Origin of the sequence: Mycobacterium sp. ACS4331 (genome assembly GCF_001667265.1) — a bacterium.
Classification (GTDB): domain Bacteria; phylum Actinomycetota; class Actinomycetes; order Mycobacteriales; family Mycobacteriaceae; genus Mycobacterium.
In genome coordinates this window covers 1-57,671 of sequence record NZ_LZHW01000011.1, presented here as the reverse complement: position 1 = coordinate 57,671, position 57,671 = coordinate 1, and the positions used below count along the sequence as shown (strand labels likewise).

The following is a 57,671-nucleotide window of genomic DNA, read 5'->3' as shown; positions in this document are numbered from 1 at the left end:
GAGTTCCTCCAGCAGCGGGACATAGCAATAGGATTCGTTGTCGCACTGGATGCCCGGATAGCGGTTCCAGTACCACACCCCACCGAAGTCGCCGCCCTGCTCGATGATGTGCACATCCTCGACACCGGCCTTCTTCAGGTACGCACCGCAGAGCAGGCCCGCGAAACCACCACCGAGAACGGCCACATCGATGTCGGTGTCGATGACGTCGCGCTCCACGAAGGGCGTGTGCGGATCGGCCTCGGCGAACCCGGCGTATTGGCCCGTGGTCTCGATGTACTGCTTGGAACCCTCCTTGCGCAGGCGCTTTTCGCGCTCAACGCGATACTTCTCCCGCAGGGCGTCGATGTCGATGTCGGTGGGCGTCTGGGTGGGCCCGCAACCGTTGTCGATGGCTGTCATGCGTTGGCCCCCTCCGGCAGTGCCGCGGCGTGCAGGGGTGCCGCCATCTCGTGCACGGCGGGCAGCACCTCGGCGGCGAACAGTTTCACGCTTTCCATGGCGTCCTCGTACGGCATGGTGCCGAACTGCGGGACGATGGTGACCTCGGAGAACGAGCACGCCTCCTGCGCGGCCTTGAGCTTCTCGAACACCACCTCGGGCGTGCCGATCAGCAGGTTGGAGGCGTGGTATCCGGGTGGGCCGCCCTTCTTCTGGTCACCGGTCACCGCGGACGCCAGCACCGCAGTCGCGGTGGCCTCGCGCGCCGCGTAGGACTCATAGCCCTTGACGCCCTTGAAATTCGACGCGTCGGCGAAGCCGTAGTGCACGTTGACGTCGCGGTTGGCGGTCCAGATCCACTCCTCGGTCAGCGCCGCGAGCTTCTCGTCCTCCTTGGGAGTGCAGTACATGAACATCACGTTCTTGGGCTGGCAGGGCTCGAATCCCTCCTCGGCGCGGAACGTGTTGACCTTGCGTACCTCTTCGCCGGCATCCCAGATCGGCTTGTTGCCGACGAACAGCGGCACCATCCCGCGTCGGGACAGGATCTCCAGCGATTCGGCGGTCGATGACGAACTGTAGATCCGCGAGAACAGGTCCTTGCTGATCGGTTCGGGGCGCAGCGACATCTCGGGGAAGGAGAAGATCTCCCCGTCGTAGGAGAACCGCTCGCCGCTGAACGCCAACTCCAGGATGTCGAGCGTCTCGTTGAACCGCTGCCGACTCTGCTCACGCGGCACGCCGACGGCATCGAACTCGCTCTTGGACACACCGCGGCCGATGCCGATCGTGTTGTAGCGGCCATTGGAGACGATGTCGAGGTAGGCGATCTGGTGCGCCAACCGGATCGGATTCCACCATGGCGCCACCGCGACGAACGTGCCCAGGCTGACCCGCTCGGTGCGGGCAGCGAAGTAGGTGAGTGCCTGAATCGGGTTGGGCGTCATACCGTATGGCGTGCCCTGGTGCTCGGGGAACCAGATGCCGTCGAAGCCCAGCGGCTCGGCCAGGTCGCCGAGGGCGAGGGCGGCCTGGACACATTTGTAATCCGGCGTCTCCGGTGGGCGGCTGAAGTCGCCGGCCATCACGCGTTCCCAGTCGCGGGAGTTCTGCGCTCCCGTCCCGAGATTGACCTTCATGCTTCTCCTTCGTTTTGGGCGCGTTAACCGGCGGTGAGCGCAGGAAAGCGCGCCGAAGTCGCTACAGGGGGCGCGGCTCGCCGGTGCCCATGTACTTCGCAAGTTGGTGGTGCAGGTTGACGGTGCTGCGTTCGCGGTAAGGATTGGGCATGGTGCCGGGGAAGCCCGCCGACTTCATGCCCTGCTGCACGGCCGCCATGTTGGAGAAGTCCTGGGGCAGCACCGACAGCCAGTTCGGGCTGTCCTGCGGGGTGTACTCCCATTCGGTCTGCGGCTCTTGACCTTTCGGGTACAGCTCCAGGGTGGCCACCTCGAAGATGCACTTGTTCGGGTCGTAGCTCGGGTCGGGCCGCGCGCTGTAGCACAGCGCGGTGGTCAAGCCCTGGCCGATCTGGAAGTTCGGGAAGATCTGCCAGGCAGTGCCGGCCTGTCCGAGGATGTCGGCCGGAATGGTCGGCCAGACGACGCCGCGGGCCTCGTCGTCGCGCCGGGCCGAGGACAGCCAGTGTTCGAGCACCTTGTCCGGCGGCGTGCCCTCGGGCAGCTCGTCGACCAGTCGCTTGGCGGCGTTCACCAGCGTCTCGGTGGTGGTCGCGTTGGTCTGCTCCCAGGTGTACATCTGCATCTCCGCGGTGGAGACGCGGGGGTCGTCACCGGTGCCCAGGCGGATCTTGGACTTGGTGGCTTCCATGTTCTTCGGGGCGTCGTAGCCGATGTTGCTGTGCTTGCCCTGCGCCTTGGCCCAGCCCTTGAATTCGCCGAACTTGTTGAACTCCGGGTGCGTGGTGAACACGTGGTAGGTCTCGTTGAACGCCTCCAGCGCGACCTTCCAGTTGCAGTCGAAGTACAGCCATTTGCGCCATTTGGTGCGCATGTTCTCCAGGCCGAAGGGGTCGAGGATCTTGGCGGCCGGGAACAGGTAGTCGGCCAGCGGCTCGCAGTCGGGATCCATATTGATCCACAACCAGCCACCCCAGGTGTCCACGCTCACCCGGGCCAGATGGGTGTTGGCGGGTGTGAGCGCACCCTTCCAGTCGTCCTGCTCACGGATGTGCGTGCATGCCCCGTCGAGTCCGTAGGTCCATCCGTGGAACCCGCAGACGAACGATTTGCGGGCGCGCCCCGCGGCGTTCTTGGCCCCGGCAGGCACGTCGATGAGGCGGCGACCGCGGTGCATGCAGACGTTGTGGTGAGCCGCGAACTCAGTCGGCCCGATGCGCACCACGATGATCGAGTCGTCGAGGATGTCGTAGGTCAGGTAGCTGCCCACCTCGGGCAGATCCTCGACGCGACCGACCTGCTGCCACACCTTGCGCCACAGCCTGTCCCGTTCCGCACGTGCGTACTCCGGGGACACGTAGGCCTCGACCGGGATGGTCAACGGCTCTGACAGTTCCTCCGCGTGATCGATCGCGGGGATCTCGGTGTCGGTCACGTTGCCTCCCAACTGGTTATAGCCGCACGGAACGTTTCGTCCTTGAGGAACAGCGACGTGTTGTCAGCGCCGAGATGTGTCCAGCGCAGGTTCAGCCCCCCGTCGACCAACAGGGTCTGTCCGGTGATGTAGCTCGACAGCTCCGAGAGCAGGAACAGGATCGCGCCGGCCTGTTCCTCGGGACGGCCGCGGCGCCCCATCGCGATCGCACGCCGATCCCGGTCCGGGTCGGGGTCGACGTAGGTGCCCGAGGCCGGGGTCTCGGTGACGCCCGGCGCTACGGCGTTGACACGGATGTTGTGCGCGGCCAACTCGACGGCCATGGTGCGGGTGGCCGCGACGACGGCGGCCTTGGCGGTGCCGTAGGCGACATGGAACGGCGCGGTGTTCATGCCGCTGATGGACGAGATCGACACGATGGAACCGGGCAGCGCGCTGGCACGCAGTTCCGCGGCCACGGCCTGGCTCATGAAGAACATCGTCTCGAGGTTCTGGGTGAACAGTGCGCGCCAGTCGGATCGGCTCACCCGGGTCGACGGCATCCAGGTCTGCGGCCCGGCGCCGCCGGCCACGTTGACCAGACCGTACAGCTGGCCCCCCGCGCTCCGGGCCGCGTCGAGTGCGGTGTCGATGCCCTCATCGGTGCTCGCGTCGGCGGCGACCGGGATGACCGTCAGCCCCTCGTCGACCAGCGGTGCGACATGCTGGTCCAGGTTCTCCTTGGACCTGCTGACCGCGACGACGATCGCGCCCGCCGCGGCAACCATCCGGGTGACCGTTGTGCCGATGCCGCCACCAGCAGCGCCGGACACGATCACCACACGACCGTCCAGGCCCAACAGCTCGTTTGTCACAGACTCCACCTGTCAGCCCCAGCCGCCAATTGTCTGGACATAAAATGGACATGCACTCATTTGAGAACATCATTCTCTACAGTTCTCTGGCCCGTCAAGACCGAAAATCGGCCGTTGTCGGCACTATTGTCTGGACCAGACTCGATTGATAGTGTCCGAGCCGTGAATGCCGGACAGATGACCCGCTCAGGCCCATTTCCGCAGCACTGCGAAGCGGCCGACGGCTGGCGGGTGGACCGGCTCACACCGCCGAGCCGGCTCTTCGGCGCCAACGGTCTGCGGACGGGACCCGACGGCCGGGTGTACGTCGCCCAGGTCACCGGCAGCCAGATCAGCGCGGTGAACCTGAGCACCGGCGACGTCGAGACGGTCAGCGCCAAGGGCGGCGACATCGTCGCCCCCGACGACGTCGCCTTCGATCCGTCGGGGGCGCTGTACGCCACCGAAGTGATGAACGGCCGGGTCAGCGTTCTCGACATGTCCGGCTCAGGCCGGGCCCGGGTCCTGCGCGACGATATGCCCTGCGCCAACGGCATCACGTTCCACAACGGCCGACTCTTCGTCGGCGAATGCCGCGAAGGCGGCCGAATCTTCGAGCTCGACCTCAACGGCGGCCAGCCGCGGCTGCTGCTGGACAACGTGCCCTCCCCCAACGCGATGGAGGTGGGGCCCGACGGGCTGCTCTACTTCCCGGTGATGGGCGCCAACGAGATCTGGCGGATCGATCCCGACGGCGGCCAACCCGAAACGGTGGCCACCGGCCTCGGCGTACCCGACGCGGTGAAGTTCGACGATCAGGGCCGCATCGTGTCGACCCAGGTCGCCACCGGCCAGGTGCTGCGGATCGATCCCCGCTCCGGCGAACAGAGCGTGCTGGCGTCACTGTCCCCGGGGCTGGACAACCTGACGTTCGCCGAGGGCCGTCTCCTCGTCTCCAACTTCACCGGTGAGATCACCGAGATCACCGACGGGAACACCCGCACGCTGCTGCCCGGCGGGCTCAACTGGCCGTTGGATCTGGCCATCGGAACCGATGGCCAGCTGTACGTCGCCGACGGCACCTACTTCTACGTGTTGCGCGACGGGGCGCTGCAGACCGTCGGCATGCTCTTCACGCCCGGCTATCCCGGCTTCCTGCGCGGTCTGGTCCCCGCGGGCGCCGACGAGTTCGTGGTGACCACCTCCGGCGGTCAGGTGGCCCGATTCCGGCCCGCCGCCGGCGAAACCGAGTACCTGGCTGACGGTTTCGATCAGCTCTACGGCGTGGATCTCACCCCCGACGGCGCGGCCGTGGTCGCCGAGTTCGGCACCGGACGGGTGCTGTCGGTGCGGGGCACCGACGTCGAGGTGCTGGCGACAGGCCTGCAGGGACCGGTCGGTGTGCTGGGCGAACCCGGCGGTTCAGTCCTGGTCACCGAGTCCGGGGCGGGCCGTGTGACGCGCGTATCCTCCGGTGCGACCAACACTGTGCTGGAAGGGCTCGTCACACCGCAGGGCATCACCGAGCGCAACGGTCGACTCTTCGTCGTCGATGCGGGAACGAAGTCGGTGATCGAATTCGACCGCGCGACCGGGTCCTCCCGCGTGATCGCCGCGGGCCTGCCGGTGGGCGCTGCCCCGGGAGTGACACCCAAACCGCTGCTCGGCATGCCGCCGTTCTCCGGACCGCAGGGACCCTTCGCAGGGATCACCGCCGCACCCGACGGCACCCTCTACGTCTCGGCTGACGGTGACGGCAGCGTCCTGGCACTGCGTCCGGCCACAATGTGACACGACCATGACGACGCAGAGCTCCTCGACTGATCCCCGCTACCTTCAGGTGGCGCGCGTGCTGCGGCAGGAGATCGTCGACGGGATCTACCCCGTCGGCTCGCAACTGCCCACCGAACACGCTCTGTGCGAACGCTTCTCGGTGAGTCGTTACACCGTCCGCGAGGCCCTGCGCCGACTGCGCGACGACAACCTGATTGCGTCGCGTCCCCGTGCGGGCACGATGGTGGTGCCCCGCACGTCGACGAGTTCCTATGCCCAGGACGTCATGTCGATCGACGACCTGATGGCCTTCGCGACGGGCGCACGCTTCGTCATCAACGCCAACAAGATGCTGACCGTGGACGCCGACCTCGCGGCGCGCACCGGCCTGAAGATCGGCGAGGAGTGGCTCGCGGTCGGCGGCTACCGACAGGTCGAGGGCGCACCCAACCCGGTGTGCTTCACGGAGTACTACATCAACCGGTCGTTCGCGGCCGTGGGCCGGATGCTGCAACGACACAACGGCCCGATCTTCCCGCTCATCGAGGACATGTTCGGCCGCAGCATCGTCGAAGTGCACCAGGAGATCTCGGCCGTGCTCATGCGCACCGACCTGGCCGCACGCCTCGACGTCGACCCCGGCACGGCCGCACTCGAGGTGCGCCGCACCTACACCACCTCCGACGGTGAAACCGCCCAGGTCACGATCAACACACATCCGGCATCCCGGTACCGCTACTCCACAACGCTGCGGCGGGTGAAGGGGTGAAGCCGATGCCGGTCACCGAGGACATCAGGGAACCAGCGCATCGACGGGGCTGGTGGGTGTCGACCACGCTGGCCGACACCCTGCGCCAGGCCGCCGAGACCACCCCCGACCGTGTCCTGATCGCCGACGGGGATGTGCGGTTGGACTGCGAGACGCTTCTGCAGCAGGCCGGTGATCTGGCACAGGCCCTGGTGGCCCGGATGCCCGTCGGCAGCGTGGTGTCGTTCATGCTGCCCAACTGGCACGAAGCCGCAGTGGTCTATCTCGGGGCGACGTTGGCCGGCATGGTGGTCAACCCCATCCTGCCGTCGCTGCGCGAGAACGAACTTCGGTTCATCCTCGACGACGCCGGCTCCCGGATGATCTTCGTGCCGGCCGAGTTCCGTGGTCATGACTACCCCGCCATGCTGGACCGCGTCGTCGCGGACGTGAATGATCCCCCGGAGGTCGTGGTGGTGCGCGGTGATGGCCACACGCCCTACGCCGACCTGTTCCACGGCACCGACGCAGACGTGGACCTTCCCCAGCCCGATCCCGACGACGTCCGCATGATCCTCTACACCTCGGGCACCACAGGTCGCGCCAAAGGTGTACTGCACAGCCATAATTCGCTGCACGCGCTGATCTGCCAGCTGCGCGACAACTGGCACATCTCACCCGGTGACCGGTTTCTGGTGCCGTCGCCGATCGCGCACATCGGCGGCTCCATCTACGCCTTCGAGTGCCCGCTGCTGCTGGGCACCACCGCGGTGCTCATGGACAGATGGGACGCTGACGACGCCGTCGCGCTCATGACCGCGCACCGCTGCACGCACATGGCCGGTGCCACGCCGTTTCTGACCCAGCTGCTCGAGGCGGCCCGCCGCGCGGGCACCACCCTGCCGGATCTGAAGGTCTTCATCTGCGGCGGGGCTTCAGTGCCGCCGTCGCTCATCCGCAGCGCGACAGAGTATTTCGATCATGCCGTGGTCAGTCGCGTGTACGGTTCCACCGAGGTGCCGGTCACCACGGTGGGCGCGTGCACACCCGGCGACACCGATCACGCCGCGGGCACCGATGGCCGGCCCGGGATCGCCGATGTGGTGATCGTCGACGGTGAGATCAGGGCCCGCGGGGCGCAGATGCTGCTCGGGTATCTGCATGCCGAGGACAACACCGAGGCCTTCGACGCCGACGGATACTTCCGCACGGGGGACCTCGGCGAATGGATCGACGGCGACTACCTCGTGGTGACTGGACGCGCCAAGGACATCATCATCCGCAACGGCGAGAACATCTCCCCCAAGGAGATCGAAGACATCCTCATCACCGAACCCGGCATCGCCGAGATCGCGATCGTCGGACTGCCTGATCCGCGCACGGGTGAACGCGCGTGTGCGGTGGTCGTGGCCGATGGGGCACCGCCCGACCTCCCGCGCCTGCACGCAGCCCTGGTAGCCGCCGGTGTGGCCAGGTTCAAAGTCCCCGAGCAGGTGGTCATCTGGGATGCGCTGCCCAAAAACGATGCGGGCAAGGTTCTCAAACACCGGATCCGGGCGGCCCTGGCCGAGCCGAACTGAGAGGAACAACCCATGCAGGTAGCGATAGTCACGGGCGCCAGCAGCGGTATCGGATTCGGCTGCGCCACAGCGCTTGCCCAGCAGGGGATCGCCGTGCTGGGCACCGGCCGCGACGAGGAGCGGTTGGCGGCGCTGCGCGATGCGGTGGCCCAGACGACCGGCGACCCCGAACTGGTCAGCACCCTCGCGGTGGACCTCACGGCGGACGACGCGCCCACGCGGATCGTCGAGGCGGCCATCGAACGCTGGGGGCGGATCGACTTCCTGATCAACAATGCCGGTATCGGCAGCCCGAAACCCCTGCACGAGACCGACGACGAGTCCCTCGACCACTTCCTCGGTGTCATGCTGCGGGCGCCGTTCCGGTTGGCGCGCGACGTCATTCCGCACATGCGGGAGGGGTCGGCGATCATCAACATCACGTCCACGTTCGCCGTCGTGGGCGGCCTGCGCGGCGGCGCCTACTCGGCGGCCAAGGGCGGCCTGACCGCGCTGACCACGCACATCGCGTGTCAGTACGGGCCGCAGGGAATCCGCTGCAACGCCGTGGCACCCGGGGTCACCGTCACTCCGATGGTTGCGCACCGTCTCGAAGACGAACGCTTCCGCAAGATCAACACCGAGATGACTCCGCATCAACGCCTCGGCCGAGTCGAGGACATCGCGTCCACGGTGGCCTTCCTGTGCTCGCCGGGAGGCTCATTCATCAACGGGCAGACCATCGTGGTCGACGGCGGGTGGAGTTCCACCAAGTACCTGTCGGACTTCGCTCTCGAATCGCAGTGGGTGCCCCGGTGAACATCTTCAGCGTGCTGGAGACCGCGGCCACGCGGTTTCCCGACCACGGGGCGGTGTACCTGGGCACGCAGCAGCAGTGCACCTGGGCCGAGCTTCGTGACCGCGCGCTACGCTTGGCGTCCTCGCTGCGGCGGTCCGTCTCACCCGGAAGCCGGATCGCGGTCGCGAGCGAGAACCGCCCCGAACTGGTCGAGCTGCTGTTCGGCGTCTGGGCCGCCGACTGCGTGGTCGTGCCGATCAACTTCAAGCTGCACGCCCGCGAGATGGTCGACATCATGGCGGACTCCGGCGCCGCCGCGGTGTTCGCCTCGCCCAAGATCGCCGAGACCCTGACACCTCTGGCCGACACCCCGGTCGAGATTCTCGGCACGTCGTCGTATCACGCGCGCTTCGGCGCCGAACCGTCGGCCGCACCGTCCGCCGACCCCACCGCCCTGGCGTGGCTGTTCTACACCAGCGGGACGACCGGCAGGTCCAAGGGCGCGATGCTGTCCCATCGCAGTCTCCTGGCGATGACGCTGGCGCACCTCGCCGACATCGACTCCCCCGATCACACCACCAGCCTGGTCCACGCCGCGCCGATGTCGCACGGCTCCGGGCTGTACATCCCGGCCTACGTCTCACGCGGTGCACGGCAGGTGATTCCGGCCTCCGGGGCGTTCGACGCCGACGAGTTCCTCGATCTGTGCGGGGCGCATCCCGGCTGCGCCGCGTTCCTGGCGCCGACCATGGTGCAGCGGTTGGTGGACACCGGCAGATCGGCGCCCGAGCACCTTCGCACCGTCGTCTACGGCGGCGGACCGATGTACGTCGACAGCCTCAAGAAGGCCATGGCGGCATTCGGACCGATCTTCGCCCAGATCTACGGACAAGGTGAGTCACCGATGACGATCACCGGGCTGCCCCGGGCCGACCATGTGGCGGCCGACGACGCGGTCCTGGGCTCCGTCGGGTACGCCCGATCCGGCGTCGAGGTGATGGTGGTCGGCCCGGACGGTGCCACGCTCGGACCCGGCGAGATCGGCGAGATCGTCTGCCGCGGCGATGTCGTGATGTCGGGGTACTGGAACAACGCGGCCGCGACCGCGGAGGCACTGGCCGGCGGCTGGCTGCACACCGGGGACTTGGGCTCCTTCGACGACCGGGGACACCTGACTCTGCGGGACCGCTCGAAGGATGTGGTCATCAGCGGTGGCAGCAACATCTACCCGCGCGAGGTGGAGGAGGTTCTGCTCGAGCATCCCGGCGTGAGGGAGGCGTGTGTCGTCGGTGCGCCCGACGCGGAGTGGGGCGAGATTGTGGTCGCCTTCGTCGTCGGAACGGCCGACGAAGGTGCGCTCGACGCCCATCTGCTGGAGCGGATCGCCCGTTTCAAACGACCGAAGCGCTATCTGTTCGTCGACGACCTGCCCAAGAACAGCTACGGCAAGGTGCTCAAGCGCGAACTTCGAACTCGCCTGAACTGATTCACCATTCCCGGTGGGACGTGCCGATCGCGAAGAACTTCTCGGTCCGTCCGACAGCGCCGGACGCGGCCGAGACGAGCGCCAGTGCATGACTCTTGAACGCGCGTGCTGCCGCGGTCAACGGATGCTCGATCGGTTCGACGTCCGTACCCTCACCCGCCACTGACGGCGGCGTGCCGTCTCCCCAGAACGACACCTCGACGGATCGCCGGCGCAGGGCTGCCGTGACCTCCCTGTTGACGCGATGATCGCCGGTGAAGATATCGGCCGCGACCGCGATCGCGTCAGGCCGAAGACCGGACGCGGATTCCAGGGCAGCGTCGAGGTTGAATGCGCGCGCCCCGAGGATCTCCAGCGGGCGCGCTGTCGGACTGGCGTCGTCGAGGCCGGGAATCAGGACGCTGACCTCCCAACCCGCCATCACGCGGTCGAACACCCAGCCACCGGAGGACGCGACGGCATCGGCGACCGACGGTGCCAGAACCGCGAGCTGATACTTCAGCGAGGTGCCGTCCGCAGGGCCGGAGCCCGGTTCGTCCTGCTCGATTGGCGCGGCTGTCATCGATCGAACCTCCCGATTCGGGGACGATTTCCCGATAAGGAAGCGTGACATTTGTACCGCGATATGTAAAGTCACGATTTGGCCGCGTGGGAGTCGGCCGGGACCGGATCAACCGGCGATTCGCTCCGGGGCCTCGGCGATGGTGGGCACCAGCCCTTCGGGGTCGCACAGTTCCAGCACGCGCCACACCGCCGAGCCCGGGATCAGCGACCATTCCACCGCACCTCGGGCCAGGTCAGCCCGGATCGCGTACAGGGCGGTCATCCCGTCAAGCGCCAGAAAGGTCACGCCGCTGAGATCGAGCAGAACCGAGGAACAGCCGTCGGCGAGATCCACCACGTGGTCGGCGAACACGCGCGCGTTGGCCGTGTCGATCTCGCCGGTGACGACGATCGTCGTGAAGTCCGCCCTGCGCCTGCCGACTATGGACAGACGACGGTGCGGCGTCGTTTCGGTGACGAGGCAGGCGGGAAGCTTCTCCAGTCGAGCAACAGCCATGCCCCAACCTCTCCCGCGGTGATGCCAGTCACAGTCCACGCGCCTATACCCACGGCGGCGGTGGCCTAAACGCGGCACTCGGTCACTGCAGGACGGAAGACCGTTCGTTGTCGCCGACCTGGTCGAAACGCATCCGGACGGTCGTACCGTGGGGGGAACGCTCGATCTCGGCGGCATCCGACAGGGACCGCATCAGCGGAATCCCGCGGCCACGAAGCCGGGGAATGGCACTGCTGGTCGGCTCGCGCCAATCCCCCTCGTCGGAGATCGTCACCGCGACCGACCGGGACGGTGCGTCATAACGGGCCGTCAGCCGGACTGTGCCAGGGGCGGGATGGTGCACGTAGGCAAACTCGGCCGCATTGGCCAACGCCTCGTTGACCGCGAGGACGAGGTCGTTGTGCCGATCCGGGCTCAGGTTGAACTGACGGAGCCAACGGCTGAACTCCTCACGCACCTGACCGACGCGCACGGCATCGGCGACTACACAGTGTTGGAGAGTCTCAGCGGCTGTCATAGCGGTGGTGGTCTACCCGATTTCCTCGGCCACTATGCGGCGAGCTTTGCCAGCGCCTCATCAAGATTCGGGTACACGTCGACGATGTCGGCGATTCCCACCAGTTTCAGCGGACGGCCGGTCACCGGGCCATCTGCGACGACAGCGAATCCCACACTTGGACTTGCCTTCTGATGAGCCGCGATCAGCACGCTCATCCCAGCCGACGCCAAAAACTCGACGTCTGTGAGATTGACCACCAGTGCGGACGGCTTCCGGTCCAGCACTACAGAAATTCGCTCTTCCAGCTGCGGCGAAGTCAACATGTCGACCGTGCCGGCAGCAGACACCACCACGACCTGGTCGAACCACTGCTCCTCGATGGCACACGAGGGATTGGCGATCAGCTCTTCGGCGATATCGGAATCTTCTGGCATCAGGCACCTCACTGTCATTCGCTTCCCGTGCTCCTGCTTCTGACCTGCGGGGCTGCGTTTTGAACCCCGGCAGGCGTGGCGGCACGGCACGGCACTCACGCAGGCGTGAGCGACGTGGCTGCTTAGAAGGTTATCCCAGGCACCGTCCGTCGTCCCTCTCCGACCGTCAATTCACGAGGTTCGGCGTGGTCAAAGGCTCCGTTGAAGCCATTTGAGGGCCTGAAGCCTCTACGATCTGGTTCATTGTGCGAAACAACGAGCCATTGACCGAGGCCGTCGACCACCCCGCCGAGGACAACTCGACTCGGCGGCGGATCCTGGCGGCGACCGCCGAGGTCCTCAGCCGAAGCGGACAGTCCAAGCTGAGCCTGTCCGACGTGGCTCAACAGGCCGGGGTGTCCCGCCCGACGCTGTACCGCTGGTTCGCGTCCAAGGAGGACCTCCTCGACGCATTCAGCATCTACGAGCGTGAGATGTTCGACACAGGCATCAGCCGGGCCACCGCCGGCCTGCGTGGCACCGACCGCCTGGACGCGGCGCTGCGGTTCATCGTCGACTACCAGCACTCCTACTCGGGGGTGCGCGCGATCGACATCGAACCCGAGGTGGTCATTGCCCGGCTGTCGCAGGTGCTGCCTGTCATGCGGGCCCAGCTGGAGAAACTGCTCAGCGGGCCCAGCGCGTCGGTGAAGGCGGCCACGGCGATCAGGGTGGCCGTCTGCCATTACATCGTCCGAAGTGACGACGACGACGGCTTCCTCGACCAACTGCGTCACGCGGTCGGGATCAAGACCGCCGGTCGGTAGCGCGGTTCGGGGCGTTCAGCCCGCTCCGTCGGCCCCGGCCCGCTCAGCCGACGACGATCCGGTAGGGCTCGATCAGCACGCCGGTGCGCCACCACAGCAGGACGGCGAACACCACGAGCAGCGCCGCCGTCACTCCCGCCCCGACCGCGGCGCGCCGCTCGGCGGGCGCGTAGGCGAACGCCGCCCCCACGATGGATCCGGTGACCAACCCGCCCAGGTGGCCCTGCCAGCTGATCGGTCCGGCGCCCATGGCCGGCGCGACGACCGTGATGACGACGTTGATCAGGATCAGCGCCGCCACCCAGCGCACATCCAGGTTGAGGCGACGTCCGATGACGAAGGTCGCGCCGAACAGGCCGAAGACCGCACCCGAGGCGCCCAGCGTCAGGCTTGAGGGGTCCGAGAGCAGGTAGACCGCGACGGACCCGCCCAGCAGGCTCAGCACGTATAGCGCCACGTACCGCAGGCGGCCCAACCACATCTCCAGCGCGGGGCCCACGATGTACAGCGCCCACATGTTGAACAGGATGTGCAGCGTCCCGTCGTGCAGGAACGCGGACGTGATGAGTCGATACCACTGATCGAAGTGCGCGACGCCGTTCGGCCACAGCGCGAAGTCCGGTTCGAGCTGACCAACCGCCATCTGCAGCACGAAGGCCAGAACGTTCAGGCCGATGAGCGTCCAGGTGACCACCGGCGTCGTCGCGGTGCGCAGCGTCCCGCCGAACTGAGTCTTGGGCGCGCGCACAGAGGCCGCGGCCTCCTGGACGCAGTCCACGCACTGGTGGCCGACCGCTGCCGACCGCATGCAGTCCCCGCAGATGGGCCGGTGGCAACGCGTGCACGTGACATAGGTGACGCGGTCGGGATGCCGGTAGCAGACGGGGGTCTGCGGCGCGGCGTGCGGCGGGCCCGGATAACTCATGCCCGTAAAAGTACTTGTGCCGCCTGATTGGATATCCGGCATGTCGATTTCCGGTGATTCAGCCGCCCGGGTGGTCAGCGCCAGTCGCGAGGTCGCGGCGCCTGCCGCGACCGTTTTCGAGCTCATCGCCGACGTCGCGCAGCAGCCGCGATGGGACGGCAACGACAACCTCGCCGAGGCCACGCCGACCCGCGTCCGCGCGGTGGGCGAGGTGTTCTCGATGACGCTGACGATCGGCCAGGTCCGGCAGAACCATGTCGTGGAGTTCGAGGAGGGCCGGCGCATCGCCTGGCAGCCCTCGGAGGTCGGCCAGCCTCGTCCGGGACATCTGTGGCGGTGGGAGGTCGAACCGCTGGGCCCGTCGCGGTGTCTGGTGACGCACACCTATGACTGGACTCGGCTGACCGACGAGGCCCGGATGGTGCGTGCTCGCGCGACGACGGCGGAGCGGCTTGCGGAATCGATCTCGCGGTTGGCTGCGCTCGCGGAGGAGTTGGACTGAGGCGGCTGCGCTGAATCAGGTTGCGGTGCAACGGGTGCTGCTCACTGGCTCTGCGCGGGCCCGCGAAGACCTGCGACCGGAGGCGCCCTGAGAAAGCCCCAAAGAGCCTGCGGTGACGCCGAGTTCGGCCACCCTGGCCAGCGCATTGCTCGGCGAGTTTGCCTTCCCGGCTCAGAACCCCGCCTTTGATGCCACTCGCCCTCCCCTGTTCGGCCCTAGGCTGGATCCCAACGGGAATTTACTTGCCATCCAAAGCAGCTCAATTCCTGAAATTTCTTCTGCCCCTTGGGTTTCTCCTGTCACATCGCGACAGGGTTTTGTCGGTGCCTCGAACTAGTGTTCGAGTATGACGTCGGTGGCCGCCCTGCTCTCTGAGCTTGAAGGCGTCCACGCCCGCCTGGCCGCCGCGTCCGTCGATGACCTCTCCGCCGCGCAGGTGCTGACCGTGATGGAACGCCTCCAGAAGATCGCGTGGGCGGATGCGGCTGTCGACCACAAACTAGTGGCGCGCCTGCAGGAGTGTGGGCCCGACGAACTCGGCGGCGACAAGGTCACCAAAGTCCTGACCCACCGACTGAGGATTCCTTCCGAAGAAGCCCATCAGCGCGTCGCCGACGCCGAAGCACTCGGACCACGAAGGGCGATGACCGGCGAGGTGCTGGAACCGGTCATGCCCACCGTCGCCGCCCGTGTGGCTGAGGGCCGCGTCGGACCCGCCCACGTGGACAGGATCCGAAAGTTCTTCAAAGCACTGCCCGACCACGTCGACCTCAGCGCCCGTGTCGAAGCTGAACGGTTGGCCGCCGAGCACGCCGCCACGATGGGGGTGCCCGAGCTGCGGGCCGCACTGGAGCGGATGCTGTTGTGGCTCGATCCCGACGGGTCGTTCAATGACGCCGACATCCAACGCCGCCGCGGTATCACCTTCGGCAAGCAGGGCCCCGACGGATTGACCGAACTCCGGGGACACCTCACCCCCGAAGCCCGCGCGGTGCTCGAACCGGTGATGGCCAAACTGGGCGCCCCCGGGATGTGCAACCCCGACGACGAGAATCCGTGTGTGTCGGGGCGACCCACCGAAGACCAGATCCAGGCCGATCAGCGCACCACAGCCCAACGCCAGCACGACGCCCTGGTCGCCGCCGGCCGCATGCTCCTGGCCTCCAAGAAGTTGGGCAAGCTCAACGGGCTGCCCGTCACCGTCATCGTCTCCACCACGTTGAAAGAACTCGCCTCGGGGGCGGGGTTCGGGACCACCGCCGACGGGTCGCTGCTGCCGATGCGAGACCTGATCCGGATGGCCTCCCACGCCTTCCACTACCTGTCCGTCTTCGACGACGACGGCCAAGCCCTGTATCTGGGGCGGGCCAAGCGGATCGCCACCCCCGCCCAACGGATCGTGCTGCACGCCCGCGACCGCGGGTGCACCGCACCGGGATGCACCGCCTCGGCCTACCAATCCCAGGTTCACCACGCCACCCTCGATTGGGGCGACGGCGGCGAGACCAACATCGATGAGTTGGCTTTGGCGTGCGGGCCCGACAACCGCAAAGTCGGCCCCACCAAATGGAGAACCCGCATGCGTCGCGGACGCTGTGAATGGATTCCCCCACCCCACCTCGACAACGGTGGCCCACGGGTGAATGACTACCACCACCCGGAGAACCTCCTGAATCCGTATCGGGAGGGCGATGAAGGCCGGGCGGGGCCACCCGCGTCATGTGATGACGACACAAGCTGAGGATTCCGCGTCGCCAGGCCAGCGATGGGCCGGGGACAGAGCGGCAATGGTCCCGATCGAGTACCCGACGGTCGACACACCGATGGCACACGACCGCTGCCGTGACAGCGCGCCTCGGCCAGAAGCGCCTAACCCTGCTCCCCCGACAACACCGACACAACCTCCCGCAGCGGCTCAGGGCTGGTCGCAACTCCCCCGAGGAATGGATGGGAAAGCTGCAGCACCAGAAAGATATTGGCGGCCACCAGGGTCCCCACGATCGCCACCATGGGGTAATGCATCAAGGGGTGCTCGACGCCGTAGATGCTCACGGTGCCCAGCACCATCGCGCTGGTCAGGAAGATCACCGCCCACAGCGGCCACGGCGGACCAGTGTCGGTGCGTGCCTGCACAATCCGCTCCGTGCGCGCCTGACTGACCTTGTCGAGGTTCGACAATGATGTCGCCAGAACGGACTTCTGCACATCGTCGACCGGATGGATCTGACGATAGGTCGAATACAGTTCGGCCAAAGCGGAATCGGCGGCCGCCGACCGTCCGTGCACCGCGTTCGGCCACTCGTCGATCGCGGCCTGCTCATACGTCAGCAGGCGGGCACGAATCCGGTCCGCATCGGCAGGAGCGAACACCGAAGAATCCTGCGCCATCTGTACTGCCGCTGACCCCTCGGCCCGGGACTTGCCGTCGGCGGCGCTGATCTGACCCCACATCGCCGACACCACAAAGCCCATGAAGAATGCGTAGACGAAACCGATGACGCCGTAGGTGAACTTGGTGACATCGTTGTGGTCCTCACTGCGCAACACGGGGTACCGCCGCCGAACCATGATCTGCAGGCCCACCGCTCCCCCGGCGATCACCACGATCAGCAGCACCAGCAGCAGGCCAGCCGGAATGTGACTGACCAACCACGCACTCAACATCCGCGACCCTCTCGAGCACCGCCGGGCTGCAATGGCCCACCCGTCCGCGCCGCGAGATGCCGCGCGTAGACGATCCCGAGGAAGGCCGCGACATTCTGGGCCACCAGATGTGCCCGCACCGAGGCCAGCGCGTCGAACATGTGATGGGCGTTGGGCAGTTCGGCATACAGCACCGTCGGGGCACCCGCGGACCGCAGGGCCGCCGAGAATACCCGTGACTGACCGGGCGGAACGACGTTGTCCTTGGCGCCATGCAGCACGAAGAACGGCGGGGCATCACTGCTGACATGACACACGGGCGAAGCCAACTCATAGATGTCGCGAGAGTGCGCCAAAGGCGTCTTCAGCACCGAACGCTCCAGGAACGGCATCATCTGCGGATGCATGAGGCGCGAATCGGTCAGGTCGAACACCCCGTACATCGGGACCGCGGCATGCACTGTGGTGTCGGCGGATTCGAACCCCGGCTGGAACCGAGGCTCGTTGACCGTCAACGCGGTCAGCGCACTCAGGTGCCCGCCCGCGGACCCGCCCGTCACGGCGATGAACCCCGGATCGCCACCGAAGTCGGCAATGTTGCGACGCACCCAGGCCACCGCACGCTTGACGTCGACCACATGCGCGGGCCACGCGTGATGGGGGCTCCGGCGATAGTTGACCGAGACACCGACCCAGCCGCGTTCGGCCATCGCCGCCAGCAGCGGATACCCCTGTCCACGTTTGTCGTTCACCGACCAGGCACCACCCGGGATGTGGAGGAGCACGGGTGCGTCACGACGCGTGTCCGGCCGCCGCCAGATGTCGAGGGTGTGTGCGCGCCCACCGTCGAAGTACGCGATGTCCGCGGCACCGGCACAGTAGCGGCGCCGGTACCTCAGAACCGTGACTGGACCCCGCGAGCCCGCCCGCCGTGACGGCGTTCTGGGATGCACCGCCTCCTCCGCAAAGCGGTCACCGAAGGCCTCCCGCAGGACTCGGTCCAACACGACGTCCGAATGCTGCGCGGCCACCCCGTGGGCGAGGTCGCCGACTGGTCCGACCGGGACCGGCAATGAGGAGATCGCCTGCGCCGCCAGCACATGCGGCCGACACTCCGCCGCCAACCAACCACCCGCCATCGCGGCCAGCACGCCGGAGTGCCGCACCGCACGGCTTCCCGTCCGATAGATGCGCGCCGGATCCACCCGCACAGTGTCGCACCCGCGACAGCAACCCACGCGTCATCCGGCTGAATCGGAAACCGAATCGACGGGTACGGGCGCCTCGACCAGGAGCGACAGCCCGTGGTGCGGCGGCATCTCGACGGCGAAGCTGTGCAGATCGTCCACGGTGGCCACCGGTTTCCCGCTGAACATGTCCGACACCTGACCACCTGCGGGCAGTGCGTCGGAGCGCACCGAACCCGCGATGTGCTCGTTGGCGAAGTTGAGCACCGTGAGCTGGTAAACGTGATCGTCTTCGAGTTGGTGCACCATGACGAGCATGCCGCGATGCGACACGTCGGGGATGTCGACCTGACGGCTGGTGGCGATGCCGTAGTGGGAGCGCACGCGCAGAATCGCCTGGAGCTGCCGCAGGAAACTCGCCTCGTCGTCCATCTGCTCCGGGATCGATCCGTAAAGACTTCTGCCCCTTGGCATGCCGGCCAATGACCGTTCCGCGTCAGGGTTGACTCCCATGAGGTCATGTGCGGCGCGGTGGATCCATCGGGTGTCACCGCTGCGCAGCAGCGCCGAAACCTGCTCGGCGGGAAGGGTGAGCATCCCGCACAGGTCCCAGCCCGACAGCGCGAAGACGCCGGGTTGCAGGGCGTTGAACATCGCCAGCAGCAGATGAGCCCGCCGGATGTGGTCGAGGTCGACGGTCTCGTCCAACTGCGCCAGATCGGTGACGCCGAGCGTGGCGGTGATCAGAGAAGCTGTGGTGCAGGCGATTCCGTTGGTGGTGAACACCCGGTTGTACGGCGCATTGGGGCCGGTGAGCTTCTCGGTGAGGTCACGACGGACGATGTCACCCAACTGCTCGCCGGTGACCTTCTCATTCTTGTACTCGTAGATGTCGTCCCGGTGTCCGGTGGACCAGTGCACGAGTTCGTAGGTGAGTTCGTCGTGGTTCTGCAGGGCGTGCACCAGCGAGGCGGGGTCCACTCCGAGTTCCAGCGTGGTGCGCAGCGTCAGGCGCAGGAACTCGGTGTCACCGGTGACGAAAGCATGCTGGTACGCGGGCCGGCTGATGAAGTCGTAGGACAGGTCGGCTCCCGCCTCACCGATCTGCCTGATGTCGTCAATGGTCAGGTTCAGCTCCTGGAAGGTGAACCCGCCCACCTTGCGGACCATGCTCGCGATGAGGTGGTTGGCGGCCTCCGACAGCGGGTGGCCCTCCGACCATCCCGGATTGTCCTCGGCCGCGGTCTTCTCCGCACCGAGAAAACCGTTGGCGTCCAACCTGAGTCCACCGGTGCCGAGATCGGTCAGCGAGTGCAGCGCGTCGCCGATCACCAGGCGCATGCCTGCGAAGGACGGGTCGAGCCAGTTGATCGAGGGCTGACCGTCCTTGAAGTAGTGCAGATACACCCAGCGCCGGGTGACGCCGTCGACGCCCAGGACTGGCCTGGTCACGCTCCAGTTGGTCTCCTTGACGCCCTCGGCGTAGAAGATCACCCGCTGCAGACGACCGATGATGTAGCCGGCCTTGTCCAGCCAGTCCTCAGTGGCCGCGTCGATGTTGACCGAGTCCGCGCCAGGGGGCACGTCGGGAAGGTTCTCCCAGTCGAGCGGGTCCACCTCGACCATGTGATAGATGCCCGGATAGTCCGCATACTTCATCTCCGCGAGACGGAAGTCGGCACCCTTGCCGGTGTGCCCGGGCACGATGTCGTCGATGATCGTGCCGCCGTACCAGTTGGCGGTCCCGCACAGGTGGCGGAACTCCTCCTCGGTGCCGAAAGCCGGGTCGATCTGGGTGCTGATGCGGTCGAAGTGGCCGTCGACGCTGGGGGTGAGCTGCCAGCCCGAAATGCCACCGGCGCGCTTGACCGGACCGGTGTGGACGGCTTCGATACCGATCTCGGCGAACGCCTTCCACAACTGTTCATCCGCGATGGCCTTGAGGAAGGACTCGTCGGGCCGGGTGATCAACGAGATCGGATAGGCGGTGAACCACACCGAGGCGGTGTCGACCGCGCCTCGCGGATTCGGGTTGGCGTAGGGGTTCTGCCACATCGACCCCTGCCCCGAGAACTGCTGGCTGATCTCGTTGGCATCGCTGAGCATCGACTGTGACAGCAGCCATGACACGTAGGCGGGATTCTCCGCGGAGGCGGGGCCATCCTGCGCCAGGGAACGACGGGTGAAAGGCGACTTGACGCGCGGCCGGTACCGCAGGGTCCTGGGCCTGGCGGGGTGCAGATGTTCGTCGAAGGTGATCTCGGTCGGTTCGTTGGGCTGCTCAGGCTGGTCACTGGGCGCAGATTCCACCGATTGCGACATGCAACTCCTCCCTGACTTCGTACCCGCCACCCCGGGTCCGCAGCGCATGCAACACCGAGCCTACGGACGCCAGGCACGATGCGCTTTTCGGCGAACCCGCCACGACGAACCTCGCGGGGCAGTATTGCCGCGCGGGTGGTGCTCTGAAACGCACGTGTGATGCGCACCGGCCGGAACAGGTGCCGAGACACGCAGCCAGCAGGGAGCCGCTGGAACGCTCCGCCCCTACTTCTGCGCCAACGTCACGGTGCTCCGATGGTCGTCACGCGCGCCGCGGTGAACCGGCGCCGCGCGATGCGCCATCCGTCGTCGGTGCGCACCAGGTCGTCGTCGTAGAACCCGACGGCGTTGACGCCGGACTGTCCGTCAGGCGCCAGGATCAGTCCGTCGATGTATGTCCGGGCTTCGGCGCTGTCCCCCGCGACCGTGATCACCATATTGCTGAGCCGGTGCAGGGTGTGCCCGGCCAACGCGTGCGCCTGCTCCATGAATTCGGTGACGGCGTCCACACCCTGGAAGATGCCGATCTCGCCGTAGTCGAGTTCGCAGTCAGCGGTGAACACCGTCCGGAACAGCGGCCAGTCGCGTCGATCGATCCCCGTGGCGTACCTGATCAGCACATCGGAGATGTCCTGACGATCGTCGGTCATGTCGCTCTTTCGTTCGGCTGCGGGACACAGCGCTGCGATTCGGACTTTACAGCTTGGACGCTCAACGTCACGCTGGGATGATGAGTCACCCTTCCGAGGACCGGGTGTTCACCTTCTGCCGGTACTGCCTGGCCTCGTGTGGCGTCGAGGTCACCGTCGCGGGCAACCGCGTCGTCAAGATCTCCGCCGACAAGGACAACCCGCACAGCTGGCGGGACTTCTGCGCCAAGGGCCGCAACGCGCATCAGCTGGTGTCACACCCGCGCCGGATCGTCGCGCCGATGAAGCGGGTGGGCGAGCGCTACGTCGAGGCCACCTGGGACGAGGCCGTCGCCGACATCGCGGCTCGGATGACCGCGCTCATCGACACCGATGGACCCGACACCATCGGCGTCTATTACGGAAACCCCGCCGGATTCTCGTCGTCCAACCTGATCTTCATGAACGCCTGGCTCGACGGCATCGGCACCGGCAACCGTTACGCGGTGGGTTCGGTCGACCAGAACGCCCTGCACGTCGTCGCCGAGGCCATGTACGGCTCACCCATCATGGTGCCCGTGTCTGACATCGACAACTGCGACTACTTTCTTCTTGTCGGCACGAATCCCGCTGTCAGTGCCTGGAATTGGGTCGAGACCGCCCCCGGCGGCTGGCAGCGGGCCCTGCAGCGGCAACGGGAGGGCGCGACGATCGTCGTCGTCGATCCGATCCGCACCGAGTCGGCGGATCGGGCCGACGTCCATCTCGCCGTCCGTCCCGGCCAGGACTGGGCGCTGCTGTTGGCGATGGTCAAGGTCATCCTCGACGACGGCCTGGAACACACCGCGGACTGCACGCACCGCACCACGGGGTACGCGGCGCTCCGCCGCCTGACCGACTCCGCGGACCTCGACGACCTCGCGCAGCGATGCGACATCCCACGCGCCGAGATCGAACGGATCGCACGCGGGTTCGCCACCGCGAAGACCGCGATGGCGATCACCCGGACTGGGGTGTCCCTGCACGTCACGGGCACGGTCGGCGAATGGCTGGGACAGGTCCTGAACGTCATCACCGGACGGATGGATCGGCCCGGCGGACGCCGATTCGAACCGGGGTACCTGGACGCGCTGCGGTTGGCCGGCCTGGCCAAAGCCCCCGACCATCGCAGCCGGGTGGCCGGTCGGCCGATGGTCGCGGGTTCGCACGCGCTGAGCGAACTGCCCGGCGAGATCACCACGTCGGGGCGCGGCCGGATCCGAGCCATGATCATCAACGCCGGCAACCCGGTGGTGTCCGGACCGGACGGCGCGGCGCTGGACGAGGCACTGGCCCAACTCGACCTGCTGGTCGCCATCGACTTCGTACAGCGCGAAAGCCACCGCCATGCCCACTGGCTGCTGCCCGCGGTGCACTGGCTCGAACGCGACGACCTGCTGGCGCTCACCAGCAACATGCACGACGAGCCATACGTCCAGTACGGCGCACGGGCCGTGGCCCCGCCGCCGGAGGCCCGCGAGGAGTGGCAGATCTTCGTCGACCTTGCGCTGGCCATGCGCACCCCGCTGTTCGGATCCCCGCTCGTGACACAGTTCATCGCCGCCACGCGCACCCTGGCCAGGCTGACGCGGCGGCCCGCATTCGCGTTCCAGCCGCGATGGATCGATCGGCTCATCATCGCGATGTCACGAAAGGTGGACGGGCGCCGACTGTCATGGCGGAGACTGCAGCGCCACCCGCACGGCATGGTGCTCGGTCCGCGCGAGTATGGCCGGTTCGACGCCGCTCTGCGCACCCCCGACGGGAGGATTCAGCTGGCGCCGGACAGCCTCGTGGCCCGGGCCAGGGAACTCCTCGCCGCACCGCCCCCAGCCGCGCCGCCGGGACGTCCCTTCCAACTCGGCAACCGCCGCCACCGGCACTCGATGAACTCCTATCTCAACGACCTTCCCGGTCTGCATCCCGGCGGCAGGGGCAGCGTCGCGGTGATCCATCCCGACGACGCGGCCGAACTCGGCATCGCCGCGGGTGACCGGGTTCAGGTGTTCTCCCCCGCCGGGGCGGTGGAACTCGACGCCGTGATCGACGACCGGCCGCGCCGCGGGGTGGTGATCGTCGACCACGGCTGGGGGTCGCGGGTATTCGACCCGGCCGACTCAGCCCCAGCCGTCGTCCACGGCGTCAACCGCAACCTGCTGGTGGCAGGGTTCCCGGTGGATCCGCTGTCCCAGACACCGGCGTTGAGTTCGACCTACGTCGGCCTGCGGCGAGTGAGCGTCCTCAACGAAAGTCGAGACCGGCGCGAGCAGACCTCTACACTGACAAGTTATGAGGTCTAAGCAAACCATCGGGCTGGCGGCTGCGCTGGCGCTGGCGGGCTGGTGCGCCTCGACCGCGATCAGCGCCGCCGAACCGACACCACCGGGTCCACCTCCCGGCCCCGCGCCCGGCCCCACGACGACGATCGAAGGCACCGGAACCTACGCCGTCGGCACCGACATCACGCCCGGAACCTACAGTTCGGCCGGCCCCGTGGAGGGCAAGGTCTGCTACTGGAAGCGCTCGAACGGCGACGAACTCCTCGACAACGCCATGAGCAAGAAGCCGCAGGTCGTGCAGATCGAGGCCAGCGACACCAGCTTCAAGACCAGTGACTGCCAGCAGTGGCAGCGGATCGAGGACTGCCTGCCGGGTTGCGCACCCGCTGGACCCAGCCCCGCCGAGATCCTCGGCCAACTCGGGCGGATCGTGCTGACCAATCCGGGCCCGCCCGCGGGCTGAGCCCTGACACCGTCGCCTAACGTGGGTCATCGTCCACCCGGTTGTTAAGGAGCGACGATGGCTGAGGCCGATCTGCCCGCTGACCACCTCGAACTGCTTCGTCGACGAGCCCTGACCGAGGATGAGGCCCGGCCCCAGGCCGTCGAGCGTCGTCACGCGGCCGGCGGCCGGACCGCGCGGGAGAACATCGCCGATCTGGTGGATGCCGGATCCTTCGTCGAGTACGGCCGGTTCACGATCGCCGCGCAGCGCGCGCGTCGCCCCGTCGAAGACCTGATTGCGAACACCCCCGCGGACGGGTTGATCGCGGGCACCGCCCGCGTCAACGGGGATCTGTTCGGCCGCGAGCGCAGTGCCTGCGCGGTGCTGTCCTACGACTACACGGTGTTGGCCGGGACGCAGGGCGTGTTTGGGCACCACAAGAAGGACCGGCTCTTCGAACTGATCGAGCGCATGCGACTGCCCACGGTGTTCTTCGCCGAGGGCGGTGGCGGCCGGCCCGGTGACACCGACTACCCGACGGTGTCCTCCCTGGAGGTGCGGGCGTTCAAGTTGTGGGCATCACTGTCCGGCCTGGTGCCACGCATCGCTGTGGTCAAGGGCCGGTGCTTCGCGGGCAACGCGGTGATTGCCGGGTGCTCCGACCTGATCGTGGCGACCGCGGACACCTCGATCGGGATGGGCGGTCCCGCGATGATCGCCGGCGGCGGACTCGGTGAGGTCGCCCCCGACGACGTCGGCCCCATCTCGATGCAGGAACCGAACGGGGTCGTCGACGTCGTGGTGCCCGACGAGGAAGCCGCGGTCGCGACCGCACGACGGCTGCTCGCCTACTTCCAGGGGCCGGTGTCGGGGTTCGAGGCTCCCGACCAGTTGCCTTTGCGCACAATACTTCCCGAACGTGCTCGGCGCGCCTACCCGGTGAACCCGATCATCGAGACCCTCGCCGACGTGGATTCAGTGACATTCCTGCGGCCCCGCTTCGCGCCTGAGATGGTGACCGCATTGGCCCGCGTCGAGGGCCGCCCGGTCGGATTCATCGCCAACAACACCATGGTCATGGCCGGCGCCATCACCGCCGCTGCCTCCGACAAGGCCGCACGGTTCCTGCAGTTGTGCGACGCCTTCGGACTTCCCGTCATCTCGCTGGTGGACTGCCCCGGCTTCATGGTCGGCCCGGATGCCGAATCCGCCGCCCTGGTGCGCCGGGCGTCCCGGATGCTGGTCGCCGGTGCCGCACTCGAGGTGCCGCTGATCGCGGTGATCCTGAGGCGGGGCTACGGCCTGGGCGCGCAGGCGATGACCGGCGGAAGCATGCGCGAACCCCTGCTCACCGCGGCCTGGCCCGGAGCCCACCTAGGCCCGATGGGTCTGGAGGGTGCCGTTCGCCTGGGACTGCGCAAGGAACTCGACGCCATCGCCGACCCTGAGGAGCGCGAGGCACGGGTCAGGGCTGCCACGGCCGCGGCACAGGAGAATGCCAAGGCGCTCAACGCCGCGGCGATCTTCGAGATCGACGACGTCATCGATCCGGCCGAGACACGCGGTCTGATCGCCGCGACACTGTCGGCCGCCGCGCTGCATGAGCGCGGCCCGCGGCGGACGCGGTTCGTCGACACCTGGTGATCCGAACGAATTTCGCCCCAGGTCTATCTTGACGGGTGTCGATTTCCTATGGTGACTCAGGTGAGCACCGCCGCTGTTGACTCAGACCGGGTCGCCGATCTCGCCGAACAGGTGATCGCCGACCACAATCCGAAGACCGTGCCGATCCAGGAGTACCTCGGGGCCTGCTACGACGCCGGCCTGTCCTGGGTGCACTTCCCCGAGGGCCAGGGCGGCATCGGCGTCTCCCGGGGCCTGCAGGCCGTCGCCGACCGCATCCTGCAGGGCGCGGGCGGACCCGTCCCGCTCGGGTTGAATCCGATGGGTTATGGCATGGCGGCCCCCACGATCCGCGAGCACGCGCAGTCCGACGACCTCAAACGGTTCTGGCTGCGTCCGCTGGCCACCACCGAAGACATCTGGTGCCAGTTGTTCTCCGAGCCCGGCGCCGGGTCGGACCTGGCCGGCTTGGCGACCTCCGCCGTGCAGGACGGCGACGAATGGGTGCTCAACGGCCAGAAGGTGTGGACCAGTCTGGCCCACCGCGCCCGATGGGGTCTGTTGTTGGCGCGCACCAATCCCGATGCGCCCAAGCACAAGGGTCTGACCTACTTCGTGATCGATATGCACGGACCGGGCGTGGAGACCCGGCCGCTGCGACAGATGACCGGCCAGGCCGAGTTTAACGAGGTCTACATCACCGACGCCCGGATTCCCGACGAGCATCGTCTCGGTGCGGTCGGCGACGGCTGGCGCGTGGCGATGACCACGCTGATGAACGAGCGAAGCGCGCTCGGCGGCAGTGGCAGCAGGCGTGGTGCGGGCACCATCTCGGATGCGGTGTCACTGTGGGCGTCGCGTCCCGATCTGCACACACCGGTGTTGCGCGATCAGCTGACTCAACTGTGGCTGCGCTCCGAGGCGCAGCGTCTGACCGCGGAACGCTCCCGCGCGTCAGCGGGCGTGGGCGGCCCGGGGCCGGAGGGATCGATCGGCAAGCTGGTGGGCGCCGAACTCAATCAGCAGATCTACCAATGGTGCATGGATCTTCTTGGGCCAGAAGGGGTCCTGTACCACAGCTACGCGCTGGACCGCGATGACGACGGTGAGGCCGACTGGCGTGGACCGGTCCAACAGCGCTTCCTGCGCAGCCGGGCCAACACCATCGAGGGCGGCACATCCGACGTGATGCGCAACATCCTCGGTGAACGTGTGCTCGGCCTGCCGGGCGATCTGCGTGCCGACGCCGGCATGCCCTGGAAGGAGATTCCCCGTGGCTGAGTTCAGCTTCACTGACGAGCAGCAGCAGTTGCGTGCCGCGGTGCGAAAGTTCTGCGCCGACAACTTCGATGAGGCGACCGTCCGTCGCCTGATGGAGTCCGATCCGCCGTTCGATGCCGCCGTATGGGCGCGCTTGGGTGCCGAACTGGGCGTGTTCGGTCTTGCGGTGCCCGAGGAGGACGGTGGTGCCGGCGGCACCCTGGTCGATCAGGCCGTCGCGATCGAGGAACTGGGCGCGGCGCTGGCCTGCGGACCCCTGTTCGGCACGGTGTATCTCGCGATTCCCGCCCTGGTGGCCGCGTCGGGAGGTGCCGCGCGCGACGAACTGCTGCCCGACCTCATCGAGGGCCGCAGGACCGCGGCATTCGCGGTGAATGACCGGGCCGGTGCGTTCGATCCGTCGGCCGTCGCCGTGTCCGCCACCGGCGGATCGGATGCCACGGTCACAGGCACGGTCGAGCGGGTGGTCGACGCCGGTGCGGCCGACGTGATCCTGGTTGCCGCAACCAGTTCCGAGGGCGTGGGACTGTACGCGGTGGACACCGCGGACGCGGGTGTGACACGCACCCCGCTGGTGACCCTCGACCTGACCCGCCCGCAGGCCACCGTCGAATTCACCGGCGCCACAGCCCGACTGATCGCTGGACCCGACGAGGCCGAGCGCGTGATCACCCACGCACTGCAGGTGGGCTCGGTGCTGCTGGCCGCCGAACAGGTCGGCGCGGGCCAGCACATGCTGGATGTCGGTGTCGAATACGCAAAGGCGCGCCTGCAGTTCGGGCGTCCGATCGGTTCATTCCAGGCCGTCAAACACCGCCTCGCCGATCTGCTCGTCGATGTCGAGCATTCCCGTTCCACGGCGTACCACGCCGCCTGGGCGCTGACCGACGGCACCGACGATCCGGCGCTGGCGGCCAGCATCGCGCAGGCCACGTGCTCGGCGGCGTTCAGTCAGATCGCCCGCGACACCATCCAGACGCTCGGCGGTATCGGGTTCACCTGGGAACACCAGGCGCACCTGTACTTCAAGCGTGCCGCCACCGACGCCGCGCTGCTGGGCAGTGCCGAACAGCACCGTGATCGGGTTGCCGAGCTCGTGCTGGACACCGCGTCAGCCGATCGGCCGCCGCGGGTCGCTGCCGGCGTGCCCTGACCAGACGCTCACCCTGACCTGATTTGGGCGCGCACGCCACGGTAGATGCCACGTCGCACGACCCACGGTTGCAGCACGCGGTCCACAGACCACGCGGGAAATCTGAACCGTGCCCCGTTGGGCGCGAACACTTCGAGGCCGTCGCGCTGCGGACCGAGCACCGAACCCCAGCGCCGCCGCGGGGGACGGTAGTTCCGCAACGGCCTGCCCGCGATCTCGGCCCGCACGTTGTGCGCCAACAGTCCGTCGGCGCGATTGCGGGCCGAACTGCGCAACGGGTCGGTGGCCGCCACATCCCCGATCGCGAACACCCCGGGATGCCCGGGCACCCGCAGGTCGGGCATCACACGCACGAACCCGTCGTCGTCCAGGATCTCGGTGGGCAGCCAACCGGTGTTGGGCCGCACCCGCCCGATTGCCCACACCACCGCATCCGCGCTGACAGGCGACTGCCCCGTGCTGAATTCGACAGCCCCGCTGGTGATCTCGTCGGCGCGAAACCCGGCGGGCAGCACCGCCCGATGGCCAGCGTGCACGCCGACACCGGCGTCGCTGAGCCGGCGCGCCACACGCCGCCACGTCCGGTCATGGTGGTGCGGTAACGCGCGTGGGCCGGGGTGGTACAGGTCCACCCGCGAGTCCGGCCAGATGGTCGCGATGTTGGCGGCCGCACTGACCGCTGCCGCGCCCCCGCCGATCACGATGACGGAGCCGGCCGAGGCCAGTCGCTCGTGCGCGGCGCGCAGGTCCGCGCCGATGTCGTCCGCGGACTGCAGCATGGGCTGTCGCCAGAAGCCGTTCGTCACGCCGGTCGCGATGACCAGCGTGTCGTAGGGCTCGTCGATGAGCGCACCGCCGATGTCACGCGCGGTGACGGTGCGAGCCGACAGGTCCACGCCGGTGAGTGCGGCGTGGACGGTGCGGACGCGGTCCAGACCGCGGAACCGCTCGAAGGCGATCCAGTAGTCCCGGGCCCAGTCCTCGGGCCGCGACAACCGCAGGCCCAGTTCCTGGCCGCTGACCAGCGCGGGCTTGGTCGAGATCCCGACCACGTCATGGTGCCGGGCCAACCGCATGGCCGTGAGGATGCCGCTGTCGCCCAGCCCGGCGACGACGATGCGAGTCACCGCGCGGTCCGCGGTGGGCGGGGCACGAACCGCGACACCCTCGCGATGACGTCGGCGTAGTCGGGACGCCGTTCCAGACTGCGCTGCTCCATCATCGGGATGCTGGCCCCGAGGAACATCGCCACCATCGCGACAACCCCAACGAACAGCCACCACCACTGCGACGGCGCGGCCGCGACCCCGAACAGAGCCAGCGCGAACCAGAAACCGCACTCGCCGAAGTAGTTCGGATGCCTCGACCAACTCCACAGCCCGCGGTCCATCACCTCACCTGGACGCCGCCGCGCCACGAACCGGTGCATCTGCACATCGGCCACGAGTTCGAGGAACACCGCGGCCACCCCGACGCCGAACGCGACCCACGTCAACCAGATCACCCCCGGGCCGGGACGCGTCACCGCGACGTACACCGGAAGCATCCCGAGGAACACCTGGACGGTCGGAATCAGGTGGATCGCCACAAGGTCGACGACGAACTCCCAGCGGCCGCCGCGCTCACGAAACATCGCGTAGCGCCAGTCCTCATGGTGCAGACCCGGGAACCCGTAGACCCAGTTCGCCGTCAGGCGCACCGCCCAGAACACCACCACGACGGCGACCAGCCAGCAGTGCACCTGGTCCGCCCCGGCATCCCCTCGCCACCACCAGTAGAAGAGCAGCAGGGGCGGGATCACGCTCCAATAGGCGTCGTAGAAGCTCGAGTTGTGCCAGAACCGACTGAACGCGAAGACCACCACGGTGGCCAGAACGTCGGCGATCAGGGTGTCGGCCAGAAGCTGACCCGTGCTGGGCCCCTGCCAGAGCCACAGGGCCGCGACGCCGACGGCCACGGCGTAGGCCGCCGAGACGATCGCCAGTGACCGTGCCCTGCTGCGGGTGGTGCCGGTTTCGCTCATCGCGGTCCATCGTGTCCAACGGCGGGCGGCTGCGGGTCGAGTTCGGATGATCCGGGTCCGATGGGGCGCGACACCATGCTTGGATGTACCGTTTGGTCTATGCATCCTCTCGACAGCGCCCTCACCCTGGACCAGGTCGCAGACGATCTGATGCGCGGCCGCACTCAACCGGAATGGGCCAACATGGTGGGCCCGTTCGGCGGTGTCACCGCCGCGACGCTGCTCAGCGCAGCGGAACGGCATCCCGCTCGGCAGGGTGAGCCACTCGCGCTGACGGTCAACTACCTGGCTCCGATCGCCGACGGCGAGTTCGACATCACGGCCCGGCCGGTCCGCACCAATCGCACCAACCAGCATTGGACGCTGGAACTGGCGCAGGACGGCGAGGCCAAGACCACCGCCACCGCTGTGTTCGGCATGCACCGAGACACCTGGACCGACACCGAGGCCGCCTTCCCGACCGCGCCGCCCCCCGAGGACATCCCGGCCACCGGCTTCGGTGAGTTCGTGGTCTGGGTGCGCAACTACGAGATGCGCTTCGTGGAGGGCGCGATCCCCGGCCCCGACGACGGCCCCAGTCCGACGTCGACCACCACCCTCTGGGTGCGCGACGGGCGAGGACGCGCCCTCGACCATGCCGCGCTCGCGGCGGTGAGCGACATCTTCTATCCCAGGACGTTTCTGCGGCGCGGTGGGTTCGTGCCGTCGGGCACCATCTCGATGACGACCTACTTCCACGCCAGCGTCGACGAGTTGACCACCGTGGGCGACGACTACGTGCTCGGGACGGCACGCGCCAACCGCTTCTCCGCCGGTTACTTCGACCAGAGCGGCCAACTGTGGAGTCGCACGGGCCAACTGCTGGCCAGCACCCACCAACTCGTCTATTTCAAGGCTTAGCTCTCAGCGCACCACGGCGTCGATCGCGCGCAGAATCCGCTGCTCGCTCACCGGACGTGGCGTGCCCAACTGCTGAGCCCACAGACTGACCCGCAGTTCCTCGATCTGGCGCGCGATGTCACGGACATCCTCGGCGTCGGCGCGCGAGGGTGAAAGTGCTTGGCGCAGATCGTCGTACGCGTCCTGCACGGCGTGCACACGGGCCATCCGCTCGCGGTCGGCCCCCAGGGCGTGCGGGAGCCTCTCGAGTCGCCGGCCGATGGCGAGCAGATAGCGGGACAGGTCACCGAGCCGTGCCGCACCGGTGGCCGCGACGAAACCCGGCGGCACCAGGCTGTCCAACTGATCCCGGATGTCAGCGATCGCGTCGGCCTGCGCCGCCGACGGGTTCGCGGGCAGCGCCACCTGCACGTCGCGCCAAGCCGCCAGCACCCGCTCCACCCGAGTCAGCACATCACCGGTCACCCGCCCCAGCGCACCGGCGACCTTGTCTCGGAGTTGGGTGAATTCCGATTCACTCCACGCGGGTGCGGTCACCAGCGTGTCGATGGCGGCGTCCGCACAGTCCTCGATCAGCGCCTGCAGCGAGCCGTCGGGGTTGCTGCCCAGCACCAGCTTTCGGCGGGGATCCAACTGCCGCTCAATGGCTTTGACAGGTGAGGAGACACTGAGCCGCAGCAGTCGGCGCGTGCCCGCAGCCATCGCCGCGCTCTGCTCCACCGGCGTCGGGAAGACCTTGATGTCGACGGCGGCACCGGCATCGACGAGCGCCGGATACCCGCGCACCGACTGGCCCGAACTCGTGCTCTCCACCGTCTTGGGCAGTGTCGGCAGGTCGGCGGGCCAACCGCGCAGACCCGACCGCGCCACACCACCCTCCACGGCGTCGTCGACGGCCCGTTCGACGGCGCGCTGTGTGGTACCAGCAAGCTTCTCGCGAAGGACGTCGAGATCCTTACCGCGCGCGACCTCCTGCCCGTCGCCCGACTCGACGGCGAACGTCACCCGCAGGTGCGGCGGCAGCTTGTCGAGGTCGAACGCCGAGATCGGCACCAGCACCCCGGAACGTTGCCTCAGCGCTCGTTGCAGGGCGTCCAGGAGTGGCTCTGATTCTGGATTCAGATGCGGAAGAACGGCTCTGGCGGTATCGGGGGCGGGAACGAATTTGCGGCGCAGGTCCTTGGGCAGTGAGCGGATCAGGGCGGTGATGAGTTCCTCCCGCAGCGCGGGGACCTGCCAGGCGAAGGCGTCACCACCGAGGCGGGCCAACACCTCGACCGGCACGTGCACCGTGACCCCGTCGTCTTCGGCGCCGGGGTCGAACCGATAGGTCAGTGGCAGGGCGACATCGTCGGCGTGCCAGGTGTCGGGGTGCTCGCCGTCGTCCGGGCTGCGCAGGAGTTCTTCGCGGGTGAACGTGAGCAGATCGGGGGTGCGGTGCCGTTGCTTGCGCCACCACCCGTCGAAGTGCCTGGCCGACACCACCTCTGCGGGGATCCGGGCGTCATACAGTGCGTAGATGTCGTCATCGGTGACCACGAGGTCGCGTCGCCGGGCGCGTTCCTCCACTTCGGCGACCTCGGCCCGCAGTGCGGCGTTGTCCCGGAAGAAGTGGTGCTTGGTCTGCCAGTCTCCGTCCACCAGCGCATGGCGGATGAACAGTTCCCGTGAGGCCACCGGATCGATGTCGGCGTAGCCGACCCGCCGCTTCACCACCAGCGGCAGGCCGTACAGCGTCACGCGTTCGAACGCGGTGGCACTGCCGCGCCTGGCGTCCCAATGCGGTTCACTGTAGGTGCGCTGCACCAGGTCTCCGGCGATCTTCTCGACGGCCTCGGGTTCGATGCGCGCGGCGATGCGGCCGTAGACCCGGCTGGTCTCGACCAGATCCGCGACAACCAGCCAGCGTGGTGGCCGCTTGGTCAGCACCGAGCCGGGAGCCAGCACGAAGCGGGAGTTGCGGGCGCCCTGATACTCGCGGGTCTCACCCTCGCGCATGCCGATGTGGGACAGCAGGCCCGCCGTCAGCGCGGCATGGATCCGGTTCGGGTCGGCGGGTTCGTCCTGCGCTGATCCGGTCGCAATGCCCATTCCGGAGGCGATGCTGCGCAGCTGTCCCACCAGATCCTGCCACTCCCGAATCCGCAGGTAGTGCAGGAACTCCTGGCGACACATGCGTCGAAACGCGCTGCTCGACAGCGACTTCCGCTGCTCCACGACGTGGTTCCACAGGTTGAGGAACGACATGAAATCCGAGTGCTCGTCGGCGAACCGGGCGTGCTTCTGCCGGGCGGCCTCCTCCTGGTCGGCTGGCCGTTCCCGGGGATCGGGGATCGACAGCGCCGCTGCGAGGACCAGAACCTCACGGACACAGCCCTGTTCATCCGCCGCCAGGATCATCCGGCCCAGCCGGGGGTCGACGGGAAGTTGCGCGAGTCGCCGCCCCACCGGGGTGATCTCGCCGCGGCCGTCGAAGGCCCCGAGTTCCTGCAACAGTTGGACTCCGTCTCGGACGCTGCGCCGATCGGGCGGGTCGAGGAACGGAAAGCTCTCGATGTCACCGAGTCCCAGTGCCGACATCTGCAGGATGACCGCCGCCAGGTTGGTGCGCAGGATCTCGGGATCGGTGTAGCGGGGGCGGGACTCGAAGTCCTGCTCCGAGTAGAGCCTGATGCACACACCCGGCGCGGTTCGGCCCGAGCGCCCGGCCCGCTGCGCGGCGGACGCCTGCGACACGGGTTCGATCGGCAGCCGCTGCACCTTGGTGCGACGGCTGTAGCGGGAGATGCGGGCCGTGCCCGGATCGACGACGTACCGGATTCCCGGCACCGTCAGCGATGTCTCTGCGACGTTGGTGGCCAACACAACTCGTCGTCCGGTATGAGGCGCGAACACCTTCTGCTGATCCGCGGTCGGCAGACGCGCATACAGCGGCAGCACCTCGGTGTCGGCCAGACCCTTCAAAGCGTCGGCGGTGTCGCGGATCTCGCGCTCCCCGGACAGGAAGACCAGGATGTCGCCGGGTGGCTCGGCCTGCAGTTCCTCGACGGCGTCGAGAACGGCCTCGGTCTGATCACGCAGTTCGGTGCGGACGATCTCGTGGTCGGGATCGTCTGGGTCGTCGTCGGCCGAACTCGGCACGGCGACCTCCAGCGGTCGGTACCGGATTTCGACGGGATACGTGCGGCCCGAGACCTCGACGATCGGGGCGCCGCCGAAGTGCGCGGCGAACCGCTCGGGTTCGATGGTCGCCGACGTGACGATCACCTTGAGGTCGGGGCGGCGCGGCAGCAGCTGGCGCAGGTAGCCGAGGAGGAAATCGATGTTGAGGCTGCGTTCGTGGGCCTCGTCGAGGATCAGCGTGTCATAGCGCAGCAGGCGGCGGTCACGCTGTATCTCGGCGAGCAGGATGCCGTCGGTCATGAGCTTGACCAGGGTGCGATCGCTGACCTCGTCGGTGAACCGGACCGAGTACCCGACGACATCACCCAACGGCGTGCCCAACTCGTCGGCGATCCGCTGCGCGACGGTGCGGGCGGCCAGCCGACGGGGCTGGGTGTGCCCGATGGTTCCGCGGACTCCGCGCCCGAGGTCCAGGCACAGCTTCGGCAACTGCGTGGTCTTGCCCGAACCGGTCTCACCGGCGACGACCACGACCTGATTCTCGCGCAGCGCCGCGGCCAACTGGTCCCGGTGGGCGCTGACCGGGAGGTCCGGGTAGGTCACCACAGGCACGGCGGCCCTGCGCGTGGCGATCAGGCGCTCGGCGGCCTCGACCTGTGCCGTCAGCTGTGCCACTTTGGCTGGAGTGGCCTCGCGCAGCCCCTTGAACCGGCGCGCGAGACGCGCCGCATCTCGGAAGGTCAGACCGTCGAGGCGAGTCCGCAGTTGACGCACCTCGTCACGCGCCGAGGACGACGAGTGAGGCGAGGGCAGCGACGGCTCAGACACTCAGTCGAGGGTAGGCGGCGACCAGTACGCCAGCATGTCTGCGAACGTGTCGAAGGCGGCCTTGTTGACCCCGTAGGTCGCCTCGAAGTGGATGCTCAGCGGGAAGCCGAGTTCCCCGACGCCGTCGACGACGCGCTTGTACAGATCCGTCATCTGTCGCCGGCGCTCGACCGGTTCGGCTGCGGCCAACCGCTTGACGAACTCCTGCTCCGCCGCGACCGCGGCGTTGCCCGGGTCCTGGATCAGCCAGTTGATCAGACCGATCCTGCTCTCGACGGCGGGTACGAACCCGAACGACAGCAGGATCTCCGGACGGTGCTCGTGCTGCGAGGCGAATGTGGTCAGAAACTCCACAATGGTGTCGGAGTACAGCAGCTGGGTCATGCCGTAGGTGGCGCCGCGGTCGCATTTGAAGCCGAATCGGCCCTGTTCACCCTCGCGCGTCGGGATGAGGATCGCCCCCCGGTTGGGCGCCACATCGTCGTAAAGGGACAGCGCATCGGTGGGTGCCACGCCGGACCCCTCACCGTCGGCCATGGTCCGCGGCACGCCGACGAAGGCGATGCCCTCCATGCCGGACTCGCGCAGGTCCACCAGCCGCTGCCGCAGCGTGGCCTCGTCGAGGAACGCGGTGACCTGCGTGCACAGGCCTTTGACGCCCGGCAGTTCGGGCTTGATGATCTTCCAGAAGTCCAGGACGTCCATCTTGGGCTTCATCTCGACGGGACGGCCGTCGTCCTCTTCGATCATGCCCGGGATCATCACGTGCCGGACCCGGCCCTCCAGGCCCGCCGACGCGGAGCACTCCAGGACCTTCTGCGCGTCCTCGATCGCCCGCTCATGCCCATGTTCGACATTCGGTGGCACGAGTTCGAGCGCGACGGTACTCAACGTCACAAAACTGCTCCTCTACGCTGGCCGTCCCCGTTCGACCGCCTCGCCACTCGGCCCTGCTCCCCCATGCGGCCGGCGAACGGTGTCAATGCAGACACCTTAGCGATACGCCGCTGGGGGTTTCCTGCTAGGACCGCGCGGACCGGACCCGCTGGACCGATCTGCGAAGCTGTCTCCATCATGACCGCGATACCCGTGATTGCACTGACGGGCCACCTCGGGGCCGGCAAGACCACGCTGCTCAACCACGTCCTGCGCACACCCGACGCCCGCATCGGTGTGGTGATCAACGACTTCGGCGATCTGAACGTCGACGCGTCTCTGGTGACCGGGCAGATCGATGAACCCGCGTCGATCGCCGGTGGGTGCATCTGCTGCCTGCCCGACGAGGGCGGCCTCGACGAGGCGCTCGCCAAGCTCGCCAGTCCGCGCCTTCGCCTGGACGCCATCATCGTGGAGGCCAGCGGATTGGCCGAGCCCACCGCCGTGTCCCGGCTGATCCGGTTCAGCGGTGTCGACAACATCCGGCACGGCGGGGTGGTGGACGTAATCGACGCCGCGGCCCACTTCGACACGGTCGATCGCGACGCGGTGCCGCCGGCCCGTTACAGCGCGGCGTCGCTGGTGGTGGTGAACAAGATGGACCAGATCGCCGAGGACGCCCGCGCCGAGGTGCTGGCCCGCATCCGGGGCCGGGTCCGTGACCGCAACCCGGACGCGCACGTCGTCGCCGCCGTCGCGGCCAGGATCGACCCGAGCATGCTGTTCGACGTCGCCGCACAGGACCCCGCCCCGGGAGAGCAGCTGACGTTCCGCGAACTGCTCGCCGATGCCGGCGACCATGACCATGTGCACGCCGCGTCGGTGACCGTGACGAGCACCGGCTGCGTCGATCCGGACGTGCTCTTCGACGTGCTGGAGACCCCGCCGGCGGGCGTGTACCGAATCAAGGGCACCGTCTGCGTGCAGTACCGCGAGCGCGTGCGCAGTTATGTGGTCAACGTCGTGGGTCCATCGGTGCACATCGCCGAGGCGCAGACCGAGGCCAACGGCAACAGCCTGGTGGTGATCGGCACCGACCTCGATGTCGACGACGTGCGCCTGCGGATGGAGGAGGCCGTGCGCCCCCTCGCCGGCCCCGCGTCCGCGGCCGGCCTCCGGCGCCTGCAGCGCCACCGCCGCCTGAGCATTTGAGGAGTGCCAGACTTGTCGGCATGAACACCGTCGCCCAGCTGCGCGCCATGGCAGCAGTTCTCCTGAGCGTATTCGTGGCACTGCTGCTCGCCGCCGCCCCGGCCGGCGCGCATGCCGCGCTCAGCAGCAGCGATCCGGCCGCGGGCGCACGGCTGGTGACTGCCCCCCAGGTGGTCACGTTGACGTTCAACGAGCCTGTGCAGCACCAGTTCTCGACGGTGGTCGTCACCGGGCCGCAGGGCCGCAACCATGTCGTGGGCGAACCGGCCGTGGCCGATCGCGAGGTCCGGGCCACCCTCGACACCCTCGACGGCAACGGCACCTACACGGTCGCCTACCGCGTGGTGTCCGCCGACGGTCATCCCGTGTCCGGGAAGTACGACTTCCAGCTGAGCGCACCGACTTCGACAGCCACATCTGCGACATCGGCGGCGCCGGAGACGACGGCCCCGCGCACGTCGGACAACACCTCGAGCGGCGTCACGGCGTGGCCTTTCATCGCGGGTGCGGCCGTTCTGGTGGTCCTGATCGCGGGCACCGTCTGGGTTCGCGGCCGTCGCGGTCCGGGGGCCGACACCAACCCCGGCGGGTAGCCTGGCGCGCATGGCGGTGACGCGATGAGTGCTGGGCTGTTCGGGCTGCTCGATGATGTGGCGGCGCTCGCGCGCCTGGCTGCGGCATCGATCGACGACATCGGGGCCGCCGCCGGCAAGGCCACGGCCAAGGCCGCGGGCGTGGTCATCGACGACACCGCCGTGACGCCGCAGTACGTGCACGGAATCGCCGCCGAACGCGAGTTGCCGATCATCAAGAAGATCGCGATCGGGTCGCTGCGCAACAAACTGCTCTTCATCCTGCCCGCGGCGCTGCTGCTGAGTCAGTTCGTGCCGTGGCTGCTGACCCCCATCCTGATGCTCGGTGCCACCTACCTGTGCTTCGAGGGCGCCGAGAAGGTGTGGGGCTGGATCCGGGGTCATGACAGCCACGGATCGCCAGCGGCCGCCGTCGGCGGTGACGCCGAGAAGTTCATGGTGACCGGCGCCATCCGCACGGACTTCATCCTGTCCGCCGAAATCATGGTCATCGCGCTCAACGAGGTGGCCGACCAGCCGTTCCTGCCCCGCCTGATCATCCTGATCGTCGTCGCGTTGGTCATCACCGCTGCCGTGTACGGCGTGGTCGCCGGGATCGTCAAGATGGACGACATCGGCCTGCACCTGGCCGGAAGAACATCGAAATTCGCACAGAAGGTGGGCCGCGGCCTGGTGGCCGGCATGCCCAAGCTGCTCAACGCGCTGTCCATCATCGGCACCGTCGCGATGCTGTGGGTGGGCGGCCACATTCTTCTGGTCGGCACCGACACCCTGGGGTGGCATCCGCCGTACGGCGTGGTGCATCACCTTGAGGGCTATGTGGACCACGTGGCCGGAGTCGGAGGTGTGCTGGCCTGGCTGGTCAACACCGCGTCGTCCGCGGTCATCGGTCTGGTGGTCGGAGCCGTTGTGGCGCTGATCGTGCACTTCCTGCCGTTCGGCAAGAAGAAAGCGTCGCACTGACCAACGTCGGCTACAGGGCGTTGAACTCGATGTGCAGTTCGTTGAGTCCACGCATGATGAACGTCGGCTCGTAGGTGTAACTGCGCGCACCCGGTTTCCCGTGATGGGTGTCCGACACCCGGATGTCCTTCATCCGGTCCAGGATTCGGTTCAACGAGATCCGGCCCTCGGTGCGGGCGAGCGGCGCGCCGGGGCACGAGTGCGCCCCGCGGATGAACGCGATGTGCTCGCGCACGTTGCGCCGATCGGCGCGGAACTCGTGGGGATCCTCGAACTTTCGGCCGTCGCGGTTGCAGGCACCCGGCAGCAGCATCACGGTCGTACCCGCCGGCACGTCGAGATCGCCGATCGTCGTCGCCGTCCGCGCCATCCGGAAGTGCGCCTTGACCGGGCTCTCCATCCGCAGCGTCTCCTCCAGGAACGCCGGGATTCGACTGCGGTCCGCACGCAGCATGTTCTCGTACTCGGGATCATCGCCGATCACCCGGATCGCAGCGCTCAGCAGCTTCGTGGTGGTCTCCTGTCCCGCCGCGAACAGGAACGTCGACAGGTTCATCACGTCTTCGATGTCGGGGGTGGAACCGTCCTCGTACTTGGCTTCGGCCAACTCGGTGAGCACGTCACCGCGCGGGTGGCGTCTGCGGTCCTCGATGTAGGCGTGGAACTTGTCGTTCAGATACTGCAGCGGGTTGTGTGTCGTGGGTGCGTCTTCACCGAGTTCGCCCACGAGTTCATTGGCGAACACGGCCTGGAACTCCGCATGATCCTCCTCGGGGACACCGAGCAGATCGGCGATCACCAACAGCGAGAAGGGTTTCGCGTAGTCGGCGAGGAACTCGCACGCTCCGCGATCGATGAAGGTGTCCAACTGCTTGTCCGCGAGGCGCCACATGAACTCCTCGTTCTCACTGAGCCGCTTCGGCGTGATGAGCCGGCTCAGCAGTCCGCGGGTCCTGGTGTGCAGGGGCGGATCCTGCGACGTGATGTGCTCGGCCATCGGGACCTGCGCGCGATGCGCCTCGATGAGTTCACTGACGTCGTCCCCGCCGGGTTGGATCGGCATGCCCGAGAAGGGGCCCGCCACCGACACACACGACGAGAACGCGGGGTTCTTGTACACCGAGAGCGCCTCCTCGTACCCGGTGACCGCCAGCACCCCGAACGGCGTCGCCGGCGCCACCGGACATTTCGACCTCAGGTAGTCGAAGTAGGGGTAGGGATCCGGGACAAGGGTCTCGTCGGTGAAGAAGTCGATCGTTTCGAAGTCGGTCACCGAAGTCTCCTTAAGGTCGGGGTCACACTGGGATGGCCAGCGCCACCTGGGGGGCACTGAGGTCGAGGATCGTGGTCAGGTTCTCGGCGATGTCCTCGGCGGTCAGCGGCGTCCGGTCCAGACCGCGTGAGTGCACGACGGCGATGCGGGCAACGCCGCCAAGGCCGATGCGCACCATCTCGCCACTGATGGCGCAGGACTCATGTGCGAGGTAGGCCGCCGCGGGAGCACACAGGTCGGGCGGCATCTGTGCGTTGATCTGGGCCATGGCCTCGGCGGGGACACCCATGTCCGCCGCCAGCTTGTCGGAGTGCGACGCCGACATTCTGGTGTACGCCCTCGGCACGACGGCGTTCACTCGGATCCCGTGGGCATGCCCCTCGGTGGCGAGGTTGCGGGTGAGGCCGAACACCGCGCCCTTGGCCGCTCCGTAGCTGCTCAACTCCTCGATACCGCCGAGCATGGCCTCGGAGACCGTGTTGACCACGCGGCCGTATCCAGCGCGGACGAAACGTGGCCAGGCGGCCCTCGTCACGTTCACCGTGCCCAGACAGTGCACGTCCCACATGGTCCGGAACTGATCGACGGTCAGGTCCTCGAACGGCCCCGGGTCGTGGATGCCGGCGTTGTTGACCACCGCGTCGACGCGGCCGAAACTGTCCAGCGCACAGTCGATGACCGATTCCGCGGACACCGGATCATGCACCGCGGCCACACAGGCGACGGCGTCGCCACCGGCGTCGACGATCTCCCGCGCCACCTCCTGCGCGGGCTCCGCCGACCCGCCCGTGCCGTCGATCCCGGCGCCGTTGTCGGCCACCACGACGCGCGCACCCTTGGCCGCGAGCAGCAGTGCGTGGCTGCGGCCGATTCCCCGGCCGCCTCCGGTGACGACCACGACACGGCCGTCGAACCGCAGCTCAGCCGACATCGAACCGGACGGGCAGGCACGTCGGGGATCGGAACACCTGACCACGGATGTGCGGGTCCGAGTCGCCCGGGTCCAGCCGAAGATTGGGCAGCCGGTCGAACAGCAGGTTGAGCGCGGTGCGCATCTCCAGCCTCGCGAGATGCATCCCAAGGCAGACGTGCACGCCGTGTCCCCACGCGATGTGGGCGCGCGGCTGCCGGAAGATGTCGAACCTGTCCGGGTCGGGGTATCGATCCTCCTGGCGGTTCGCCGCGCCCAGCATCGGCATCACCGACGAACCGGCCGGAATCGGCACGCCGCCCAGCTCGGTGTCCCGGGTGGCCACTCGGGTGATGGTCAGCAGCGGCGGATCCCACCGCACGCCCTCCTCCACGGCCTGCGCCAACAGCGATCGGTCGTTGCGCACCGCCTCGAGTTGCTCGGGATCGCTGAGCAGACCGAACAACAGATTCCCCAACGAGCGGTAGGTGGTCTCCACACCCGCGGGAAGCAGCAGACGCAGGAACGAGTAGATCTCGTCGTCACTGAGGCGCTCGCCGTCGATCTCGGCCTCGGCGAGTCGGCTGATCAGGTCGTCGCGCGGATCCTCCCGGCGGGCGGCCAGGATCGGAGCGAAGTACTCCTCGAGCGCCTTCGACGCGGCGCGACCGCGCTCGGGATTGATGGTGAAGCTCAGCAGTGAGATGGACCAACGCTGGAACTGCGGGAAATCCTCCTCTGGCAGACCCAGCAGCCCTGCGATGATCCGCGTGGGATAGGGAAACGTGAACTCCTTGACCAGGTCCGCGGTTCCACGCTTGGCGAACTGGTCGATCAGGTCGTTGCCCACGCGGGCGACCAGGTCTGTCTCCCACCGCGCCAACGCCTTCTGGCTGAACGCCTTGGCCACCAGCGCGCGGTGCCTGCCGTGCTCGGGTTCATCCATGCCGAGCATCACGTGCTCACCCAGCACATCGCCGAATGCGGCGATGATGATGGCCGAGGAGTAGGTCTCGTTGTCCCGCAACATCTCTGCGATGTCATCGTGGCGGTAGACGATGAAGACCGGCTTGCCCTCCTCGCCCGGCATACCGGACATGTCGATACGCTGCACGGGTTCTTCGCGCCGCAGACGGGCCAACTCGGTGTAGGGGTCGCGAACATTGCCCGACACCACATCGTCGAATGCCCCGAAGTCTTCGAGATCGTCGAACAGTTGCATCAGCTGCGCTCCTCGGCTGGGTAGGCGATCGACTTGACTTCGGTGTACTGGTCGAAACCCGCAGTGCCGTTCTGTCTTCCGACCCCGCTGGCCTTGTATCCCCCGAACGGGGTGTCGGCGCCGTATCCCGCCGTGCCGTTGATTCCGATGAAGCCCGCCCGAAGTCGGCCGGCCACCGCCAGGGCATGATCCAGCGTGCCCGCCATCACGTTGCCGCCCAGTCCGTAGGGGCTGTCGTTCGCGATGCGCACAGCGTCGTCCTCGTCCTCATAGGGGATGACGGCCAACACGGGGCCGAAGATCTCCTCCTGCGCGATCGTCATCGAGTTGTCCACGTCCGCGAACAGGGTCGGTTTGACGAAGAATCCGCGCTCCTGCCCGTCCGGGGCCTCTGACCCGCCGACCACCAGGGTCGCGCCCTCCTCGACACCCTTGTCGATGTAGCCCCGGATTCGGCTGCGCTGCCGGTCGGAGATCACGGGGCCGCACAGTGTTCCGGGATCCTGGGGGTCACCGGGTGCCACACCCTCGTAGATGCCCTTCAGAATTGCGATGCCCTCGTCGTAGCGCGAACGCGGCAGCAGCATCCGGGTCGGATTGGCGCACCCCTGGCCGGCATGCATGCAGGGAGCGATGCCCATCATGCAGCCGAGTCCGAAGTCCGCGTCCTCCAACACAATTGTCGCGGACTTGCCGCCGAGTTCGAGGAACAGCCGCTTCATGGTCGCGGCGCCCTTCTCCATGATCCGCCGGCCCACCGCGGTCGAACCGGTGAACGAGATGAGGTCGACCTTCGGGGACAGCGTGAGTTCCTCCCCGACCAGGTGGTTCGATGAGGTCACGACGTTGACCACGCCGGGCGGGATGTCGGTCTGCTCAGCGATGAGGCGGCCCAACCGAGTCGCGTTGAACGGCGTGTCCGGTGCGGGTTTGAGCACGACGGTGTTCCCGGTGGCCAGGGCCTGCCCGATCTTCTGGATGCTGACCTCGAACGGGAAGTTCCACGGCACGATCGCACCGACCACGCCGACGGGTTCACGCCACACCTTGCGCGTGGTGTTGACGCCGGTGACGGAGACGAAGGCGTCACCGAGCGAGGTCTCCCACGGATACTCGTCAATCAGTTTCGCCGGGTAGCGCAGCGCGTCCGACAGTGGTGCGTCCAGCTGAGGACCGTGCGTGATCGACCGGGGGCAGCCGACCTCGAGGATCAACTCCTCGCGCAGTTGTTCGCGCTCGGCTTCCAGGGCGTCCTGCAACTGCAGCAGGCAGCGCTGCCGGAAGGCGCGATCCTGCGCCCACGTCGTCTCGTCGAACGCCCGCCGTGCGGCATCGATGGCGCGGTGCATATCGGCGGTGGACGCGTCGGCGACCTCGCCGATCACCTCCTCGGTGGCCGGGTTGATGTTGGTGAATGTGCCAGCCTCACCGTCGACGAGCTTACCGTCGATCATCATCTTGGTCTCGAACTCAGGCATCACGGGGGCTCACTTCGGGGCTGGAGGTGGATGTGCTCTGGGTGGACTTGAGGGCGCCGAAGCGCGGGATCCCCATCATCAGACGGGTCATGTGGTGCATACCGGAAGGGGGAAGGAAGCGGTTGGCCAGCAACAGCATTCGCGCATCCGGGCCGACCGGTCTGCGCTCGAACGGCTTGGTGCTCTCCAACGCCTTGACCAGACCCGCGGCGAACTTCTCGGGCGATCGCGCCGCCATCTTCATCGCGGCCCGGCCGCGCTTGTCCATGGTCGAGTGATGACGGGCGTAGGGGCCGTCCAGATCGCGGCAGTCCGTGGTGCCCGCATCGGTGATGATGTCGGTGTCGTAGGTGCCGGTGACCAGGACCGAGACACCGACCCCGAACGCCCCCACCTCACCGGCCATCGACTCACCCCAGCGTTCCAGCGCCCCCTTGACTGCGGAATACGGCGCAGTGGCGGGCATTCCGCGGACACCACCCTGACTGGACACCAGGATGACGCGCCCACGTCCCGCGCTGCGCATGACGGGCAGCACGGCCTTGGTCAGCGCGACAGGCCCCAGGATGGTGGTGGCGAACATCCTCTCCCACACCTCAAGTGGCGTCTCCTCGAACATGCCCGCGGCTGAGATTCCCGCGTTGTGCACGAGCGCGAAGGGAGGCCCGTCCGCGAGGATGCTGGCGGCGGCCTTATCGATGGACTCCGGATCGGTCAAATCCAGCGCGACTCCGGTCAAACGCGGATCGCCGATGTCGGCGCCCGTGGCCTCTCGAAGGGCGTCCATACCCGATTCGACCGAGCGCATCGCGGCCACGACATGCCATCCGTCGCGGTGGAGGCGCGTGGCCGAGGCCAATCCGAGACCGCGGGAGGCACCCGTGATCACCACCCGGCTGGGCGTGCTCACTGGAAGTTCTCCGGCGCACACCGGCCACCGTCGGCAGGCGGTTCGACGTCGGGACGTCCGTTGGGTTGTCCGCTCATCCAGGTCGACCAGATGCCGACAGAATACGATCCGGGTTGACCGTTGGCCTCGTAATAACCTTGTGGGTCATAAACTTTGGCCTCGGGATACGGCCACGGGCAGGCCACTGAGGTGGCCGCACCGCTGATCTTGATCAGTTGGAAGCCGAAGCCGTAGGCGAAGTACGCGAGGTTGAGCACCACGAACATCACCGCGACCATGCCGACCACCGGCCGGCTGGGGAAGATCCGCGCCCGCTGGGCCAGCTTCTCGGCGACGCAGCGACCCGTGTCGTCGCGGTAGACCAGGATTCCGGCTGGGATCATCACGAAGGTCACCATCAGCGACTCCCAGATGAGCGGGAACTGCCAGGGTTGCCCGACGAAGATCGAGCCGAACGGGATCACCTGGGAGTAGATGTACATGCCCGTGCGCACGAGCGAGATTTCGAGCATGGCGTCGAAGATGAACCCGATGACCAGGATCAGCCCGCCCAGCGTGATCAGCGGGTGCCGCCACACGAACGACTCAACCGGCTTGCGGGCCTGCAGTTTTCGCAGGATCCAGACGGCGGGGAAGTAGGGCCCGAAGTAGAACATCACATACCCGATGACCAGGAAGGGCTCGACGGTCGGCGACAGTGAGACCAGCGGCCAGTCCTCCGGCCAGTGCCACAGATCAGGGTTGTACACCGCGAACGGCGCCCAGTTCATGATCGGGTCCTGCCACACGATCAGGGTCGTGATGATGCCCATCCACAGGATCGGACTGCGTGGATTGCGGCGCGCCCCCCACACGAAGACGGCCACCAGAATCAGCACCGTGACCACGGTGAAGATCTGCAGCACCGTGACCCAGTGGTCATAACCGAACAGCGGTTCCACCGGGCGTGGCGCGGGGCCGGGCGGCACCTCGGGATTGCGGATTCTGGGCGACACCGCACCGACGCGCGCGTGGTAGGCGATCAGCCCGAGCAGCACCAGGGCGACGCCGGTCCAGATGTAGGGCCATGGACTGCGCCGAGAAGACGCCTCGTCCTGCGGCAGCTCAACCTGCTCGGTGCTCACCGTTCACTCCTCCCCGAAGCGGTCGACGAGGTGCGAGTTGACCCCGTCCGCGTCCAGGCGCCGGGCCACCAGGTATCCCGCGCCCATCCACGCCCGCCTGGTCCAGTTGCCGAACGACACCCGCGTGCCCGGTGCTCCGGCGGCCGCGGGCAGCATCTTGACCCGCTCGAGGGCCTCCTTGACTCCGCGCGGGCTCAGTGGATGGGCATCGGTGAAGGCCCGCAGCAGCGTCGTGGCGACGTCCCGGTTCACCACGGGCACACAGTATTCGGGCCGCCGGCCGTACCTGTCCTGATAGCTGTCCAGGAACTGCTGGCCGATCTGGTTCTGCTCGTCGTACTGGTCCACGCCGGTCCAGCCCATGAAGGCGTTCCACATGATCGGGTTGATCCAGGCGTTCTGGAAGGCCGTGCTGGTGAACCGCGGCGGATCCCAACCCAGGGCCTCCAACGCGGGATTGACGAATACGATGCCGAACCCGAAGCCGCAGTGCACAAGCGCGTCGGGCTTCGCCTCGTAGATGCGGTTGACGGCGTCGCCCACGTCCTGGGCGGTCTGCGCGATCCGCGCCTCGGCCACGATGTCGATGCCCCGGCGCCGCGCAGCGGTGCGGAAGTGCTTGAAATAGGTGTCGCCGACCAGCGACTGCTCGACGAGCGCACCCACCCGGCCGTGTCCCCCCTTGGCCAGCAGGTCGGCCCAGAAGATCGGCTCGTCGGTGAGCGATCCCTGGGGGAACGAGAACGTCCACTCACCCAGCCAGTCGTCACTGCCGGTGACGCTGAGGGCGGGCACCCGGAACCTCTCCTCGATCGCCTCGCGGGTGGGCACGCAGTTGTCCGAGATGTGCGGGCCGAAGACCGCCAGGCAGCCCTCGTCGACGAGTTCGCCGTAGGCGTCGATGACGGCCTTGACCGACCCCTTGGGCAGCCCCTCAACCTCCCGGTAGACGATCTCGATCGGACGATCGATCACGCCGGCGGCCAACGCCTCGGAGAACACCAGATCGAACGGGTTGGAGAGATCCTCCTTCATCTCCTGCGGATACAGCTCAGGCAGTTTGAAGTCCATCAGATAGCCGATCTTGATCGGCTCGGCGGTGCTCTCGTAGGACATCTGTTCTCCGCTCGTCAGGAAAGTGGGGGTACCGAAGATTTGTTCACAGGTCGGGATCACTGCGCAGATACGCGTCGACCATCTCGAGAAGCCCGCGCGTCACTGACGAATCGTCGGTCAGCGGTCCGGCGATGGCAGCCTTGGCGGCCTCCCGGGGCGTCAGCCCCTCGGCGATGAGCTGGCCGGCGGCGATCAGCACGCGTGTGGACGCCACCTCGCGCAACCCACCGGTCTCGAGTCGGCGGATCGCCTGGCCGAGTGTCACCAGTTCGGCGGCCACCCCGGGCGCCACACCTGCCTCGGTGGCGACGATCTTCTCTTCGACATCCGGTGTCGGATAACCGAACTCGATGGCCACCATGCGCTGCCTGGTGGAGTCCTTGAGGTCCTTGAGCACGCTCTGATAACCCGGGTTGTACGAGACGACCAGGCCGAACCCGTCCGCCGCGTCCAGGGTCTCCCCGAGCCGCTCGATCGGCAGTTGACGGCGGTGGTCGGCCAAGGGGTGGAGCACCACGGTGGTGTCCTGACGCGCTTCGACGACCTCGTCGAGATAGCAGATCGCACCCTGGCGCACGGCCCGCGTGAGTGGACCGTCGACCCACTCGGTGTCACCGCCGCGGAGCAGGAAGCGCCCCACCAGATCGGCGGTGGTCAGATCGTCATGGCACGACACGGTGATCAGGGGCCGGCCGAGGTCGTGGGCCATGGCCTCGACGAAACGGGTCTTGCCGCATCCTGTTGGACCCTTCAACACGATCGAAAGCCCCTGCCGATAGGCGGCGCGGAACACCTGTTCCTCGTTGGCGACGGGCACGTAATACGGCCTTGGCGATTGCACCGGCTTCGATCCCTTCTCGTCGGTGACAGGAGCCTAACGCGGAACAGATGTTTGGTTCAAGGGTGTCAGGACACTCGCCGGCGGGTGTCGGCGGTGCGCAGCGCGGCGCGGAACAGCGGCCCGATGTGATCGGCCACCTGGGCCGGCCTGGGGATGGCCGCATGCGCGGCACTGCCGAACACCTGCTGGAGTTCTCCGCTGTCGGTGGCCGCCCCGACGGTCAGGCACAGGCAGCCCACCCCCCGTCGGCGCGCCTCCGACAGTGCTCGCCTCGCGTCGGCGGCGCCGTATCCGCGCTCATAACCGTGGTCGTAGGCGAGGCCGTCCGACAGCACCACCAGCAGCCGTCGCGACGTGCCGCCCTTCTCCTCGATGACGGCGGTCCCGTGCCGGATCGCCGCACCCAACCGGGAGTACGCCCCAGGCACCAGACTCGCCAGGCGCTGCAGAACTCGCAGGTCGAGATGCTCATCGAACCGCTTGACCGGCTGCATGTTCACCGCATTCCTCCCCTGGGAGGCGAATGCGTAGAGCGCCACCCGATCGCCGAGCTCGTGCAGTGCGGTGCTGAGCGCGACGACGGCCTCTCGCTGCTGTCCATGCACGATCTGTCCATACGTCCCGGCCTCAGCGGCGGACCCGGAGACGTCCAGCAGGATCAACACCGCAAGATCCCGCCGACGCCGCAGGCTGTCGACGTAGACCGCCTCGTCCGGCACCGACCCGGCCAGGAGTTCCGCCCGCGCCTCGACCGCGGCGTCGACATCGATGTCATCCCCCTGTGCCTGGCGATGGCAGCGGTCGAGACCGATTCCCAGTCGCGTCAGCGGCCTGCGCAGTGCGTGCACGTCGGGGCGACCCAGCACAGCATTGGGATCGACATCGGGGTCGGTCTCCCGCACCGTGCACCAGTCCGGCCGATACCGCCTGCGGTGCAGATCCCATTCCGGATATCGCCAGCCCTGCTCGCGGGAGTTGTCGGAATCCATGTCGATGGCCGAGGCGCTGGAGATGACCGCACCCGCCCCGCGAGTCCCCTTCGGTGACCGATGAGTGGGGGTGTCAGCCCCCGGCGATCCGCCGCCACTGAGTTTTCGCACCCGTTTCAGCATGCGCTGCAACAGCTTTCCGGCGAGTCCGCCGCCGCCGACGGGGCTCGAGAACGGATCCATCATGTCGTCGTCAGCCGAGTCGTCGTCGGCATCGTCGAGTCCGGCGAGTTCACGGCTGGCCTGCTTTCGCGGCGCGTGACCCGCCGGCTCCACCGACGAACCCGCCGCAGCGTCGACGGCCACGAGCCGGCGCGGCCTGATGGTCCCGAACAGGGGTGGCGCGGCCACGGTCGTACGCTTGGCGACCTGCAGCGATTCGGCCGGCGATGTGGTCTGCCGCGCGAGATCGATGTCGATCAGGGACCGCACCGCATACGGAAGCAGGTCCTCGTTGGTAGCGAGCGCGCGGTTCCCCTCGACCGCCAGGTACCGCGCCGCCAGCTCGCCCCGGCGCCGCAACCTGCGCACGACACTCGAGGTCAGACTGCCGGCGGCCAGCAGGGACGCCTGCACAGCGACCGACGTCAACTGGTCGCCCGGACTGTCTGCAGCACCGACGTACACGACGGTGCCGTCCGTCCACGCCGGCTCACCGGGTTCGGCGGCCGCCACTGAGACGGTGCGGCCCGCCAGGGCCGACGCGAGCATGCCCAACCGCTTCGGATCGTCGGATTCCACGCCACCTCACCTTGACCAAAGATCTGTTCCAACGTACGGTCGGCCCATTCTGGAGTCAATGCCCAGCTCGCCAAAGCGTAAGGAGTACCGCGTGATCGACTTCGCGGAACAGGTCGCGGTGGTGACCGGAGCAGGACGCGGACTGGGCCGTCATTACGCACTCGCGCTGGCACGCCGGGGTGCCGCCGTGGTCGTCAACGACGTGGGCGGAACCATGGCAGGCGACGGCGTGGACACCGGGGTGGCCGATCAGGTGGTCGCCGAGATCGCCGCGGCCGGCGGCCGCGCGGTCGCGTCCTACGACTCGGTCGACACCCCTGCGGGCGGTGCGGCCATCATCGGGCGTGCGCTCGACGAGTTCGGACGAGTGGACGCCGTCGTGAGCAATGCGGGGATCTTCAACAGCATCGCGTTCGAGGACCTCACCCCCGACGATTGGGGCCGCATGCTGCGCGTGCACCTCGACGGCGGATTCCACCTCGCCCAACCCGCCTACCGCGCGATGAAGGATCAGGGTTACGGGAGATTCGTGTTCGTCGCGTCCTCCGCCGGGATGTTCGGACAACACCTCGAGGCGCACTACGCCGCGGCCAAAGCGGGCCTGGTGGGGTTGACGAACGTGATCGCGCTCGAAGGTGCTCCCCACGGCATCCTGGCCAACACGGTGCTGCCGTTCGGACTGTCCCGCATGGTCACCGAGTCCGTGGGGGATCCGGACGGGCTGCCCGACAACGTGCTCTTCCGATCGATCCGGCCCGAGTTGGTCGCTCCGCTCGTGGTGTACCTGGCCAGTCGGGCCGCTCAGATCAGCCATCAGAACTTCTCGGCCTGCGCTGGACGGTTTGCGCGCGTGTTCGTCGGCCTGGGCCAGGGCTGGCTCGCAGATCCCGGCGCCAACCCGACCGCGGAGGACATCGAGGCGCATCTCGCCGAGGTGTCGGCCGCGGAGCCCTTCACGATCCCCGGTTCGATCTACGATGAAGTCTTCGATGTCACCGCGCGTCTCGAGCAGGCCGGCTGACCCGCAGCAGCACCGGTCAGCGCGACTCCGCCACGCCCGTTCACCAGGGCTACTCTGGTAGCGTCAAACAAATATTCGGTCGGGCCGAGAAGCCCAGCGCCGAAGCGGATGCAGTGGAGGTGTGGTGGCTCGTTCCCAGCTGACCGCGGGGTCGCGGAACGTGCCGGAGCGCTCACCCCGGGGCCGGCACAAGTCGTCCGAGGAGACCGCGGATCGCACCCGGCGCGACGAGATCCTCGAGACCGCCGCGACGTTGATCGCCACCTCCGGACTGCGGACCTCGCTGCAGGAGATCGCGGACGCCGCGGGCATTCTGCCGGGAAGCCTCTACCACCACTTCGAGTCGAAGGAAGCCATCCTCGTCGAGTTGCTTCGGCGTTATCACCAGGATCTGGATCGCATCGGCCAGCAGGCCCTCGACCGCCTCGACGACCCCGAACCGCGGCCGCCGTTCGAGCGCATCGCCCAATTGGGCGCGGCCATCGCACGATGCGCCGTCGCGCATCGCGCCGCGCTGCAGATGTCGTTCTACGAGAGCCCCAACCCCAATCCTGAGCTCACCGAACTGGCCCAGCTGCGTCCCACCGCCACGCTGGAGGCGATGCTGCAGACACTGCGCACCGCACGCTGGAGCGGATACCTGCGCTCAGATGTCGACCTGCCCATCCTGGCCGACCGCATCTGCCAGACCATGCTTCAGGTCGGCCTGGATGTCATGCGGCACAACGCGGCACCCGACAAGGTCGCAACGCTGTTGTGCCGCATACTTCTTGAGGGCATCGCGGGCCGCGAGCTCAGCGACGCCAGCCTGGACTCCTCGGCCGCCTTCGTCGCCGCTGATCAGGTCGTGCAGTCCTGGATCGCCGAGTCCGGCGAGGACCCCTCCGACAAGGCTGCTCAACTTCGGGCGGTCGCACGGGCCGAGTTCGGTCGCCGCGGCTACGAGGGGACGACGGTCCGCGACATCGCATCGGCCGCCGGACTGGGCACCGGCACGGTGTACCGGCTCATCGGCTCCAAGGACGAACTGCTGGCGTCGATCATGCAGTCCTTCGGCGAGAAGATCGCGGTCGGCTGGACCAGCGTGCTGCGCTCCGACGCGTCGACCATCGAGAAGTTCGACGCGCTGAGTTGGATCCACACCAACGCGCTGGACCAATTCGGGGACGAGTTCCGTATCCAGTTGGCCTGGATGCGGCAGTCTCCGCCGGACACCCCCAACCCGGGCTGGCTGTACGCCAAGCGGGTGCGTCAGGTGAAGACCCTTGTCTCCGAGGGCATTCGATCCGGTGACATCAGGTTCGACAGTCCGTCGAACGAGATGCTGGCCCGCGCCCTCATCGGGGTGGGCTGGATTCCCGAGAACATCCTCAAGGAACTCGGCACCCGGCAGTCACAACTGCACGTGCGCGACACCAGCCTGCGCGGCGTCGTACAGCGCGAGGCACCCTAGCCACTGCCGAACACGTATCGGGGCAGGGTGTTCGGGATGTCGAGCGAACTCAACAGACCCGCCGGTGCCTCGACCACATAGGGGATGGCGTTGACCACCCGCATCGCCGTCGCCGTCATCGCCGCCCGGCCCGCTCCATGTCCCTCCGCCACTCCGAGCGTCATGGCGCAGTGCACATCGGGATCCCCCTCGATGTCCACGCGGTAGGTCGCGTCGCTGTCGGACCGCGGCCAGTCGGGCGCGACATGGCGCGCCATCCGGATGATGTGCTCGACGACAATGGCCTCCCGGCCGTCGACCACGCCTGCTGCCCTCGTGCGGACCGCACCGCAGGTGCCCGCCCGAATGGTGCCGAATGCCACGTCGATGTCACGGTCGGCGAGCCTGCGGTCGAGTGAACCGCGGATCTCCGAGACCTCGGCCCCCAGAGCGTCGCCGATGAGTCTGATCGGTGCCCGCCATGCCATTTCGATGAAACCAGGTGTCTGGAGCATGGGAACGAAGTCGAGAGGGCGGGCGAACCCCATCCCGTTGATCATCACCTCCGCAACCGGGTAGTGGTCATTCAGGGAGACCTCGGAGACCGTCAGACATCTGATGCTCTTCGACTGCGTGGTCAACAGCAGTGCCAGCTGGTCGGATCCGAATCCTGGGAAGATGCCCGACGCGTAGAACGATGTATCACCGGCCTTGGCGGCCGCCTCCAACTGCTGGCGCCACTCGGGCGAGAAGTACGCGGGCGGATACACCAGACTGGTCGAGGTCGTGGAGACCACGTTGATCCCCGATTCGAGAAGACGCAGGTAGTCCGGGACGGCCCCGGCGTCGCGCTCCGGCCCGCTCGCGCTGTACACGACACAGTCCGGCCGTGCTGCGATGAGCGCGTCGCCATCGCGGGTGGCGGTCACCCCGAGCGGTTCTCCGCCGGCCAGAAGACCGGCATCGACGCCATCCTTGTCCGGCGAATGCACCCACACACCCACCAGTTCGAGGTCGGGTCTGCGCACCACGGCGTCGATCGCCGCCGATCCCACGCCGCCTGTGGCCCATACGACGACACGCACCGGTTCCGACATTGCTCATGCTCTCCCGTCACGCCGATTCTGCGGCGTTGGCGCCAGCCGCCGACAACTCAGCCGTCGGCCCACCGTGTTCAGGTGCCCTGCCCGCATGTGGAAACCTCAGGGTGAACATCGGGTTCTCGGATGCAGGGCTCACGCGCACACGCTAACCTAACATTTGTTCTGAACGGGTGGCATCGTCGAAACGCGCACACCTCTTGACCGCGTTGGAATGGTCCTGTTAGCTTGCCGGAGCATAGGATTCGGTCCACCTGCGAAACCGAGGTGCCTGGGATGGCAAACACCGAGACAGTGCGCAGCCACTGGCACCCTTAGGGCGGCCAGTGGTCTTTGGCGGCCGCCGGGCAAACTTTTCCACATTCTGACCCCGCTGCCGCATTCGCGTCGAAATTCGTTGAACAGGGGTCTTGGGGGGAAGGTCACGGAGGTTGAGACACGGGACGCTGCGACCGCTGGTGGGGCTGCTCGGCGTCGCCGCGCTTGTCGCCGTGATCGTGCTTGCGGCAACACTTTTCCGTGGTGGATTCACCGCGTCGGTGCCCGTCACCGTGCTCTCGGGGCGTGCAGGGCTGGTGATGAATCCGGACGCCAAGGTCATGCTGCACGACGTCCAGGTGGGCAGGGTCAGTGCCGTTGAGGACCGCGCCGACGGTACGGCCGCGATCCACCTGGCAATCGATCCGGAGCGACTGTCAGCGATCCCCGCTGACGCAGGCGTAGATATCACGTCCGCAACAGTGTTCGGCGCCAAGGCGATTCACTTCATCGTCCCCGAGAACGCCTCGGACGCCGGGCTGCAGCCCGGACAGGTGATCGCCGCCGATCACGTGATGCTGGAGATCAACACACTTTTTGAACAACTCGTCTCGGTGCTGAGTGCGATTCAGCCGGACAAACTCAACGAAACCCTCGGCGCAATCTCGTCGGCGATGAACGGTCGCGGAGATCAGATCGGCGAGTCGCTGAGGGACTTGAACTCGTTCCTCACTCAGGTCAACCCGCACATCGATGCGCTCAACCGTGATCTGGCCGCCGCTCCTGTCGCGGTGCGCGCCTACGCCGACGCCGGGCCGGATCTGATGTCCATCATCGACTCCTCGGTGCAGATCGGACGCACCGTGGTGGACAGGCGGGACGATCTGGACCGGGTGCTGATCAGCGCCATCGGACTGGCCCGCACCGGAGACGAGGTGCTGGCCCAGAACGGTCAGCCGCTGGCCGAGGTGCTGCGCCTGATGGTGCCCACCACCACCCTTGCCGACAACTACAAAGCCGGACTGACCTGTGGCCTGGGCGGCGTGCGGAATATGGCCAACAATGCCCCGCTCAATGTGCCCGGCGTCGAGGTCATGGCCGGGTTCCTTTGGGGGCAGGACCGGTATCGCTATCCCAACGATCTGCCGAAGGTTGCCGCCAAAGGTGGCCCGCAGTGCACGGATCTGCCGACCGTGCCCTACGGCAAGACGCCCCCCTACGTCGTCACCGACAGCGGCACAAACCCGTGGAAGTACAACAACCCCGGCATCGTGCTCAACTCCGATCTGCTCAAGCAGATCATGTTCGGCCCCATCACCGGCCCGCCCCGCAACAGTGCACAGATCGGTCAGCCCGGATGAGGCACCGTCAGTCCCGCGTCGGGCTCAAGTTCGGTGTCTTCGCCGTCGTCATGCTCATACTGACCGCGGGCGTGTTCGCGGTGTTCGGTCAGTACCGCAGTGGCTCGACCGTCGGCTACTCCGGGGTGTTCTCCGACATCTCCAGCCTCAAAGCCGGCGACACCGTGCGCTTCGCGGGCGTGCGGGTGGGCACTGTCCAGAAGCTCACCATGCAGCCCGACAAGACGATCGTGGTGGATTTCGACGTCGACCGCAGCCTCGCGTTGACCGATGGGACTCGGCTGGCGGTGCGCTACCTCAATCTGGTCGGAGACCGATTCCTCGAGGTCGTCGACGGGGCCGGCCCGCCGGGCATCCTCCCGGCGGGTGGGCGGATCCCGGTTGACCGAACGGCGCCGGCTCTGGACCTCGACACCCTGCTCGGCGGGCTCAAGCCCGTGATCCACGGGCTCAACCCGCAGGATGTCAACGCGCTCTCCGCGTCCTTGGTTCAGATCATCCAGGGCCAGGGCGGAACCATCGAGTCCCTGCTCTCGCGGACGTCGACGTTCTCCAACGCGTTGGCCGACAAGAATCAGGTCATCGACTCGCTGATCGACAATCTGCGCAACACCCTGAGCACCCTGGCTTCCGAAGGTGATCAATTCTCGACTCTGATCAGCCGATTGGAGCGGCTGATCAGCGAGTTGGCCGCCGAACGTGAACCCATCGGCGCGGCCGTCGACGCCCTCAACGGCGGCACTGCGGCGCTGCAGGGTCTGCTCACCGACGTACGTCCCTCGCTCGCCGGCGGACTCGACCAGCTGTTCACCCTGGCGCAGAACATCGAATCCAAGCACGACCGCATCGAGACGTCCCTGGAGAAGGCGCCCGAGAACTACCGCAAGCTGATCCGGATCGGAAGCTACGGCAGCTTTGTCAACTACTACATCTGCTCGCTCGGTATCCGCGTCACGGATCTCGAGGGGCGCACCGCGGTCTTCCCGATGTGGAAGCAGGAGAACGGAAGGTGCGCTGAGCTCTGATGCTGAAATACCGTGGGCCACATATGATCCGGAACGGATTCATCGGCATCATGCTGGCACTGCTGGCCGTCGCGGTGGGATTGGCCCCCGAGCGGATCCTGTCGTGGGCCACCGCGGTTCAGTATCAGGCGGTGTTCACCGACGCGAGCGGACTGACGGCCGGCAACAATGTCACGGTGTCGGGCATGAAGGTCGGATCCGTCACGGAGATCGCCCTGCGGGAGCCCAACGCCGTCGTCCGCTTCACCGTGGACGGTCGCACTGCGCTGGGTTCCACGACCACCGCCCACATCCGGACCGGGACTCTGCTCGGCGAACGCGTGCTCACCCTCGAGTCCAGTGGCAGCGGACCACTGCGGCCGCACACCACCATTCCGACGACGCGGACGTTCTCGCCGTACACCCTGACCGACGCGGTCAGCGATCTGACCACCAACACCGAGGGAACCGACACCGCCAGCCTGAATCAGTCGCTGGACACCCTCAGCGCGACACTCGATCAGGTTGCCCCACAACTGGGTTCGACCTTCGACGGAGTCACACGCATCTCTCAGGCCCTGGCGGACCGGAACACCGCGCTGGCCGACCTGTTCCGCAGCGGACGCGACGTGACGGAGGTGCTGTCCCAACGCACCGAACAGGTCAACACCCTGATCCTGAACGCCAACGACCTGCTCGCTGTGCTGGCCGACCGCAGACACGCCCTCGTGGAGTTGCTGGCTCACACCTCAGCGGTGGCTCGCGAGGTCACCGGCCTGGTGCACGACAACGAACAGGAACTCGCGCCCACCCTGGAGAAGCTGAACACGGTGCTGGCGATGCTCGAACGCCAGCGCGACAACATCGCGAAGGCCCTTCCCGGACTGGCGAAGTTCCAGGTCACCCTCGGCGAAACCGTGGCTTCCGGGCCGTTCTACACGGCCTACATCCCAAACCTCGACCTGCCGCCCATCCTTCAGCCGTTCTTCGACTACGCTTTCGGCTTCCGCCGCGGCGTCAACGCCGGACAACCACCCGACAACGCCGGTCCGCGCGCCGAGATTCCGTTTCCGTACAACGGAATTCCTGAGAGTCCGCCACGGTGACACGCAGACGGATCAGAATCCTGACGGCGGCGGCGCTGGTGGCACTGGTGGTGGGCGCGGGTGTGTTCGTTGCCCAGCTCCGACTGCTCGCACCCATGACCGTCACGGCGATCTTCCCCAGTGCACACGGCATCTACCCCGGCGACGATGTCCGAGTGGCCGGGGTCAAGGTCGGTACGGTGACCGACATCTCGCCCGCTGGGACCACCGTGACGGTGACCCTGAAGGTCGATCACGGCGTGCGGGTGCCCGCCGACGCACGGGCCGTGATCGTCGCGCAGAACCTGGTGTCGTCGCGGTTCGTCCAACTCGCTCCGGGCTACACGGGGGGTCCGTTGATGGCCGACGGAACCGTCATCCCCGACGACCGCACCGCGGTGCCCGTGGAGTGGGATGAGGTCAAGGAACAGCTCAACCGGCTCGCGACGGACTTGGGGCCCACACTGACCGACGGGTCGAGTTCCATCGGACGATTCATCGACAGCGCCGCCAACGCCATGTCGGGCAACGGCGACAAGCTCCGGAACACCCTCGCGCAGCTGTCCAAGGTGGGACGCGTGCTGGCCGAGGGCAGCGGGGACATCACCGAGATCATCAGGAACCTGAACACTTTCGTCGCTGTCCTGCGCGACAGCAATCAACAGATCGTGCAGTTCCAAGACCGGTTGGCATCACTGAGCAGCGTGCTCGACGGCGGCCGGTCGGATCTGGACGCCGCGCTGACCAACCTCAACGAGGCCGTCGTCGAGGTGCAGCGGTTCGTGGCGAACACCCGGGACAAGGCCGCCGAACAGGTCACCCGCTTGGGCAACGTCACCCAGAACCTTGTGGACCACCGCGACGACCTGGAACAGGTGCTGCACGTGTCACCCACGGCGATCGCCAACGCCTACAACATGTTCGACCCTCGGACCGGTGGGGCAAGCGGCGTCTTCATTCTCAACAACATGTCGAACCCCAGCATGTTCTTCTGCGGCATGATCGGGGCGCTGGAGAACGTCACGTCCGTCGAGACCGGGAAACTGTGTGAGCAGACCCTCGGCCCCGGGCTCAACGCGATGAACTTCAACTACCTGCCGTTCCCGTTCAACCCGCTGATGACCAGCGCGCCGTCCCCCGGCAAGCTGATCTACTCCGAGCCGTCGCTGCAACCGGGTGGGCCCGGGACCGTCTCGGACTTCATGCCGATCGCACCGCAGGATTCGGCTTATCCGTCCCCACCCAACC

At 67.3% G+C, this 57,671-nt stretch carries 51 protein-coding genes (1 of these 51 running past the window's edge); 23 read left to right on the top strand and 28 right to left on the bottom strand.

Going from position 1 to position 57,671, the window contains the following annotated elements; all coding sequences use genetic code 11:
- The 4 genes from A5727_RS03490 to A5727_RS03475 form a co-directional block, all read right to left on the bottom strand.
- A protein-coding gene (locus A5727_RS03490; protein WP_068244517.1) for a flavin-containing monooxygenase crosses the window boundary here: on the bottom strand, positions 1–402 show its 5' end (the start). It extends 1,467 nt beyond the left edge of the window; the window shows 402 of its 1,869 coding nt (coding positions 1–402); its start codon is at positions 400–402; the stop codon falls past the left edge of the window.
- Positions 399–1,580 carry an LLM class flavin-dependent oxidoreductase gene (locus A5727_RS03485; RefSeq protein ID WP_068244514.1) on the bottom strand — a complete coding sequence of 394 codons (1,182 nt, stop codon included), beginning with the start codon at positions 1,578–1,580 and terminating at the stop codon, positions 399–401. Before A5727_RS03485 ends, A5727_RS03490 begins: the two co-directional genes overlap by 4 nt.
- A gap of 61 nt (positions 1,581–1,641) precedes the next feature.
- Positions 1,642–3,015, bottom strand: coding sequence for an aromatic ring-hydroxylating oxygenase subunit alpha (locus A5727_RS03480; RefSeq protein ID WP_068244511.1), 1,374 nt, complete (start codon positions 3,013–3,015; stop codon positions 1,642–1,644).
- Positions 3,012–3,869, bottom strand: a complete 858-nt coding sequence (locus A5727_RS03475; RefSeq protein WP_068244583.1) for an SDR family NAD(P)-dependent oxidoreductase — start codon at positions 3,867–3,869, stop codon at positions 3,012–3,014. The genes A5727_RS03480 and A5727_RS03475 overlap by 4 nt, the downstream gene beginning before the upstream one ends.
- Positions 3,870–4,046: 177 nt before the next feature.
- Here A5727_RS03475 and A5727_RS03470 point away from each other — a divergent pair, with 177 nt between their 5' ends.
- From A5727_RS03470 to A5727_RS03450, 5 genes are read left to right on the top strand one after another with little or no spacing between them, the layout of a single operon-like run.
- Entirely contained in the window at positions 4,047–5,639 is a 1,593-nt protein-coding gene (locus A5727_RS03470) for an NHL repeat-containing protein (protein WP_068244507.1), read from the top strand.
- Positions 5,640–5,646: 7 nt separating this feature from the next.
- Entirely contained in the window at positions 5,647–6,390 is a 744-nt protein-coding gene (locus tag A5727_RS03465) for a GntR family transcriptional regulator (RefSeq protein ID WP_068244504.1), read from the top strand.
- A 5-nt stretch (positions 6,391–6,395) separates the two neighbouring features.
- Positions 6,396–7,949 (top strand): AMP-binding protein, encoded by a 1,554-nt coding sequence (locus A5727_RS03460; RefSeq protein WP_068244578.1) that lies wholly within the window; start codon positions 6,396–6,398, stop codon positions 7,947–7,949.
- 12 nt (positions 7,950–7,961) lie between these two features.
- Complete coding sequence (locus A5727_RS03455) at positions 7,962–8,747, top strand: SDR family NAD(P)-dependent oxidoreductase (protein WP_068244501.1); 786 nt, start codon at positions 7,962–7,964, stop codon at positions 8,745–8,747.
- Complete coding sequence (locus A5727_RS03450; protein WP_068244575.1) at positions 8,744–10,213, top strand: AMP-binding protein; 1,470 nt, start codon at positions 8,744–8,746, stop codon at positions 10,211–10,213. The genes A5727_RS03455 and A5727_RS03450 overlap by 4 nt, the downstream gene beginning before the upstream one ends.
- Before the next feature lies 1 nt (position 10,214).
- Here the strand turns inward: A5727_RS03450 and A5727_RS03445 are convergent, their stop codons facing one another.
- The 4 genes from A5727_RS03445 to A5727_RS03430 form a co-directional block, all read right to left on the bottom strand.
- Positions 10,215–10,775 (bottom strand): hypothetical protein, encoded by a 561-nt coding sequence (locus tag A5727_RS03445; protein ID WP_231991942.1) that lies wholly within the window; start codon positions 10,773–10,775, stop codon positions 10,215–10,217.
- 108 nt (positions 10,776–10,883) lie between these two features.
- On the bottom strand, positions 10,884–11,273 hold the full coding sequence (locus tag A5727_RS03440; protein WP_068244498.1) for an STAS domain-containing protein: 390 nt from the start codon (positions 11,271–11,273) through the stop codon (positions 10,884–10,886).
- Positions 11,274–11,355: 82 nt separating this feature from the next.
- Complete coding sequence (locus A5727_RS03435; protein ID WP_068244495.1) at positions 11,356–11,790, bottom strand: ATP-binding protein; 435 nt, start codon at positions 11,788–11,790, stop codon at positions 11,356–11,358.
- Between the two features lie 32 nt (positions 11,791–11,822).
- Positions 11,823–12,206, bottom strand: a complete 384-nt coding sequence (locus tag A5727_RS03430; RefSeq protein ID WP_082949576.1) for an STAS domain-containing protein — start codon at positions 12,204–12,206, stop codon at positions 11,823–11,825.
- Positions 12,207–12,451: 245 nt separating this feature from the next.
- Here A5727_RS03430 and A5727_RS03425 point away from each other — a divergent pair, with 245 nt between their 5' ends.
- Positions 12,452–13,012 (top strand): TetR/AcrR family transcriptional regulator, encoded by a 561-nt coding sequence (locus A5727_RS03425; protein ID WP_068244491.1) that lies wholly within the window; start codon positions 12,452–12,454, stop codon positions 13,010–13,012.
- Between the two features lie 43 nt (positions 13,013–13,055).
- On the opposite strand, the gene A5727_RS03420 is transcribed toward A5727_RS03425, so the two are convergent.
- The gene (locus tag A5727_RS03420) at positions 13,056–13,937 is read right to left on the bottom strand and encodes a rhomboid family intramembrane serine protease (RefSeq protein WP_068244488.1); all 882 of its coding nucleotides are present in this window, start codon (positions 13,935–13,937) and stop codon (positions 13,056–13,058) included.
- Positions 13,938–13,977: 40 nt separating this feature from the next.
- On the opposite strand from A5727_RS03420, the gene A5727_RS03415 reads away from it, so the two are divergent.
- Together A5727_RS03415 and A5727_RS03410 are read left to right on the top strand one after the other, a co-directional pair.
- Positions 13,978–14,439 carry an SRPBCC family protein gene (locus A5727_RS03415; RefSeq protein ID WP_068244485.1) on the top strand — a complete coding sequence of 154 codons (462 nt, stop codon included), beginning with the start codon at positions 13,978–13,980 and terminating at the stop codon, positions 14,437–14,439.
- 346 nt (positions 14,440–14,785) lie between these two features.
- Positions 14,786–16,180: an HNH endonuclease signature motif containing protein gene (locus A5727_RS03410; RefSeq protein ID WP_068244482.1), complete on the top strand. Its 1,395-nt coding sequence runs from the start codon at positions 14,786–14,788 to the stop codon at positions 16,178–16,180.
- Positions 16,181–16,308: 128 nt separating this feature from the next.
- Here the strand turns inward: A5727_RS03410 and A5727_RS03405 are convergent, their stop codons facing one another.
- From A5727_RS03405 to A5727_RS03390, 4 genes are all read right to left on the bottom strand, one after another.
- Positions 16,309–17,103, bottom strand: coding sequence for a bestrophin-like domain (locus tag A5727_RS03405; RefSeq protein ID WP_068244479.1), 795 nt, complete (start codon positions 17,101–17,103; stop codon positions 16,309–16,311).
- Complete coding sequence (locus tag A5727_RS03400; protein WP_157521196.1) at positions 17,097–18,287, bottom strand: alpha/beta hydrolase; 1,191 nt, start codon at positions 18,285–18,287, stop codon at positions 17,097–17,099. Before A5727_RS03400 ends, A5727_RS03405 begins: the two co-directional genes overlap by 7 nt.
- Positions 18,288–18,323: 36 nt before the next feature.
- A complete protein-coding gene (gene treS / locus A5727_RS03395) occupies positions 18,324–20,591 on the bottom strand; it encodes a maltose alpha-D-glucosyltransferase (RefSeq protein WP_068244473.1) in 2,268 nt (755 codons plus the stop codon).
- A 242-nt stretch (positions 20,592–20,833) separates the two neighbouring features.
- Complete coding sequence (locus tag A5727_RS03390; protein WP_068244469.1) at positions 20,834–21,241, bottom strand: nuclear transport factor 2 family protein; 408 nt, start codon at positions 21,239–21,241, stop codon at positions 20,834–20,836.
- Between the two features lie 80 nt (positions 21,242–21,321).
- On the opposite strand from A5727_RS03390, the gene A5727_RS03385 reads away from it, so the two are divergent.
- The 5 genes from A5727_RS03385 to A5727_RS03365 are packed head-to-tail and all read left to right on the top strand — an operon-like array spanning position 21,322 to position 28,040.
- A complete protein-coding gene (locus A5727_RS03385; protein WP_082949579.1) occupies positions 21,322–23,559 on the top strand; it encodes a molybdopterin-containing oxidoreductase family protein in 2,238 nt (745 codons plus the stop codon).
- Complete coding sequence (locus A5727_RS03380) at positions 23,549–24,001, top strand: Rv1352/Rv1906c domain-containing protein (RefSeq protein ID WP_068244464.1); 453 nt, start codon at positions 23,549–23,551, stop codon at positions 23,999–24,001. Before A5727_RS03385 ends, A5727_RS03380 begins: the two co-directional genes overlap by 11 nt.
- Positions 24,002–24,058: 57 nt before the next feature.
- A complete protein-coding gene (locus A5727_RS03375; RefSeq protein WP_068244461.1) occupies positions 24,059–25,627 on the top strand; it encodes an acyl-CoA carboxylase subunit beta in 1,569 nt (522 codons plus the stop codon).
- 60 nt (positions 25,628–25,687) lie between these two features.
- The gene (locus A5727_RS03370; protein ID WP_231991941.1) at positions 25,688–26,887 is read left to right on the top strand and encodes an acyl-CoA dehydrogenase family protein; all 1,200 of its coding nucleotides are present in this window, start codon (positions 25,688–25,690) and stop codon (positions 26,885–26,887) included.
- Positions 26,880–28,040 (top strand): acyl-CoA dehydrogenase family protein, encoded by a 1,161-nt coding sequence (locus A5727_RS03365; protein WP_068244455.1) that lies wholly within the window; start codon positions 26,880–26,882, stop codon positions 28,038–28,040. Before A5727_RS03370 ends, A5727_RS03365 begins: the two co-directional genes overlap by 8 nt.
- Positions 28,041–28,048: 8 nt before the next feature.
- Here A5727_RS03365 and A5727_RS03360 read toward each other — a convergent pair whose 3' ends face one another.
- Together A5727_RS03360 and A5727_RS03355 are read right to left on the bottom strand one after the other, a co-directional pair.
- The gene (locus A5727_RS03360) at positions 28,049–29,167 is read right to left on the bottom strand and encodes an FAD-dependent oxidoreductase (RefSeq protein ID WP_286150016.1); all 1,119 of its coding nucleotides are present in this window, start codon (positions 29,165–29,167) and stop codon (positions 28,049–28,051) included.
- The gene (locus A5727_RS03355; protein WP_082949575.1) at positions 29,164–30,063 is read right to left on the bottom strand and encodes a DUF1295 domain-containing protein; all 900 of its coding nucleotides are present in this window, start codon (positions 30,061–30,063) and stop codon (positions 29,164–29,166) included. Before A5727_RS03355 ends, A5727_RS03360 begins: the two co-directional genes overlap by 4 nt.
- Positions 30,064–30,162: 99 nt before the next feature.
- Here A5727_RS03355 and A5727_RS03350 point away from each other — a divergent pair, with 99 nt between their 5' ends.
- A complete protein-coding gene (locus A5727_RS03350) occupies positions 30,163–30,963 on the top strand; it encodes an acyl-CoA thioesterase (protein WP_197507575.1) in 801 nt (266 codons plus the stop codon).
- A 3-nt stretch (positions 30,964–30,966) separates the two neighbouring features.
- Here the strand turns inward: A5727_RS03350 and hrpA are convergent, their stop codons facing one another.
- Positions 30,967–34,914, bottom strand: coding sequence for an ATP-dependent RNA helicase HrpA (gene hrpA / locus A5727_RS03345; RefSeq protein ID WP_231991940.1), 3,948 nt, complete (start codon positions 34,912–34,914; stop codon positions 30,967–30,969).
- The gene (locus A5727_RS03340) at positions 34,915–35,811 is read right to left on the bottom strand and encodes a mycobacterial-type methylenetetrahydrofolate reductase (RefSeq protein ID WP_068244452.1); all 897 of its coding nucleotides are present in this window, start codon (positions 35,809–35,811) and stop codon (positions 34,915–34,917) included.
- 177 nt (positions 35,812–35,988) lie between these two features.
- Here A5727_RS03340 and A5727_RS03335 point away from each other — a divergent pair, with 177 nt between their 5' ends.
- Genes A5727_RS03335 through A5727_RS03325 form a run of 3 tightly spaced genes read left to right on the top strand, consistent with a single transcriptional unit; the run spans position 35,989 to position 38,558 of the window.
- On the top strand, positions 35,989–37,002 hold the full coding sequence (locus tag A5727_RS03335; protein WP_068244449.1) for a CobW family GTP-binding protein: 1,014 nt from the start codon (positions 35,989–35,991) through the stop codon (positions 37,000–37,002).
- Positions 37,003–37,022: 20 nt separating this feature from the next.
- Positions 37,023–37,595, top strand: coding sequence for a copper resistance CopC family protein (locus A5727_RS03330; RefSeq protein WP_068244446.1), 573 nt, complete (start codon positions 37,023–37,025; stop codon positions 37,593–37,595).
- Positions 37,596–37,619: 24 nt separating this feature from the next.
- Positions 37,620–38,558, top strand: a complete 939-nt coding sequence (locus tag A5727_RS03325; RefSeq protein ID WP_068244443.1) for a DUF808 domain-containing protein — start codon at positions 37,620–37,622, stop codon at positions 38,556–38,558.
- A 10-nt stretch (positions 38,559–38,568) separates the two neighbouring features.
- Here the strand turns inward: A5727_RS03325 and A5727_RS03320 are convergent, their stop codons facing one another.
- The 9 genes from A5727_RS03320 to A5727_RS03280 form a co-directional block, all read right to left on the bottom strand.
- Positions 38,569–39,831, bottom strand: coding sequence for a cytochrome P450 (locus A5727_RS03320; RefSeq protein WP_068244440.1), 1,263 nt, complete (start codon positions 39,829–39,831; stop codon positions 38,569–38,571).
- A 22-nt stretch (positions 39,832–39,853) separates the two neighbouring features.
- The gene (locus A5727_RS03315) at positions 39,854–40,762 is read right to left on the bottom strand and encodes an SDR family NAD(P)-dependent oxidoreductase (protein ID WP_068244437.1); all 909 of its coding nucleotides are present in this window, start codon (positions 40,760–40,762) and stop codon (positions 39,854–39,856) included.
- On the bottom strand, positions 40,752–41,963 hold the full coding sequence (locus A5727_RS03310) for a cytochrome P450 (protein WP_502687649.1): 1,212 nt from the start codon (positions 41,961–41,963) through the stop codon (positions 40,752–40,754). The genes A5727_RS03315 and A5727_RS03310 overlap by 11 nt, the downstream gene beginning before the upstream one ends.
- Positions 41,963–43,420: an aldehyde dehydrogenase family protein gene (locus A5727_RS03305; protein WP_068244549.1), complete on the bottom strand. Its 1,458-nt coding sequence runs from the start codon at positions 43,418–43,420 to the stop codon at positions 41,963–41,965. Before A5727_RS03305 ends, A5727_RS03310 begins: the two co-directional genes overlap by 1 nt.
- 13 nt (positions 43,421–43,433) lie before the next feature.
- Positions 43,434–44,351, bottom strand: coding sequence for an SDR family oxidoreductase (locus A5727_RS03300; RefSeq protein WP_068244431.1), 918 nt, complete (start codon positions 44,349–44,351; stop codon positions 43,434–43,436).
- On the bottom strand, positions 44,348–45,475 hold the full coding sequence (locus A5727_RS03295) for a spirocyclase AveC family protein (protein ID WP_068244428.1): 1,128 nt from the start codon (positions 45,473–45,475) through the stop codon (positions 44,348–44,350). Before A5727_RS03295 ends, A5727_RS03300 begins: the two co-directional genes overlap by 4 nt.
- Before the next feature lie 3 nt (positions 45,476–45,478).
- Positions 45,479–46,591 carry an ABC transporter substrate-binding protein gene (locus A5727_RS03290; RefSeq protein ID WP_068244425.1) on the bottom strand — a complete coding sequence of 371 codons (1,113 nt, stop codon included), beginning with the start codon at positions 46,589–46,591 and terminating at the stop codon, positions 45,479–45,481.
- 43 nt (positions 46,592–46,634) lie between these two features.
- Entirely contained in the window at positions 46,635–47,432 is a 798-nt protein-coding gene (locus A5727_RS03285) for a CbbQ/NirQ/NorQ/GpvN family protein (RefSeq protein WP_068244422.1), read from the bottom strand.
- A 65-nt stretch (positions 47,433–47,497) separates the two neighbouring features.
- The gene (locus tag A5727_RS03280) at positions 47,498–49,132 is read right to left on the bottom strand and encodes a nitric oxide reductase activation protein NorD (RefSeq protein WP_082949578.1); all 1,635 of its coding nucleotides are present in this window, start codon (positions 49,130–49,132) and stop codon (positions 47,498–47,500) included.
- A 121-nt stretch (positions 49,133–49,253) separates the two neighbouring features.
- Here A5727_RS03280 and A5727_RS03275 point away from each other — a divergent pair, with 121 nt between their 5' ends.
- Entirely contained in the window at positions 49,254–50,183 is a 930-nt protein-coding gene (locus A5727_RS03275; protein WP_068244415.1) for an SDR family NAD(P)-dependent oxidoreductase, read from the top strand.
- 160 nt (positions 50,184–50,343) lie between these two features.
- Entirely contained in the window at positions 50,344–51,636 is a 1,293-nt protein-coding gene (locus A5727_RS03270) for a TetR/AcrR family transcriptional regulator (protein WP_068244547.1), read from the top strand.
- Here A5727_RS03270 and A5727_RS03265 read toward each other — a convergent pair.
- Entirely contained in the window at positions 51,633–52,712 is a 1,080-nt protein-coding gene (locus A5727_RS03265; protein ID WP_068244412.1) for an NAD(P)H-dependent amine dehydrogenase family protein, read from the bottom strand. The two genes, A5727_RS03270 and A5727_RS03265, sit on opposite strands and share 4 nt — an antisense overlap.
- A gap of 16 nt (positions 52,713–52,728) precedes the next feature.
- Positions 52,729–52,854, bottom strand: coding sequence for a hypothetical protein (locus tag A5727_RS28330; RefSeq protein WP_286150015.1), 126 nt, complete (start codon positions 52,852–52,854; stop codon positions 52,729–52,731).
- Positions 52,855–53,146: 292 nt separating this feature from the next.
- Between A5727_RS28330 and A5727_RS03260 the strand changes: the two genes are divergently transcribed.
- From A5727_RS03260 to A5727_RS03245, 4 genes are all read left to right on the top strand, one after another.
- Positions 53,147–54,334 carry an MCE family protein gene (locus A5727_RS03260; protein ID WP_068244408.1) on the top strand — a complete coding sequence of 396 codons (1,188 nt, stop codon included), beginning with the start codon at positions 53,147–53,149 and terminating at the stop codon, positions 54,332–54,334.
- Positions 54,331–55,359 carry an MCE family protein gene (locus tag A5727_RS03255; RefSeq protein ID WP_068244405.1) on the top strand — a complete coding sequence of 343 codons (1,029 nt, stop codon included), beginning with the start codon at positions 54,331–54,333 and terminating at the stop codon, positions 55,357–55,359. Before A5727_RS03260 ends, A5727_RS03255 begins: the two co-directional genes overlap by 4 nt.
- Positions 55,359–56,444 carry an MCE family protein gene (locus A5727_RS03250; protein ID WP_068244402.1) on the top strand — a complete coding sequence of 362 codons (1,086 nt, stop codon included), beginning with the start codon at positions 55,359–55,361 and terminating at the stop codon, positions 56,442–56,444. The genes A5727_RS03255 and A5727_RS03250 overlap by 1 nt, the downstream gene beginning before the upstream one ends.
- Positions 56,441–57,671, top strand: a 1,231-nt coding sequence (locus A5727_RS03245; protein WP_068244399.1) for an MCE family protein, incomplete at its 3' end; no start/stop codon positions are given. The genes A5727_RS03250 and A5727_RS03245, both read left to right, overlap by 4 nt.

Excerpts from the sequence above, each read along its gene's own strand:
- A5727_RS03460 (WP_068244578.1), top strand. The coding sequence starts at position 6,396 with ATGCCGGTCACCGAGGACATCAGGGAACCAGCGCATCGACGGGGCTGG.
- A5727_RS03435 (WP_068244495.1), bottom strand. The coding sequence starts at position 11,790 with ATGACAGCCGCTGAGACTCTCCAACACTGTGTAGTCGCCGATGCCGTG.
- A5727_RS03315 (WP_068244437.1), bottom strand. The coding sequence starts at position 40,762 with ATGTCGGCTGAGCTGCGGTTCGACGGCCGTGTCGTGGTCGTCACCGGA.
- A5727_RS03390 (WP_068244469.1), bottom strand. The coding sequence starts at position 21,241 with ATGACCGACGATCGTCAGGACATCTCCGATGTGCTGATCAGGTACGCC.
- A5727_RS03335 (WP_068244449.1), top strand. The coding sequence starts at position 35,989 with ATGACCGCGATACCCGTGATTGCACTGACGGGCCACCTCGGGGCCGGC.
- A5727_RS03290 (WP_068244425.1), bottom strand. The coding sequence starts at position 46,591 with ATGTCCTACGAGAGCACCGCCGAGCCGATCAAGATCGGCTATCTGATG.
- A5727_RS03455 (WP_068244501.1), top strand. The coding sequence starts at position 7,962 with ATGCAGGTAGCGATAGTCACGGGCGCCAGCAGCGGTATCGGATTCGGC.
- A5727_RS03330 (WP_068244446.1), top strand. The coding sequence starts at position 37,023 with ATGAACACCGTCGCCCAGCTGCGCGCCATGGCAGCAGTTCTCCTGAGC.
- A5727_RS03465 (WP_068244504.1), top strand. The coding sequence starts at position 5,647 with ATGACGACGCAGAGCTCCTCGACTGATCCCCGCTACCTTCAGGTGGCG.
- A5727_RS03445 (WP_231991942.1), bottom strand. The coding sequence starts at position 10,775 with ATGACAGCCGCGCCAATCGAGCAGGACGAACCGGGCTCCGGCCCTGCG.
- A5727_RS03250 (WP_068244402.1), top strand. The coding sequence starts at position 55,359 with ATGCTGAAATACCGTGGGCCACATATGATCCGGAACGGATTCATCGGC.
- A5727_RS03380 (WP_068244464.1), top strand. The coding sequence starts at position 23,549 with ATGAGGTCTAAGCAAACCATCGGGCTGGCGGCTGCGCTGGCGCTGGCG.
- A5727_RS03415 (WP_068244485.1), top strand. The coding sequence starts at position 13,978 with ATGTCGATTTCCGGTGATTCAGCCGCCCGGGTGGTCAGCGCCAGTCGC.
- A5727_RS03265 (WP_068244412.1), bottom strand. The coding sequence starts at position 52,712 with ATGTCGGAACCGGTGCGTGTCGTCGTATGGGCCACAGGCGGCGTGGGA.
- A5727_RS03310 (WP_502687649.1), bottom strand. The coding sequence starts at position 41,963 with ATGCAACTGTTCGACGATCTCGAAGACTTCGGGGCATTCGACGATGTG.
- A5727_RS03255 (WP_068244405.1), top strand. The coding sequence starts at position 54,331 with ATGAGGCACCGTCAGTCCCGCGTCGGGCTCAAGTTCGGTGTCTTCGCC.
- A5727_RS03410 (WP_068244482.1), top strand. The coding sequence starts at position 14,786 with ATGACGTCGGTGGCCGCCCTGCTCTCTGAGCTTGAAGGCGTCCACGCC.
- A5727_RS03325 (WP_068244443.1), top strand. The coding sequence starts at position 37,620 with ATGAGTGCTGGGCTGTTCGGGCTGCTCGATGATGTGGCGGCGCTCGCG.
- A5727_RS03375 (WP_068244461.1), top strand. The coding sequence starts at position 24,059 with ATGGCTGAGGCCGATCTGCCCGCTGACCACCTCGAACTGCTTCGTCGA.
- treS (WP_068244473.1), bottom strand. The coding sequence starts at position 20,591 with ATGTCGCAATCGGTGGAATCTGCGCCCAGTGACCAGCCTGAGCAGCCC.
- A5727_RS03350 (WP_197507575.1), top strand. The coding sequence starts at position 30,163 with ATGCATCCTCTCGACAGCGCCCTCACCCTGGACCAGGTCGCAGACGAT.
- A5727_RS03405 (WP_068244479.1), bottom strand. The coding sequence starts at position 17,103 with ATGTTGAGTGCGTGGTTGGTCAGTCACATTCCGGCTGGCCTGCTGCTG.
- A5727_RS03440 (WP_068244498.1), bottom strand. The coding sequence starts at position 11,273 with ATGGCTGTTGCTCGACTGGAGAAGCTTCCCGCCTGCCTCGTCACCGAA.
- A5727_RS03485 (WP_068244514.1), bottom strand. The coding sequence starts at position 1,580 with ATGAAGGTCAATCTCGGGACGGGAGCGCAGAACTCCCGCGACTGGGAA.
- A5727_RS03420 (WP_068244488.1), bottom strand. The coding sequence starts at position 13,937 with ATGAGTTATCCGGGCCCGCCGCACGCCGCGCCGCAGACCCCCGTCTGC.
- A5727_RS03280 (WP_082949578.1), bottom strand. The coding sequence starts at position 49,132 with ATGCTCGCGTCGGCCCTGGCGGGCCGCACCGTCTCAGTGGCGGCCGCC.
- A5727_RS03430 (WP_082949576.1), bottom strand. The coding sequence starts at position 12,206 with ATGCCAGAAGATTCCGATATCGCCGAAGAGCTGATCGCCAATCCCTCG.
- A5727_RS03305 (WP_068244549.1), bottom strand. The coding sequence starts at position 43,420 with ATGATGATCGACGGTAAGCTCGTCGACGGTGAGGCTGGCACATTCACC.
- A5727_RS03385 (WP_082949579.1), top strand. The coding sequence starts at position 21,322 with ATGAGTCACCCTTCCGAGGACCGGGTGTTCACCTTCTGCCGGTACTGC.
- A5727_RS03355 (WP_082949575.1), bottom strand. The coding sequence starts at position 30,063 with ATGAGCGAAACCGGCACCACCCGCAGCAGGGCACGGTCACTGGCGATC.
- A5727_RS03470 (WP_068244507.1), top strand. The coding sequence starts at position 4,047 with ATGACCCGCTCAGGCCCATTTCCGCAGCACTGCGAAGCGGCCGACGGC.